Origin of the sequence: Pantoea rwandensis (genome assembly GCF_002095475.1) — a bacterium.
Taxonomy (GTDB): Bacteria; Pseudomonadota; Gammaproteobacteria; order Enterobacterales; family Enterobacteriaceae; genus Pantoea; species Pantoea rwandensis.
Map to the genome: position 1 here is coordinate 57,672 of NZ_MLFR01000002.1, position 57,671 is coordinate 115,342.

The window sequence follows — 57,671 nt, forward strand, 5'->3', positions numbered from 1 at the left end:
GTCATCATCACGCTGCTGTCGATTTCATATGCAAGTATTGCCTTTGCTGCTGCCGTTGTCTGGTCGCTCCCAGCTGACGTGGCGCCAAGCAGCGAATATGTTGGCACCATTGGCGGCATCCAGAACTTTGCGGGTAACCTTGCGGGCATCATCAGCTCCTCGTTCACCGGCATCATGCTGGCGATGAACCACGGTTCTTATGAAATTCCTCTGATTGCTACAGGCGTCATCTGCTTCATAGGCGCACTGTCATACATCTTTATTGTCGGGAAAATCGAGCCGCTGGGTTCAGTTTCAACAGATGACGGTGTGAATTCATCTTCTCACCCTACAAGCACTGAAACGAAACATGCCAACTAACTTTGGGAAGGTATAGCGATGTCTCATGAAAACACCATTCGTGAAGAGATATGCCAGACAGGACACAGCCTGCATCGCCGCGGATACACGGTAGGCAGTTCAGGGAACATCAGTGCGAAGCTTGAAGATGGCTGGCTCATCACGCCAACGGATGTGTGCCTGGGCTCTCTTCGCCCGGACATGATCGCCAAAGTCAATCTCGAAGGTGAATGGGTGAACGGCGGGAAGCCCTCCAAGACTCTGAAGCTGCACCGTACCATTTATGAAAATAACGATGCCGTGCGCGGCATCGTACATACGCACTCGACTCACCTGGTAGCGATGACGCTGGGTGAGGTCTGGAGCAAAGAATCAATACTGCCTCCGATTACGCCTTATCAGGTAATGAAGGTTGGCCGTATTCCGCTCATCAGTTACTGCCGTCCGGGTTCGCCGGATGTGGCGGTCCAGGCGGGAGAGCTGGCTCATGATGTGAAGGGGATCATGCTGGAGCGTCTGGGACCGGTTATCTGGGGTACCAGCGTAACAAAGGCAGCTGAAATCCTCGAAGAACTGGAAGAAACCGCAAAACTTTGGTTGATGACCCATCCCAAGCCTGAATCTTTAAGCCAGCCTGCACTGCAGGACCTGTTCGATACGTTTGACTGCCGCTGGTGATGTTATCCCGGCTGAGCAAGTAAATATCAGGAGTGAAGAAATGACACAAGCAGAGTCTAAGGTCGGATCGCTGACCGTTTTCAGTACGCTTGCCGTCCGTGCCCCCTTCGATAACGGCGTAATGGCCGGTTATGAAAAACAAGACGAGCTGAGCTTCGAATGGAGCCCGACGACCGTTATCGAGAGTAAGCTGGCTGAGGGGCTCCATGCGGATATCGTTATTGCTACCGATGAAGCCATTGATCGCCTCATCTGCAAAGGCTTAATCAAGAGCGGGGACTGCTTCCCGCTGGTGACGGCCTACTTCGGTGTTGCCGTACCGCGCGGTCAGAAACGGCCTGATATCACCTCTAAGAAGAAATTCCTTGATTGCCTGTCTTCAGCACGCTCGGTCTCGTATTCCCTGGGTGGTGCAAGTGGGATCTACCTGCAGAAAATAATGACAGAGCACGGGGTAATGTCGGACGTTGAGCCGCGAGCTACAAAAATCTTTCAGGGTTTCACAGGTGAAAAACTGCTCACCGGTGAGGCTGATGTTGCCGTGCAGCAAATGAGTGAACTTATGGTTGTCGACGGGATAGATATTGTCGGACCGTTCCCGGACGAACTGCAGCAGCTGACGCCGTTTACCATCGCAGTGATGAACGGCTGCACTGACTGGATCAACGCTCAGGCATTTATCCATTATCTGCTGAACGATCAATGTCGCGGTATTTATTCAAAAAATGGACTTCAGTGCCGCTGAATTCCTTTAACTGAATGGTAAAATTCATGTCAGAAAGAATCATTTTGCTGCACGCCACGCCTGTTGCCATGCAGCCAATTCATCAAAGCTTTAAAGACATCTGGCCAGAAGCTGAGTTGGTCAACTTGCTCGATGACGGGCTAACCATTGACAGGGCTCTCAGTGAAGAACTCACCCCGGAACTCATTGAGCGTTTCGTCCGCCTGGGACATTACGGTAATGATCAGGGCGCCAGTGGCATTCTGGTTACCTGTTCTGCATTCGGTCCAGCCATTGACCGTCTGAGCCGTGAGCTGGCGGTGCCGATTTTGAAACCCAATGAAGCGATGTTCCGTGCTGCTTTAGCCAGTGGTAAACGTATTGGCATGCTCGCGACCTTCGCGCCGGCTGTTATTACCATGACCGAAGAATTTAACGACTTCGTCGCCGAAATAGGCAGTGATGCCACCCTGAAAACAATTATTGTGGCCGATGCCATCGACCTGCTGCGTAAAGGGGATGTGGATTCACATAACCGTCTGGTCGCGGCGCGTGCACATGAGCTGAGTGACTGCGATGTCATTATGCTGGCACACTTCTCGACGTCTCGCGCTTATGAAGCGGTTAAAGAGAAAATCTCAATCCCCGTGTTGAGTGCACCAGATGCCGCCGTATCCCTGATGCGTTCACTGGTTGAGCAGAAAGAGGAACTTCATTATGTTAATTGGCGTTATTGCTGATGATTTCACCGGGGCAAGTGATATAGCGGTTACTCTTTCAAAAGGCATTCCCGGGGAAGGTGGTCTTAAGACGACGCTTTATCTTGGCACCCCTGATTGCAAAGCAGCTGATGGCGTTGAGGCCGGAGTCATTGCGCTGAAAAGCCGCTCTATCCCCGCGGCTGAAGCCGTATCTCAATCGCTTGCTGCGGCCCGCTGGCTGCTGGCACAGGGTTGTAAGCAGATTGTCTTCAAATACTGCTCTACCTTTGACTCTACTGCTCAGGGCAACATTGGTCCGGTAGCTGAAGCGCTGGCCGCTTTGGTTGACGAGAGAGCTGTTCCGGTATGTCCTGCGTTCCCGTCTATGGGGCGTACGGTATATCAGGGGCACTTGTTCGTTCACGATCGCCTGCTGAACGAATCAGGTATGGAACATCATCCTTTGACACCGATGAAGGATGCGGATATTCGCCGTGTGCTTCAGTCGCAGTCAATCTCAAAATCCGGGCATATTGCCTGGCAGACTGTCAGTAAAGGTGCAGCGGCAGTGCGTGAAGCACTGAATCATGCCTACGCTAATGGCGATACGCTCACCGTAATTGATGCCCTTGATGACGAAGACCTGATCGCCATTGGTGCAGCGTGTTCAGATGCAAAATTGCTGACGGGGGGCTCAGGTATTGCGATTGGCTTACCGCATAATTTTATTAAACGTGGTGAGGCCGCGGGTTCCATAGGTGGCGTGCCTCACATTGATGGTCCTGAAGCTATCCTGGTCGGCAGTTGCTCCAGCACGACACTTCGTCAGATTTCAGAACACGCAAAGTCTCATCCGGTCATGATGGTCAGCGTGGATGACGTGATGACGTCTAAGGTCAGTTCTGCTGAGCTTGTTTCTTTTATTCGTGCTAACGAAGGCAAGTCGCCTCTGGTCTTTACCTCTGGTGATAAGGCTGATGTCGCTCGTGCACAGTCGGAATACGGTCGCGAGAAGGTCTCGGCTACCCTGGACGAGCTCTTTGGTAAAACCGCACTGGAACTGGTCAACAGAGGCATTCGCCGACTGGTTGTGGGTGGCGGTGAAACCTCGGGTGCTGTCGTCAGTGCGTTGAATCTTGGTGAGCTTAAAATTGGTAACGAAATCGATACTGGCGTGCCGGCTCTCGTTTCCCCGGGGGATAAGCCGATCGCACTGGCGCTGAAATCCGGTAATTTCGGCGGATGTGATTTCTTCGCAAAAGCAGTGGACTCATTACGCGGAAAGTAAGAGGTGAATAGCATGGCGGGAAAACTACAGTTCAGCGCTAATCTGAAGTGGCTCTTCACTGAGCTCCCTTTGGAAGAACGCTATGACGCTGCAGCAGCGGCAGGTTTCAAAGCGGCTGAGTTTGCGTGGCCCTACGATTATCCCATTGAACTGTTCTGTAAGCTTCTGAAAGACAGCGGGCTTCGTCAGGTACTTATCAACACTCCAGTCGGTAAGTCGGGAACAGATAAAGCTTCTGGGCAGGCATGCCACCCTGACAGCATCAGTGCCTTCAGGGAAGATTTTTTTGCGGCACTGGAATACGCGAATGGCCTTGATTGCGAATTGATCCATCTTCAGGCAGGCATCCGCCAGAAGGATGTCAGCGAAGCTGCCGCACTTGAAACGCTGATTAATAACGTTAGCTGGGCCGGTGTGCAGGCAAAGAAAAGTGGAGTATCAATCGTACTGGAAGCAGTCAATCTCAATGATATCCCGGGATTTGTTGTGACAACCCAGGCTCAGGCGCAGCATGTTATCACGCAGGCTGGCTGCTCAAATGCGGGTCTGCTCTTTGATATCTATCACGTCCAGAGAAGTGAAGGGGATGTAACGTCTCGAATGAAGGAGTTCTTTCCTTCGATCCATCATGTGCAGGTCGCCGACTCACCGGGCAGAAATGAACCAGGTACCGGTGAACTGAACTGGTCGTTCCTCTTTGAACGGCTGATGCAGCTGGGATATAAGGGCTGGATTGGTTGTGAATACCGTCCTGCAACCAGCACAGTCGAGGGATTGCATTGGCTTAAACCACATAACACTACCAATTTATAAAAATAGCTACTCCGATATTATGTTTGGAACAACATCAGCTTATATCGGAGTGATACAACGTTTTTTTGGGTACGATTATTATGAAGGAGTCTGATAGAGAGAAAGATTTATAATCTTGTTGAAGAAACATGTTCAAAATATCCCAATCATCTATTAAGGAAGTTCGAGCTTGAAGTGGTAGGCCAAACTCTTACATTTCTTTATTAAGCATATATGACGTGTACGTTCAAGCCGTGGTGGCATTTGCCGTCTTGAGAGGGATGCTTAGAGGGGAGGGGGATATGGCAATCCATCCGGTGATAAATTTTCGTTGAGTTCATGCCAATGATTGCCGCGAGAGCTAATACCTGTCTACCTGTCTACCTGTCTACCTGCCGCGTGCGGCGCACGGAGGTGGAGGAAATAGTGCCAAGGTTACGTATCATGCGGCTATCGTTACAACTAAGCTGAATGTTCTTTTGATAAACTTGAGCTTTGGTGGTTGATACATGCAATGCACTGTATTCCTTCTTACGTCCGCATGTAGGGTCATGGGAATGTGCCTCTAAAAGAAATCAGGACCTCACCCTTATATTTTTTTGTTTTAAAATAACAGGTTAACTCATTCAAAGATCGCATAATGTGGTGTTCCAAACCCACCCATAAGTATTTGCGATTAATCACTCAAAGATAATTTCTGGACAGAACAGAAACGACAAGTATAGTGAATGAACGATCATTCATTTTACTGTTCAGTCCATCAGACTGGCTCGGAGTAAAGAACATGAAAAACCTACGCGTGATTTTCCCAATGTGGCAGGGTGGAAATCAGGTTGAATACAAGCAGGGAGCCGAATTTCTGGCACTTATTGCGCCTGAAACAGGTGAAAATACTGAAACGGTAACTGTACCTGTACATGAACCCAGCGCTGATTCGAAAGTTGAGGATGGAATTACAGGACGTGGAGCATTGGAAGCTGAACTGAGCGCTGCACAATCAATTATCACTGAACATGCGCCGGACACTCTATGTGTACTAGGTGGTGATTGCCTGGTTGATCTTGTCCCCTTTGCCTGGTTGAGTGAAAAATATCAAGACGGATTCGGCATCTTGTGGTTAGACACGCATCCCGATGTTATGACACCAGCACAATATCCGAATGCCCATGCCCATGTACTGGGGGCATTGACCGGCAATGGCGATCCTATGCTGACATGCCGCGTTAAGAAAATAGTACCTGAGTCAAAAGTTATGATCGCAGGCATTCATAGTCCAAATGCTTATGAACATGGCTATTTAGAAAAAAGTGAAATCAATTTAGTTTCACCTGAAGAAATGATGACTGGCACACAGCCGCTGACTGAGTGGATTAAGAATGAAAAAATCACTCATCTTGCTATTCATTTTGATTTAGACATCTTAGATCCTAATAACTTCTATTCACTTAACTTTAATAATCCTGAGAAAACGGATAAAGATTTTGAAGGTATCGCTCAAGGTAAGCTGAAGTTAGACGATGTAATTAAATGGATTGCTGTAGCAAGTGAGCAAAGCAATGTCGTAGGCGTTGGAATAACAGAATATCTTCCCTGGGATGCGATAAGATTAAAAGAAGCGCTCAGTAAAATCCCGCTACTGACAGCATAAACACTGAAACAGGATGATTACTCATCCTGTTTTTTTTTGCACCATCGTAAGAATATTCAATTTAATTTCTTTCCTTTCAATAAGATAGTACGCACCAAAATATCCCGCCTACGCACTATTATGCAGCATGCATCTTCCATTCTGAACCGGAAATCCTTTATTTAACGCCATTCTTAGCTTTTATAAAGTTGGCATAAGAGTTGCAAAATACATTCAGGCGATAAAAACGTCTTACCGGCTAAAATTACATGAGATTAATTTCTTAGGGTTATTTAATGCCAGGCAGGGAAAAATAACAATTTTTAAGAGGTTTCAAATGAATAACAAACTACTCGGTCTTATCGCGGTGGCAATGTGTTATGTCCTCATCGGTTCAAGCTATCCCATTGCACAGGAAGCGGTAAGCACAATACCAACATGGACGTTTACGGGGATTACTATATTTATCGGTTTTCTTGTACAGTATCCATTTACTATTTTTAGTGAAAAGACGAAATGGTCGGCGATAAGTTTAAAGGAGTGGACCACTGTCTCAGTGCTGACGCTGCTGGGAAATATCTTGTATACCGTTTTTCTTCTTTATGGAATGAGCGAAACGAATGCTACAACAGCATCTGTGGTATCAAGTTCTGTTCCAGCCTTGGTATTACTTCTTTCATTCATATTCCTGAAGGATAAGTTAAAGGCAAAGATGGTGATGTCGGTAATACTGGCAATAGCCAGCGTTATTATGATGTCTATGCCAGATAATAGCACCGATAGTCACTCATCGGCGTTTGGCCTGATAATGCTTTCTCTCTCGGCGTTATCAAATGCAATCTATGTCATTGTTGCTAAAAAGTTCACCTCGGTTCTTAAGCCATGGACCTTTTCAGCAGCAGTATGCCTTACAGGTGCTATATTTACAGTCCCGATGATGTTCCACGAACTCAAGACCTTTAATGTTTTTTCACTTCATATCAATCAGGTTATTACCATGATCTATTATGGGGTATTCGTATGGGCAGTTCCTATCTATCTTTTCCTTTGGGGGATTAATTATATATCAGCTACAACTGCTGGAATGATGTTTTCATTTATTCCTTTAGCTTCAATTATAACCACCATTTTATTCTTTAATGGCCACGTGAGGCATATTGATGTGATTTCGATATCACTGGTAGTGATTTCAGTCGTAGTTTCAGAGGCCTCATTTAGAAAGAAAAAGGTTCAAAGTGTTTCCAAGCCAGCTTAAAAATAAGGAAAGAATTGTGAATACTAATATTTTTATTTCCGGATTGATCTTGTCCATTTTTCTTATAGCTGGTTGTTCATCTGACAAGGTGAAGATTCCGGTGCCAGAAAAATATGTTGAACTAAACCATGCCCTTACGGATGGGATGATAACTTTCCCCGGTACCAGCATGGTGAAATACCTTCATCCTGAGAATCGATATCCAAATGGTTCACTGGTAGATGGTCTTGCAGTATTAGGCATTTCAGCAACTTACATTGACTCTCCTCATCATATTGATGAAAACATGGGCAATATAAGTACGTGGCCACTATCAAGTCTCGTAAATCTACCTGTTACAGTGATTAAGTTAAGGGAGGGAACGCGGGTATTTGATGTCAAAGATTTTGAGAATGTCGATGTAAAAGGAAAGGCTGTGCTTTTGTTAACTCATCAGGATCGACTTTTCGGTAAGCCTGAGTATATCAAGAATGCACCTTATCTGACGGGGGACGCTGCCGCCTATCTGGTAAAAAAGGGCGCAAAACTGGTAGGGATTGACTCTGTGTTAATTGATAATCCAGATGCGCCAGATGCCTCCATTCCAGCGCATGAAACGCTTCTGAGAAGCAACGTGGTCGTAGCAGAAGATATGACAAATATTGCAAGTGTGGTCGGCCGCGATGCCTATTTGACGGCTGTTCCACCTCGTACGCCTACCACGAGCTTCCCGGTAAGGATATTTGCAGCGATTTATCGCTGATATTGCGATACGACCAATTATCGTCCAGTCCGGGTTTAGGAACCCGGACATAAATTACGAGGGTGAACTAGCCGATGAACAGATGATTGCTTTTAGCGTTTCTTTGAATCCCGGCAGGTCCTTTTCAATGTCAAAAGCGGGGTTGATAGCTTTTCGGGCCATCAACCCATCAATCAGTGAGAAAACCACGATAGTTGCCCTGTCCAGATTGACATTAGAGGGAAATTCACCAGCTTTAACGCCATTCGTGATGAAGTTATGGATGCCTTGCCTTAGAACTATGTCACTCTTAATAAAAGAATCCCTCAGGATGTCATTTCTTGACGATTCAGCCATGATTTCGAGCCAGATATGATTATGATTAGCGGGATAAAATTTACTGTTTGTCAGGCAATAGCGGAACATAACTTCATAGATTCGCTCAAGGTTTGAGCCTGCAAATTTTTCTTCGTAAACACTTAGCGCTATCCGCTGCTCCTCATGCACGATTGCGATGAAGAGCTCTTCTTTACCCTGGAAATAAGTGTACATCGCCCCTTGGCTGATGCCTGCGCGCTTTGCAATTTCCTTGACGCTTGTTGCGGCATAACCTTTTTCAGCAAAACAGTTATAAGCTGCAAGAATCAATTTTTGGTAAGTATCCAATTTTGTCATGAGTTATGTTTATTTTTTACAAACTAATGATATTTCGGTCATCTTAACACTAACTTTTGTTCAAAAGCCATCTTTACTATTTGATTAAATAACGTGATATTATGAGGGGCGCGTCAGTGTGGGTTTTTTATTTATAAATATTAGTGCAGTGCTAGAGTAATAATTCATTTTTACTTTGAAGTAGGGTTATGGGTTTCGCATATTTAATTCGAGGGTGAGTTCTATGTGATTAAATGAATCTTTAAATATCTCTTTTTGTTATTTATTTAGAGGCTTGCGATGAACTCGCCATTCAGTTTCAATGCTTGATGAATAAAGAAAGCTGCTAAAAGTAAAAGAAGGAGCCACTAAAATAAAAATGGAAGATACCACAGATAATTAAAGGAAGGTTTTACGGTTGCCTTCCAAATGTATAATGTTTATGGTTTTTTTATGAAAAAATCCATTTCATAAAGGAAGGAATGCAAGATAAAGATTGATCTCATTAATTTTCTTAGGTTATGAGACCAATCTCCTTTTTTTCTTGCCAGTTATTCAAGGAGGGAAATAAATTCATCCTCAGTCTTACAACTGGAAAGCAGACTTGCCTGCATCTCATCGCTAAGAAGTTCTGCAATCCCGCTTAATACATCAAGATGTTCATTCAACTTCGCAGCAATCACGACAACCAGAAAGGCGACTCTTCCTCGTTCCCATTTAATACCATCTGGAAACTGAAGGAAGTGATAACCAGTTTCGATTACGGTATCAATATTTTTTCTTGCCGCGTGTGGCATAGCAACGCCACCTCCGACCCAGGTTGATGTTTCGTCTTCACGATTTAACAAAGCTTGAGCAAAATTGGGTTTAACTAGACCCCGATTAATTAATGCATTTGCAGCAATTAACAGAGCCTCTGCCCTCGAATCAGCTTTACATCCTAAGGTGATTTCATCTGTTGTAACTTTGATCATTTTTACTCCGACATTGGCCGAGAATCAGATATTAATAATTTGCGTAGCGGACGCGTTAGAATCTGAACTTCTTCTCAATTTCTTCTAAGGATAAACCTTTCGTCTCAGGCAGGTACTTGAATAGCAGTATAACTATAACGACATTACACAAGGAGAAAATGCCAAATGTTGTACCGCCTCCATAAGTACTCAGCATTAACGGGAATGCTGCTTGTATGAAGAAATCAATAATCCACATCATGAATATGGAAAAACCTATTCCCATACCACGAATACGCAGGGGGAAAATCTCTGACATCATGAGCCAGAATACTGGTCCAATAAATGTCTGCATGAAAACCAGGAACAACAGCATCAGTGCCAGAACAATGTAGCTTGCCCCTTCGAAGTTACCTGTAAGGCTCGATACGCCATTTACTTCCTGTATATGAAAGAATTGGTGGAATGCAAAGGCCAGTAATGCCAGTGATAAAGCAACACCCGCTTGACCAATAATAAACATCTTCCGGCGCGATGTTTTAGCAATGATCATGATTCCGACCAGTGTCGCAACTATGGATATAAAACCGTTTGCAACAGCTGCAGTCACTGCAGCGGCATCACCAAGGCCTGTAGACTTAAGAACAGTTGGAGCATAATACATGATTGTATTTACTCCAGTAACGCGAGTGGCCACTACCATCATAAAACCAACAAGCATTAATTGGAAAACCCATTTCCGGCGAATGGCAGTAAAAAATGGCTCTCTCTGAGCATCAGTTTCAGCAATGCGTTTTATTTCCCTTAATTCTTTTTCAACCTGGCCTGGCTCACGCAAACTTTCTAAAACCTCTCTAGCTTTGTCTCCATGTCCTTTATGGAAATAAAATCTCGGTGATTCAGGCATAAATAACATGCCGAGCCAGAGTAGTGCCCCTGGAATCGCGGGTATAGCCAACATAATGCGCCAGTTGTGTGACAGTTCTGGGTAAGCATTGACAATACCAGCGTTGATTGCATAAGCAAGAAACTGACCAGATACGATCATTAGTTCATTGACAGTTACAAGCCTTTCACGATGTTGCTGAGGGGCCAACTCTGAAATATACATTGGTACCGTTACTGATGCACTGCCCACAGCTATACCCAAGATAAACCGGGCAATCAACATACTCTCAACGTCCCACGCGAGTGCAGTAAAGAGTGCACCAAGGACGAATATGACTGCTACCCAAATCATATTTCTTTTTCGACCGTAGCGGTCGGAAAATACGCCACCCAGTAAGCTGCCTATTGCAGCACCGAACATGAGAGAAGAAGTGATAATTCCTTCAGACGTTGGCGTCAAGCCTAGGTCCTTACTCATAAAAAGTAGTGCTCCAGATATAACACCTGTATCGTATCCAAAGCACAAACCACCTAATGTTGAAATTATGGTGATTTTTTTTATTTTTTGTCTGTTGAAGTTTCAGGCGTAGCCTGAGCAGGCTGACTAATCTTACTTTCCATAATATATCCTGGTTACACCGTTATATTTTTGAGGCAGCAAGATTCATTCAATGCATTTGTTAAGCATTGAGTTTCTGAAAGGAATCTTGTTGCTGTAAGCACAGCTTTAATCTATTAGGAGTATAAAAAATATCTGAAACGCGTAAGTCTGGCTTGCGATAAATTGTTATCTGCAACGTTTTTTTATTTATTGTGATTAGGCTCACAAGAAAATTTTAATTTGGCTGCCTCACCATTGTTTAATGATTGTGTTAATGGTTTTCAAATAGTCCACTTCGGGAGATAATGCATTTTTTTAAATAATTTTGGTAACTACTGGGTGCCATGCCTGTTACTTTCTTGAAGATTCTATTGAAGTTGCTTATATTAGAATAACCAACACTATTTGCTATTTCAGTAATGCTTTTTTTAGTAGAAACCAGCAGTGATTGAGCTTCACCAATTCGTCTGAGAATTATGTATTTCTTAGGGGGGTAGCCTGTGAATTTTTTGAATTCGTGTATTATATAAAATAGGTTTGCATCAAATTCATCTGCAATATCTTCTAAAAATATCTCATTCTGGAAATTTTCTTCAATATAATTAAGTATTTTCTCCCCAAAAACATTGTTGACATCAGAGGCATTGCTGTACGATGCGTCGCGAGATGAAAGAGCTAACAATTCTATCAGCTCAGTGAAGGCCGCATGAGAGTTCATGTAATCAACAGATTCTGAATTCCACAATAGGTTGAAATATTCAACCAATAAGTTGAAGTTATCACTGCATTTTATATGGGGAGGAAAGTCTGTAATGACCTCATATTTTAATAATGTTTTTCCCCATGTCTGCGAATCGATTCCTATGCTGTAGATTAGAGAGTTGTCTGAGGTGTGTGTGATTTCATCATGAACTACATTGTTGTTGAAAATAAGAACATCGCCCGGGTTGGCATTGTAATGTTTATCTCCAATTAAATATTTTCCGCCACCCTTAACAATAAATACCACCTCTACACGGTCAGTATGCTTATGCAAGACTCTTGGTACCGAGCTGTCTTTACCTATTAGTCGGCAAATGTATATCAAACCGGGTACTGTTCTGTAAGTGTTAACGGATTTTGATGATTGTAAACTATTTTGAGGTGCGGACATAATCATATGAACCTACCATTTTAATCCTGACTGTTTTTAGAGGCGTACATGACAGCAGGGCGCCTCTCTGCTTAATTTTAATCAACTAAAACGTGGAATATTGAAACGTGTATAAATTCCAAAATCAATAATGGCATTATCAATTTGTATACTTGGTTCAGTTGGTTTGGCAATTTCTAAAGCTTTATCCAACATGGCACGTGGATCCTGCGCTATGACAAAATTCAGCGTTCCGTTTCTTAACAGGGGTATTGTTATGTGATCTGCTTCATGAGAAACGACACAGACCTTTTCGGCCATATCATGTTCCTCAAGAGCTTTTGCGAGCCCGGCATTACCGGCTCCTACGTTGTAAATTGCTGAGATTTCCGGGTAATGCTTAATCAATGATTTCACAGCAATGTAAGTTTGATCTGATAAATCTTCTTTTCCACCAACAGTTACATCAGCAAGCTGTATTTTTGGGAAATATGTCCGGAGATGTGATCTGAAACCAATTTCGCGATCTTCATGGCAGTTAAAGGCATAATCACCCAATAGTACGCCAGCTGTTGGTGTCGTTTCTGAAGAAATCAGTTGTCCTATAAGATGTGCCGCTGCCTGACCCGCCATTCTGTTATCAATTCCAACAAAGGCATCACGACTATCTCCACGTAAATCGGAAATTAAGGTTACAACCCGCTTACCTTTACTTCTGGCCAGTGACAGCACTTCATTAACTCGTTCGTTACTTCTCACTGTGACAATCAGAGGAGTTGCAACATCACGGCATGCTTGTGCCAGTACATCAATAATTTCGTCTTCCTCTTTCTGACTGACATCATTCAGCCCAACAGAAAGCTGTTGATGTTCAATCACTTCATTTAGCAATTGGGTGAGTCCCCGACCCAGTTGCAATACAGCTGGAATGGCACCTTCACCAAGGGCTTTTCCTTGCGCAGGCAGTTCCACCTTTCTATTTAAACGGTCGATTGCATCTTGGATCACCGATTCTGTTCGGGGATGTATACCAGAACGCTTGTTTAGGGCGCGATCAATCGTAGCTCTGGAAAGGCCTGTTTCACGTATCAACTCACTTATCTTAATTCGCCTCATACAACGGGTACCTTGATCAACTAATGTCTCAGATGTGCTCATTTTACACTTATTCCTTTCTCTCTGGTACTGAGTCGATAACGTCTTTGAGGTCGGCTCGAAAACATCATTTAACAGGTTATGGCACAAAAATTGACGATTTTGAATCGCTTTAAATCAGATCATTTCACAAAATAGATACATTTATCTAATAAATATGATCGGTGCCTCATATTTAACCAATGAATTTTGACTCGACTCATTTTAAGAAGGCAGTATCTCACTTGTTGTCACATTATGAGCCTATAAGAGGCGTTATTGAGCTGAGGAGTTGATTATATGAGTCAAATTGAGATAGGTAATGCACCCGACTCTTGGGGGATTTGGTTCCCTTCTAATGATCGGCAGGTATCTTGGAAAGTGTTTCTGGATGAAGTCGCTCAAGCAGGTTATTCATGTATTGAACTCGGGCCGTGGGGGTATTTGCCCACTGACGCTAGCGAACTTCGTCGTGAGTTGGAGAACCGTAATCTCAAGCTGGTCGCATCTACTGTTGGATGCAATCTGCTTAATGAGAGCAGTATTGAACAAATGCTGAGTCAATTACCTGACGTAGTAAAACTGCAAAAATCTCTGGGTGCTGAGTTTGTAGTCTTATTGCCTGCTATGTTCACTGATCTGTTTACCGGTGATGTCGTCATGGACAAAACTCTGACTGCTAAGGAGCGTGCGACCTTCAACAGCAACGTAGAACGTATTGGTAAAATCGTTCATGAAGAATACGGCCTGACGCTCACCGTCCATCCTCACGTCGATTGCCACCTTGAAACAGAAGAAGATATTGAAAGCCTGCTTGAATCTACGTCGCCTGAGCATGTTTCTCTTTGCCTGGATGTTGGCCATCATGCTTATGGGGGTGGTGATGCATGTGCATTCATTAAAAAGCACATTGAACGTATCCCTTATATTCACCTGAAAAACTGTGATGGAGAGGTTCTGGCGCAGATGCGACGCGAAAATTGGTCGTTTGCCTATGCCGTTACCAAAAATATTATGTGTGAACCATGGAAGGGTATGGTCGACTTTAATCAACTGAAAGCCGTACTGGATGAGGTGAATTATCAAGGATATGCAGTAGTTGAGCAGGATATGTATCCAGTTGCGCCTGAGCGTCCTCTTCCTATCGCACGCGATACACGTAAATTTTTATTTGATATCGGGATTGGCTGATTATGAGTAATAAAATTACCGTAGCTTTAATCGGTGCAGGCTTTATCGGTGCATTGCACGCAAGAAACCTTGCCCGGCATCCAACAATTGCTTTGAAATATGTTGTTGAACCATCGGATACGCTGGGTCATAAAGTTTCTGCTGAGACAGGCGCCATCTGGATCACCGATATTGAGGCAGCGTTAAACGACCCGGAAGTACAGGCTGTCTGGATTGCTTCACCAGCTTCCACTCATACGGACCTTATTGGACGTTCAGCACGTGCCCAAAAAGCCGTTTTCTGTGAAAAACCTGTAGGTATGAACGTTGCTGATGTTGACCGTCTAATCTCAGAGTTAGAAAACTATTCCGCACCAATTCTCATCGGTTTTAATCGCCGCTTTGATACCAGTCATGCTCGGCTTAAGGAGATTGTAGACAGCGGTGCGATTGGCGAAGTTGAGCTTGTCGCAATAACCAGTCGTGACCCGAATCCGCCACCGCCAGCCTATATGAAAGCAACGCCCGGTGGAATTTTCTACGATACAATGATACATGATTTTGATATTGCTCGCTGGTTGCTTGGTTCTGAAGTTACTGAGGTTTATGCGACAGCAAGCAGTCACCTTGACGCAGATCTCAACCCAGAAGCAGAATATGATGCAGCGACAGCGACATTAAAGACCGATTCAGGCGCTGTGTGTCAAATATCTGCAAGTCGACGCGCTGTGTATGGCTATGATCAGCGGATTGAAGTCTTTGGATCAAAAGGCATGGTTCAGTCTCTTAACCATGGTAAAACAAACATACAAATTTATGGTGCAGAAACCATTAGCTCTGAACCGTTGAAAAATTTCTTCACTGACAGATATGCAGACGCTTACGTAAATGAAATCGATCGGTTCGTAGCAGCATTCCTAAAAGAAACCACCGATTATCCGAATGTGTGGGATGGTCGTGAAGCACTCAATCTCAGTATGGAAGCCCTCAAGTCGGCGAAATCTGGGGTTCCTGTCAAAATTTAAATACTGATCCAGTTCCAAATATGGCCATTTATATTTATGGCCATTTATTTTCTTCAATTATTTTTAATATATTGTGGCTTATTTAAATTATCTTGATATATTTATAATGAGTTTCATTTGAACTCAGCACGCAATATTTAACTTCTGTTATTGGCAGTAACTTCAGGAGGTTAAAGTGCATGCCACTAGTTAAAGAACCAATGGCAAACTGTGACTTTAAAGTAAACATAGCGGCGCTAGTCTCAATCCGATCGCCAGACGCCTGCCAGTTTATGATATTAAAGCAAAGCGGCAGTGCCTTTATGCTTCCCGAGAGAGCAAGATACCTTTAACCAGGAATGAGATATCCGCAATGATGCTGCCATCATGACGCCAGGCGCAGTAATGGCAGCAAGCAATGCCGGATACGTTACCATCAAACAAGCTGGCCAGTCGTCACACCGGAGGAGTGCGCTTCGTCAGGCAGTGGCTGAAGGGCAGAGTTCTGTAGTTACTGAAGCGAAAGAATCCAACGCGAGCGATGTTTCACCCCTCCTGCTGTTGCGGGCGATTGTGGTTGAATCATCATTTTGGTTTCTCAGCCTAGCGATACGGTAACAGAACCCACTGCGGCCCTTGAAAGTAAACGCGTGTAGCCCTGCTCGAATTCATCTATTGGCCAAGAACTATCAATAATTGGATTCAGGGCACCGGAGAAGGCCAGTTTACTAAGTTTTCTCAGACCTTCAGCAGCCTGCTCGCGGGAATCTGCATGCAGCGAATAGCCTTCAATAACTCTTTCGCTGGCAATCATGTCAAGGAGATCAAGAGATACACTGCGGCCACCAGTAAAACCGATGGAAACTACTCGGCCACGGCGTCGTGTAGCTTGAAAAAGAAGCCCAAATAAATCCCCACCCACCGGGTCAAACGCAAGGTCTGCACCCTGTCCGCTGGTCAGCACTCTTACCTCGCTGACAACATCTTGAGCGGTCCAGTTTATAACCGCAAAAGCTCCGGCATTCATCGCAGCGTCTTTTTTATGTTCGGATGAAACCAGTGCAATTGGTTTTGCGCCCAGCGCAACGGCAATCTGTACAAGCGCGCTACCAACCGAACCGGTCGCACCTGAAATAAGGGCGAAATCCCCCTTCTTTATCTGACCAACGCGAACTAACGCGTTCAGAGCGGTGAGATAGTTAACGGTCAGTGCTGAACCCTGGTGCAGGTTCATGCTGTCAGGAATATTCATAAGGCGCCAGTCATCTACCACCACCCATTCCTGAAACAGGCCGTCTTCAGTTATCCCCAACTCCGCTGAACCATAAATGGCTACGCGGCAGCCTTTAGCATATGAATCACTTTCTTCCACAATGCCTGCGCCCTCATTGCCCATCACGAGCGGTATGGGAATTGCACCAAATCCGCCCATGCGGATGGTATTTGAAAGCTGGTTGATGGTGGCGGCTTGCATTCTAATTAGAGAAGTCCCTTCGCGGCGTTCTGGCTTGTTGCGTTCTTCAACCTGCATAACGGGTTGTTTACCCGTTTGGCGTGTCACTATCGCTTTCATTTTAGTTACCTCGTTATGCTCATTCTGATGTGAGGGGGCGTTTCGTGCTGGCTTTTTGAGCGGATTACCAGCGGTTAAGAACTCAAGGATAGAGGTTGAGGCTGGAAGAAAAAGTGGACAGAGTTGTCATCTATGTTCATTAATATGGATAATCAGTTTTCTGGGCAGAGATCATGAATCAGTTATTGGCTATGCGCGCGTTTGTTCGTGTCGTTGAGGCGGGCTCATTTAATCGGGCGGCTGACCAGATGGGAATGCCCCGGTCCAGCCTAAGTAAGCTGGTTAGCGATCTTGAAAAGCATCTCGGTACTCAGCTCATACACCGCACGACCCGAACCATTTCAGTGACCTCGGAGGGGATCCAGTATTTCCATCAAGCGGAACGTATTATTTCCATTGTGGATGCCGCTGACGGGGCTGTTAGGGGAAAAAAGCAAAGGCCTGGCGGTCATCTGCGCATTGATGCTCCCGTCTCTTTTGCCCACAGTCTGCTCATTCCCGCTCTGCCTGATTTCCACCTTGAATATCCGGATATTACTGTTTCACTTGGGATAAACGACAGGACGGTTAACATTGTTGGTGAAGCCGTTGACTGCGCCATCCGTGCCGGTAAGCTTCAGGATATGACAATGATTGGTCGAAAATTATTCGATCTAGAGTATGTCACCTGCGCATCGCCCGCTTATCTTGAAAAGTGGGGTGAGCCAAAAGATCCTGAAGATCTGAAACGTAACCACATGCTGGTTAGTTACTTTTTCGCTGCCTCAGGCAAACCAGAACCCCTAATTTTCAATGCAGGCCGGGAGACCCAGGAAATCTACGGCAGCCAGTTTGCTGCGAATGAGGGAGATGGGGTGATTCACATGATTCTGGCAGGGCTGGGAGTAGGGCAACAATTGCGTCGCTTCGTGCAGCCCCAGATTGATGCGGGAAAAATGGTCCCAGTTCTAAATCGTTGGAAGCGGCCCTTACTGCCTTTTCACCTGGTTTATCCGCCTAACCGCCATCAGAATGCGAGGCTTCAAGTTTTCGTGAACTGGATGATTGAGCAGTTTGGCAGTTATTCATCGACACTTTAATTTCCACACGATAATGGTTCATCCCAGTGGACTGAGATGACAACTCCGCCCACTTTTCCAATCTTCCGTCACGCATGTTTGTCCCTGAAACTTGATATTTATCAGTAACAGTACATAAGAAGCTTTTTGGACATACCTTCAAACGTTGCCGAATTGAACCGGTTCTGAAACAAACCATATGTGATTTCTTGTCTTGTGCTCGTCTTATCCTGCTAGAAAAAACGCATGTCATTTCTCTAAAATTTAGAACTTTAAAAATCTTTTTTTGTTCTAACTGAACGCCATGTCCTCATTATAGGTGTTCGGATCGAATCGATTTAAAATGAACAATTTCTCAGGTGATTATTAATGGCATAACGCTAACCTTTATAATTATAATGAAAAATACATGTAAAACAACTAGTTGGATGGTTTTTCTGTTTTTTTAATGTAGTTGAGGTTGATAACGCATATATCTTAATCATCAAAATTAAAAACAATTTGAGAAAGGTTAACTTAGATTGAAAGGAGTAAATTTTCACAATCTCACTTTTTTGCTTATAGGCTGATATAACACCAATGAAACTATGGCTATTGCACCGAGTGGTATTTAAAATTCAACTGCTATTTCTTGCTTTTAAGTGATCGTGATCACCAAATGCTATACCTTAGCGAAAATTAATGTGAATGTTGTGAACAGTGACGCAATTCCTTTCTTGACAATTGACTCGTATTTCAATTGCTGATTATTTAGAAGGCATGAGTTAACAGGCATGAAACAAGAAAGCACCATTGCTTAACTTGAAACAAACATAGATAAGCTGTGATTCATAAGGAGGCCATATGTCATCTGTGAATGCTGTTTTAATTTTGCCTGTGTTTATATTCACAATGATTAATAGCATTTTCAAAAGTGATCCCGATGCTGAATTTGCTGGTTAATGTTTTATTTTCCATTTCAGGTTAACAAGCCATCAATTAAGTGAGATTAAAAAATGAGCAAATTTTTATCCGGTAAAACCTGTATCGTAACTGGCGCAGCGCGCGGTATAGGTAAAGCTGTTGCGGTAAAATATGCACAGCAAGGCGCCAATGTAGTAATTATCGATTTAAACAAAGAAGCCATTGAAGCTGCTGCGCAGGATATTGAGTCTTATGGCGTAAGCGTATTGCCCTTGGCCGTTAACGTCGCTTCTGCTCAGGAACTTAATGCTGCATTCGATAAAATCGAGAGCGCTTATGGCACGGTCGATGTGTTAGCCAACTGTGCTGGAATTTCGGTTTCTAAATTATTGGCCGATCTTAGTGAAGAAGAGTGGGAACGCGTATTCAACGTTAACCTGAAATCAATCTTCCTGCTGAATAATCTGGCCGCGAAGAACATGATTAAAAACGGTGTAAAAAACGGGAAAATTGTCTCTATCTCTTCCCAAGCCTCAAAAATTGGTGAAGTGGGCAATGGCCCTTACTGCGCATCAAAAGCTGCACTAAATTCATTGACTCAGGTATTTGCGCTTGAATTAGCGGAGCACGGAATTTCTGTAAATAGCGTGTGTCCTGGTTACGTTGATACAGAAATGCTGCGTGAAGTGTTGCAAAAACGCAGTGTTGTTGAAGGCAAAGCGCCGGATGAGTATGAAAAACAGCTGATGGCACAGGTACCAATGAAGCGCCTGGCTTCAGCCGAAGAGATCGCTGAATTTATGTTGTTCCTCAGCAGCGAAGGTGCGAATTACATTACTGGCACATCAATGACCATCGCTGGTGGCAAAACCATCATCTAAGCGCCTGGAGGCATCATGAAATTAGGCTTAGTCACTGACTGTCTCGGCAATTTATCATTTAATGAGATGGTAAAAACCGCCGCTGAACTCGGATATCAGCAGCTCGAACTAGCGACAGGCAACTGGTCGCAGGCACCGCATGTTGATCTTGATAACTGGCTGACCAGCGCCGCTACGCGCCAAAGCGTGCAGGAAACGCTGGCAGAACATCACGTTGAGATCTGCGCGTTTAACTGCTCAGGCAATCCTTTAGCGCCAAACGAAGAAGGCCGTCAGCACAACATCGTCACTGAGAAGACGTTCCAGTTGGCTGAATTGATGGGCGTGAAAGAGATCGTGATGATGTCTGGATTGCCAGGCGCAGCGCCGGGTGAAACCGTGCCAAACTGGATCACCACCTGCTGGCCCGCGCGTAACGCCGAGATTCTTGAGTGGCAGTGGAACGAGATCGCGATTCCTTACTGGAAAAATTTAGCCAAGCTCGCTGAACAACACGGCATTGAGCGCATTGCGGTGGAAAACCATCCGGCACAGTTGGTGTATAACCCCGAAACGTTCCTGAAGTTGCGCGAGCATGTGGGCGATCGCATTGGCATGAATTTCGACCCAAGCCATCATTTCTGGATGGGCGGCGACCCAATTCGTACCGCGCGTGCTTTGGGCAAGGCGATTTATCATGTCCATGCCAAAGACACTCGTATCGAACGTGGCGTCGCGGAAATTAACGGCTATTACGAAACCAAATTTTTTGACCGTACGCCAGAGCGCTCATGGAATTATGTCGCACTTGGGCATGGACATGATGTTAGTTGGTGGAAAGAGTTTTTCTCAGTGCTGAAAATGTCGGGCTTTACCGGTAATGTCACACTGGAAAATGAAGATTTGACGATGGATTCCTATACCGCCTTAGTCAAAGCTACTAACGTATTAAAAGAAGCCTTACCTGCACGATTCTAATAACAGCATGACTGGTTCTGAGCGACTAAACTCGCTCAGAATTCCTACCCTACTGACCAGGAATACATTTATGTTTGATCAGGCTGAGCATAAACGCTATATGCGAAAAATCATCGTCATCGCTACTTTTGGTGGTTTGTTATTTGGTTATGACGTTGGTGTAATTAATGGTGCTTTGCCCTATATGGCAAAAAGCCTCGGACTAAATTCACTTTCAACGGGTCTAATTACCAGTGCCTTATTAATGGGGGCCGTATTTGGCGCAATCTTAGGTGGTAAGTTATCTGACCTTGTTGGACGCCGAAAAAATATTCTATTTCTTGCACTGCTGTTTTTCGTTTCTACACTTGGGTGCAGCATAGCGCCAGATATTCAAACCATGATGGTTTGCCGTTTTGTACTTGGATTTGCTGTTGGGGGCGCGTCCGTAACCGTGCCGACCTATTTGGCCGAAATGGCCCCTGCACAAAGTCGTGGACGAATGGTGACTTGGAATGAATTGATGATTGTCGGCGGTGTGTTAATTGCCTTCATTTCCAATGCTGTGCTGGGGATAACATTAGGTGAAAATGAGCATGTATGGCGCTACATGTTGGCATTGGCAATGATCCCTGCGGTTTGCTTGTTCTTTGGCATGCTAACAGTGCCGGAAAGCCCACGCTGGTTGGTTAAGCAAGGTCGTGAAGCTGAAGCGAAAAGTGTGTTAGAACGCATTCGTGATGAACATACTGCTGGTATCGAACTTTACAACATCAAACATGCAATTTCCCATGAGCAGCAACTGGGCAAAGTGAAATTCCGAGAACTGAATATTCCGTGGATTCGCCGTATCATGCTGATTGGTATCGCGGTTGCCGTGTTCTCACAGACCACAGGCGTTAACTCCATCATGTACTTTGGCACCGAGATTCTTCGTGATGCCGGGCTTGAAACATCAGCAGCTCTGATTGGCAACACAGCATTTGGCTTGATTTCCGTACTCTCAACCTTCGCCGGAATCTGGTTGTTGGACCGCGCCGGACGTCGCCCGATGATGTTAGTCGGCCTGGCAGGTACAACTGTTATCTTACTGGTGATTGCCATTGCCACCTCCATGCTGGCAGGCAATCCAGCGATGCCATACGTGGTGCTGACATTAACCGTTATCTTCCTGGCGTTCATGCAGGGCGCAATTGGCCCGGTTCTGTGGGTCACGTTGTCGGAAATTTTCCCGCTGCGTATTCGTGGCGCAGGCATGGGAATCAGCGTCGCATTTCTGTGGATCACCAACTTCTTCATTGGTCTGACATTCCCAATGATGTTGGAAGGATTTGGGCTTTCCGGTACCTTCTTCGCCTTTGCCGCAATTGGCGTGGTGGGCTTCATCATCATGAAAATGTTCTTCCCGGAAACCAAAGGGAAGTCGCTGGAGGAGATCGAAGAGTCCTTCAAACAGCAGTATGGTGTGAGCAATCATAGCTCTCAGCATGAGATACTTCAGGAAGCTCAGAAGTAATTAAATTTGTGGCCTGATACCGCGTCAGGCCACACGTGTTTTAGTTTATAGTGTGAATGCTGTGAGTTAATTGCGGAGACCTACACCAATGATGATGTACTGCTTTGAAAACGATTCTTTCTTCTCCCCTGACGGTGACTCATCTCTTCCACAGTTACTGTTCGTTTGCAAAACCGAAGGTGAAGAGTCTGCCATTCCACGTGTCATGCATAAACACAATGAACGACTGGAGTTGATGTTTATCGTACGAGGCAGCGGCGATTACATCATTGGCGATCGCACTTACATGGCACAGCAAGGTGACATCTTAGTGTTTGATGCTGGTGTAGTGCATGACGAGCGCCCACATCTCAGTGAGGATTCTTTAATCTACAGCTGTGGCATCAAAAATCTGCGATTGAGTGATTTACCTGAAAACTCCCTAACTAGCAGTCAGCAGGCTGCAGTCGTGTCCTCAGGATTACAATGTGACAATTTGAAAAGCATGTTCGATATTCTTGCGCACCAATGTTCGCAGAAAGAGGCTAACTATGGTGCGGTCTCTCAGCACTTGCTATCAGCCATTGTGGTGCTGTGTAAGAATCTGTTCGATGCCCAGCATCAACTGATGAATACGCCAGAAATGAGCTTGGGGTTGCGCATCAAAGCCTTTATTGATGAGCACTACATGGAAAACATTAGCCTCGATTCAATCACTGATGAAGTCGGCATGAACCGCTTTTATCTCAGCCACTCATTTAAGAAGTTTGCCGGTTATTCGCCGAAACAATATTTAATTCGCCGTAGAGTCGGTGAGGCGCAGTCATTATTATTGGCCACCAGTCACAGTGTCAGTGATATTGCCTGCATGGTTGGCTACGACAATGTGAATAACTTTCACAAGATCTTTAAACAGGTAGTGGGTATGCCGCCAAGCCAATACAAACATATTTGGGGTGGTGATGCCAATCCAGAAGCGGCAGAGATTAGCCGCATTCCTTAATAATAGGCTTGGCGCTATTTTTTCTGCGCCAGCCAGAATTTTTTATAACGCACGGGTGACATGCCAACTACATTGTTGAAAATCCTGTGAAAATTATTGATGTTATCATACCCCACCTCGCTAGCGATTTCTGGCAGGCTCAGTTTTGTGGTCAGAAGTAACGATTGTGCTTCGCCAATACGCATGCGAGTTAAGAATTGCTTTGGTGGATAGCCAACGTAATACTTAAATAACCTATTCAGCAAAAACTTATCCAGGTTAAGCTTTTCAGTAATGTCATTGAATAACAGACCTTGCTTATAGTTATCTACAATCAAGTCTCTGACTTGATGGACAACTTCAGACTCCAGACGTTCTTCTTCGTCATGTTTATCCATCCAGATGCTTTTGCAAATATTTAGCAGCGCATTGAGTAGATGCGTGGCGACTTCATTCGAATAGCTTGTTGTACTCAACGTATATTCCGATATCTGGTGAAATATCGAATGAATTGCTTCATATTGACTGCCGCTTGGCATAACAGCCAATTGCGTTCTTTTGGTCAGGTTATTTAAAGGCAATCCGGTAATGCTCAGCCTGTCAACGCCGCAACTCAAAATTTCCAAGTCTGCAGAAGGGGTTGGATTTTCATCATGCAATACACCGCTATTAAATATGAGAATATCACCTTTCGTGACGTCATACCTTCGACCATCAATATTAAAAGTCCCCCCGCCTCGAACGATGAACATTAATTCAAAACGTTCTTCATGTTTGTGCATGGTGCGCGGCATAGCAGCGTCTTTTCCAGAAGCCTTGCAGACAAATAAAAGCCTGGCGAGTGAACCAAGGCTTTCTTCATTCGTAAGATTTTCATTATTTAAACAGAAGGTGATCATGCTCTAAATATCCGAAAGTACTTTGTATTAAGATAATTGTCCTGGCTGCATTTTTCAAGCGGGATGAAGCGAAAGATGAGCCGTTCTGTTCGTCATTAAGGCGAGTTAAAGGATCGATTCAACTCGCTGCTTTCATGAGAGTTAGGCGCTTTTGAAGTTTATAGCTTTTTTTATCTTATTGTTTTTAATGTTATTTAACAGATATACAAAACAATTTTGTTGACTTACTTTTATTGTGGTTTAAACGGATTGCAATAATAGCCGTGCATTAACATAATGTTCACATCAGCACGCAGCAACATAATAACGACATTAAATTATTTTGTGACCATGTCAGGGATAAGTATTTTCAAATGCCACACGATGCAAAACCACTTCCTGGATTGTCATTTCCACCCTGTGACGAATTTTGTTCGTTAAGTGAAGATAGCGTTAAGCCTCTCACCCTACATAATTAAATGTTGCGTTATCAAATACCATAATAGGTAAAGGTATGCCGTGAATTAATTCTCACTTAGCGCAGCATCGTTTGCTGTGAGGATACTCTTTGCCTGAGAAATGAGTGGAATATTAGCAATGGCACTTAAGGAAATGAAAATGAACAAAAGGCAGGCCCTTTTTTCATTAAGTTCTTTGGTCGCTACATTAACCGTGGCACCTAAAATCAGTGCAAAAGAACTGCACAACGTCCCTCTTGAAACATCATTGAACCCCGAAATTGTACCATTAGTCGCCAGATCGGGCGGTTTTACCGTACTAACAAACGAATTAGACCGGAAGAACTTGGCTGCAATACTCGACCGGCTCATCCCGGCTGATGAGCACGGTCCTTCAGCCACAGAGGAAGGAGGATTGATTTTTATCGATTCTCAACTGGCTGGAGACTATGGTTCAGGTGCCGCGCTATACCTTGAAGGTCCTTTGATTGGGGCGTGACATATGCCGAAATGGAACCTTTCTACGATCGCTTTGAGCGTATTGCTGGTACTTCGGGTATTGCTGGCAACCTGAATGGCGAGAAAAAAACGGGTGGGAACGTATTTGAAGGACCGCGTTCGCGTGATTATCCCACACCTCCGCTAAAAGATACGCACTGGATGCGTAAGTATCGCCAGACAACAGAAAAGATGGGTATCACCCGTTCACCATCCCCGCTGGCAACATCTCTCAAGCCTACGTTAATCCACTTGGCGTCACGATGGGGCCTTGCACTTATTGCGGTTTCTGTGACTTCCACGGCTGTGGCAACTTCAGTAAGTCTTCACCGCAAGCCTGCATACTGCCTGCATTGATGCGCCGTCCAAACTTCACGGTATTGACCGATACCGAAGTGCTGCATGTCGTCAAACACGACGACGGCAAAACAGCTAAAGGCGTGAAATTTGTCACCAAAGATGGCGTCGAAGGTTTCCAACCGGCTGATGTGGTGTGCATCACCGCCTATCAAATGGACAATGTTCGCCTGATGTTGCTCTCCAAAATCGGCGAACCCTATGACCCGCGTACCGGCAAAGGCACGGTTGGCCGCAACTATAACTATCAAACCAATGCCAATATCACCGGCTTCTTTGATAACGAATTTATGAACCCCTTCATTGGTGGCGGCGCATTAGCAGTACAAATTGATGACTTCAATGGCGACAACTTCGACCATAGCAAACCATGTCGCTGCGGGTCCGATGGCGGAAGCCGTTGAACACTCAATGCAATACTTTAACGATCAGGATCTGCAATCTGTTGCTGCCTATCTAAAAAGCTTGCCACCTTCTGGTAAACCCTTAGCACCGGTATTCACACTGGATGACTTTGCTCGGAAAAAAGGCGCACTGGATTACGAAGTGAATTGTTCGGCGTGCCACGGTGTTAACGGAGAAGGAATTTCAGGCATGGTGCCAGCATTTGCGGGTAACGATTCCATGCTACATGACCCTACCAACATGATCACTGCCATGCTGAATGGTGCGCGTGCGCCGCACTCTGCAGAACGACAAACGGCTGCGGGCATGCCTTCTTTCGCCTGGAAAATGGATGATGCGCAGGTAGCCGGCATTCTCAACTATGTGCGCAGTTCATGGGGCAACCAAGCCAGTGAGGTCAAAACGAGTGACGTTGCGACGCAGCGCAAGCAAAGTGGTGCAGTAAACAAAATCACTTCATCCAGTGCCCAATAAGGCCGCAAGCCCGCTCTGATCTTCCGAGGCGGGCTTTTTTTATTTGTCCGAACGTCCTACAAACTAAAAGAGGTAAGTATGATCAAGGCATTACATGGTATTTCAACTCATTACTGCAACGTGATGACGGAAGCCCGGATCGCATCTGAAACGGGCTTTGATGGCATTGAATTTCTTAGCCACAAAGTTTTGCGCTACCTGGATAACGGCGGCACAACGGCAGCATTACGTAAACAGGTTGAGCGCTATGGGCTGAAGGCGGCTTGCCTGAATGCCTTGATGCATATTGAACGCCATGAAGGTAAAGAGAAGGAAGAGATGCTCGCTGAGGCTTTGCGTCTTACTCAGATCGCTGCAGAGCTGGATTGCCCGACCATTCAAATTCTCGCATTAACTGGCATCGATCATATGCAGCAACCGCGCATTATGGACATCATGACCGAGAACAGTTCTGCCATTGCGGATATCGGCCTGAAATATGGTGTGCGTTATCAGATAGAAGTTATCGCCTATACCCAGTTCAACTCGCTGAATCAGGCATTAGAGGTCATTGAACGCGTGGGTAAGCCAAACGTGGGATTGGTTATTGATTTCTGGCATTTATATGCCACCGGCTTGTCGCAACCTGAAGATGTGGCAGCGCTCGATCCTTCACTTATTTTCGGCGTGCATTTCTGCGATGGTCGCCGCCCCGCTAAAGGTGAAGCGTGGGAAGAAACCGTATTACGTGCTTATATGCCGGGACAAGGTGAGATTGATATTCAGGCATGGACCGATGCAGTTAAAGCCACTGGATACGATGGGAGCTGGTCTGCAGAATTGTTTAGCCCTGAGTGCTGGGAGAAAGATCACTACGTTCTAGCCAAAGAAGTGATTGAGAACATGACAAGTTATACAGGCTAAGATTCTTATCATAGAAGGCTGCCAGTATCTGAACCAGTAATTCTGATTCTGGTAGTTTAACTGACCAAAATTTCAATGTCCGCTCCTGGCACTCAGCGGACATTATATGCATCCCTCAGAAACCACCTTAAGCTCTCCCGGCACTCTAGGTCGTCAGCCCCGACTGCGCTCTGGTAAGCTTATTTCTGAGATGTTGTACTCGATTTAGATGAGAACAGAAAATCGAACAAACCTGTTGGGATATCAGATTTTGTGACGTCTGAATCATTTTGGTTCATAAAGTAATCCATCAACGTATTGGCTTTTACTGTCCCTGACAGGAACTCTGATAGATCGGGATTTTTATCCTGTACGACGTTATTACCTTCCAGTCTGAAACCGTGTTTTTTGCCGGTTTCGGTGACGGTGAATACGCCATCTTTACTGATGAAATCAGGTTCTTCAGTTTTGAAGGTGACTTTGCTGGCCGTATTCATAACGTAGTTATTCTGCCCCTGACCGACATACGTCGCGAACTGAGATTGCTGGGTTTGGTCATTCGAAGCCCCATCAGATCCGGTGCTATTCACAACCGACTCCAGATAGTCAAAACTCGCGGTGTGGCTGAAGGAATACCCAGGATCCAGCTCGAATTTAAGGAAAACAGGGTCCAGGCCAGATCCTGAAAGGTTACCATTGCTCAGAATACGGGAAGCCGTGGCGGCATCCTTCTCAGTAAACGAAACTGTCTGAATTCGTCCGTTAGTATCAAAGATTTGGCCGTTATTAAAATTCCCCTCAACGCTGCCAAACTTTCTGTAATTCCCTAAATCACGGGCGATGTCATCCACATATCTCAGATCATTGCCCTGGTCTTGTGCCTGAGCATATAAATCTGAAAGTACGTTCAGATCGCTTTTAGTCAGAAAATTAGCGGCATCCATATTCTGGGTAGTGTTTGTCAGCTGCGTTTGGGTTGCAGGTAACGTGCTCACATCACCGAACAGGCGGGACATCATTAACCCATACCCACTAATTACGGACTGGCTGGAAGCGGGGGACGTTACCGACGTTGCGCTGCTGTCAGTGGCAGGCTGGGAACTGGACGATTTAGTGTCCTTTCCTGATGCGCTTTGTACGTAGCTATAAACCTGAGCCGATAATGTGACGTTCATAGTTATATTCTCTCCGGCCTCATGACACTCAGGTTTATTGAATTCAGAGGAAAGCGATCCCAGAAGGTGGCATCTGCGTCTGGCAGTCGATCTTTCCTTCACTTCAGTGTCCATTCACTGTACTGACAACAATTGCTCCTGGCGGGTAGGGAAGCATGGTATGTCACTCCATCTCACAGGTTCTCTGCTGAGTGAGGCGTTACTCTTTTCATAGAATGCCCGTATCGAGTGCAGAGGGCACTGATATGCATTTTTTGAACGTCTGCGTTCATAACCAGCCAGAACTAAGTTGGTATCGGCAAAACAGGCGAAATATTTAATGGAATTGATGAGTCTGAACGGAGTGAAAGGGAATGAACCGAACATTATGAGTCGTGATCATGAAACGTCGGCAGTGATGGCATTCTACAGACCCTCTTGTAGATGTTTCGTTTAATTCTGCCCGCCTGATGCTGCCTATCCACGTCTATTTCCTCTGGCCCCCTTCGGCTCCCCGGCGTGCCGGGTCGTCAGCCCGACTGCGCTAACCGGCACGCCGGTAAGCTCCGCCGAACCGCCAGATGCGGCGTTTCGGGCCTGGCGGCTGGTCTGATGGCAAAGCGATGGTGGGACACCACATGTGGTATCACAGTCAGCTGGTGGAACCGCTACATGGTGATTTTCCACAGTAACTGGGGATACGGATGTGGGTCATGGACAGGGTAACGATAACGTCCCTGCTGGCGCCGGGATTGCGAAACTGGATGGGACTTACTGGCAGTTCTGCGACCTCACCGTCATATCGATGCCGGATTGTGTCAGCAATTAAAACGCCGCTGGCGCGGCCTTTTATCATTCGATCACATTTTGGTTCAGATTCTTCCTGATCACCGTCTGAATTTCTTCACACTCATTTTCCAGTGCCGGGTTTTTATCTTGGTACATCACTTACTCCTACACAGCTTCAAAGATGCGATGCACAATCAGGTTATCTGTCTGGTCAAGTGAGCTAAACGTGAAATTAGTGATGTCTCCGGTGTGCATTTGCATCCGGGCATGAGCGCTTCATCTTCACCAGAAACAGCGGAGCAGTCATAGAGGCAATTTATTGCCCAGTACCAGGTTCATTAAGAGCAGGTGGAGAGGGCATGGGACTATGTATGTTAATCCCATGCTTCATTTCTACTTAGTGAAGCTCACAATTAAGTCAATGGACAACAATCCATTATCTTTAACTGAAGCCGGAAAACCCAGTTCCGCTGAACTCCCGACTAACTTTTCAATGTTCTTTGTTAATTCTATACATCCTGTACGGCTGTTCTCTGGAAAGTCATTTAACGAAAGCACACTTGGGGGAGACTTATCATCGGGTGAGGTATTTGCCGTAGTGATTGAGACTTTGCACAGCGTGTTATCGAAAGCTTTATAGTCTTGAGCACTAAACGTAGGAGCAATCTTGGTTTTCAATGCATTTATATATGTATTGATGCCTTTTAAAACCTCAGGGGAATAGGCGCTGTCACTACTGAATTTCCCTGCATCTACGTCAGAAATATAACTTCTGACCTCTTCTGCTGAGCCAGTGCTTCGTAACCAATCCTGTGGTGCCTGGTAAATTTTCAGACCTGCAGAAGCGCTGCTGGTTGCCAGTAAAAGCAATGCACCTACTACCACCTTCTTCATCGAAGTATCCTTTTGCAAAAGCATGTCTTCAGTCAGCCTATTTGTAATAACGTTCTTGCGGGGCCAGAAAACTCTATCGGGAAGACCTGAGTTGAGCCGCCGTATCCCTGTTTCTCTGGTCACCACGCTGGTTCAAATCACGATGACTCTCACTGGCAGCGGTTTCCCAGTCTCCACGATTGACTGCGGCATTAAAGTTTGGGAACCCATTCCTCAGTTTATCGATTCCTAAGTTAAACGCCATATCAACTAAAGCCGTTTTACGGGAGTCGGAGAAACTATCATAACCTGAGTAAAGGCTGCGTAGTCCGGTCTCTGTATTTTGAACATCACTGATACATTGCCCAATGACGGCGTCATTAGATAAATGCAATCCTGCAGGTGAGGTAGTTGTAGTACTGTTTTTGTAGTTGTTGTACGCGTTAGTTATGTCGCCTTTTGAGGCGGCTACCTCTGTGCTCTGGTCGTCTCCGTGACCATGCGTGACGTGAGTTGTCGTAAAAGGAAGAGATGCAGCCATCGCGGCATTTGCAAGAAGATGGCCAATGCCAACGGTAACGTTACCATTCTGATCTTTATACATAGCGTTTTTGAAACCTTCATGCGCTTTTAGGTTGTTCACGCACATTGACATAAAACTGCCACTATAGGATTTCGTTGTTGCAATGCTGATTGACGTATTACTGCCTATGCCTGTACTTCTTCCTCCAGCATTGCCGCCTGGAGTGGAACTGTTGCCGTTATATCCCTGTGCGTTTAAATTCGCACCTGACCCACCCTGATATGTACCAGCGGTAGGGCCGTAGCCACCTAAAGTTACTGACATCACGATATCCTTATTTTTTATGTCCGATTACCACTACGTAGTGCGAGAAATCATATCGGCTTGCACTGACAAAACTTTACGTTAGTTAGGGAAAGTGAAGGTTGATAACCTGATAAAAAGGATAGTTCTGATGCGGTAGCTTGATTTAGTCATTTATCACGGGAGCTGGGGGAAGCAACCGGCAAAACGCTTAAGAAACTGGCCCTTTCTTTAATGCAGGGTTTGTGAGGCGCAGGGTTTGATTACGGCCAATGACAATATACCAAAAGGTAATTTTCTCACTGACCGTCATTATTTGTTTTTTTCTGAATTTTCGGATGAAAAATGCTGAGGCTGGAAGGGGCGATATTGATGTCATGATGTAGGCCACCTTACAGATGTTTCCTTTAACGCAACCTGCCTGATATTACCGATAACCACGTTTATTTCTTCTGGCCCCCTTCGGCTCCCCGGCGTACCGGGTCGTCAGCCCGACTACGCTAACCGGCAGGCCGGTAAGCTCCGCCGAACCGCCAGAAGCGGCGTTTCGGGCCTGGCGGCTGGGGTCTGATGGCGGACATACAGGTCAACTCCAGCAGAGGGCGTTCGCCCGCGCGTTCACTGGCCACAAAGTGACGTGGCCGCTGAGGCCCGGTCCGGCAAAGCCGTCCGGGGTGTGTTCATGCCGTCTTTCCGTTAAGTGAGGCTGTTCCGGTCACTCCAGACGCGGAGGGCTTTTCGTAGCACCGTTTTTCAGTCAGTACAAGGGTGAAGTGCACGCCGGAGGCGCCCTTGTACTGCCTGCATGTCGTTGCTCCTTTGCCCTTCGCCGCAACTGGATCGACCGAAACAGGAACCCTCACAGAGACAGGAGAACCGCCATGAACACACACAACTTCAACGTCAACACCGCCACGCCAGAATCTCCCAAAACATGGGTGAAAACCCCGTCAGCGCTCTGGCTTGAGCGTAAAAATGATCTGCTGGTTCATCTCGCGGGGATTGAGGGTGAGCTGATGATGTTCGATGCACTGGAACGCATGGGTGTTGAGTGGGAGGAAGAGAACGATCTGCGTTACTGCGCGCGCGAGGCTGCCATTACCGTTGAAAGCCTGTCAGAGATGGGTGCGGTGAACTCTGAAGCGGTGTATGAAATGGTCAAGTCCGTTGAGGCACTGGCGATTAACTCCGGGCGGATCTTCTGGTGGGATATTCATCCGCGTACGCTGCCGGGTCTGCAAACATTTTTAGAATGCGCAGCTGGTGGACATGAGAAATTTGTTGCTACCGAAACGGAGAAACAGAAGCCATTCAGTGTTGATGTGGAAGGCCGTACAGAGTACCCGGAAGACGACCCGGTTTATGGCACCTTCTGGCGTGACAGCGTGATGCATCTGGGGCGCGCCTTGACCTTAGCCGAAGCCATGGAGATTGCCGCGGCTGCCTGGCTAGAAGATGAGTGGGACCCGCGCCAGGAAGACAGGGACTATTACGACAGCGATTTCGGGCGAGACATGGGGCCGGTCAGCTTTTCTCCGCGCATGTTCATCATCCATGACAGCGAGCGCCGCAGGGTGCTGACCGGCGATGCCAGAGCAATGAGCTGGTATGCGCACGTCACCGATCCCGCCGAGGTTGACCGCATCGCAGCAGAGCAGCAGGCGCTTCGCGAGGAGGCTGCAATGGAATCTGGATGGGACAACTTTGAGACGGCCCGCCAGCTTCGGGAAAGGGCAGAGAAAACGGGTGCGCCGGTTGTTGATGCTGTCTGGCTGGGACACCGCGACGTGAATGCGGCGCTGGCTGCGTTTGTCCGCCCTGAGCGCAGGACATGGGGTTCAAAGCTCAATACACGTGGTCTGTCATCCTCTCTGGCGGCTGATATGAAATCTCTGATTGCACTCAGCGACCGGACCTATCCTGTATCCCGCTGGGATCGTTATGAAGCGCTGCACAGCGTGGCGCTGAGCATTGCCGGGCACGTGAGCCGCTCAGTGACAGACTGGTCCCTGCGCTGCCCGAGAATACCGGCGGCGGTCATCAGTGCCTGGCTGCTGACGCAGGACATCATTACCGAGCTCTTTGGCGAGACTGGCGAAATGGTCTGGCAAGACATAAAGGGTTCTCTTATTTCTCACCTGTATGAAAACAGACTGTCTCACTGATGTGATGCCAGCCGGGAGCGGAGCAGGGGAGATCCTGCCCGCTTCAGGCGCGCTGAAAAGCGGGGCGGTCCTGCGGACCGGAGAACACCGGTGCTGACGCACCGGTCATCCCCCTTCGCCTGCATATTCTCTGTCCGGAATCCTGTCTATCTGTCTTATCTCAGTTCTGTCACTTCTCTCTGTTGTCTCTCTGCTTCCTGAAGCGGTTAAACCCTTTGGTGTTCAGCAGCCGCGTCCCCGGTTTCTTTGTAATCAAACCTGAAAGCGTCAGCAACCTGATGGCCCCCTTCGGCTCCCCGGCGAGCCGGGTCGTCAGCCCGACTGCGCTAACCGGCAGGCCGGTAAGCTCCGCTGAACCGCCAGAAGCGGCGTTTCGGGCCTGCGACTGGGGTCTGATGGCGGACAGCCAGGTCAACCTCTGCAGCGGGCGTGCGCCCGCGCGTTCACTGGCCACAAACGGACGTGGCCGCTGAGGACGCCCGCGTTGCGGTCGGGTGTGTGCCTGCTCATCTTCGGATGCGGTGGGCATGTTGCGGTAACTTCCACGCGCGGGCGAATCCAAGCACCACCATTCATCAGAGACAAGGGTGAAGTGCACGCCTGCGGCGCCCTTGTCTCTGCTGCCTGCCGTTGCTTCTCAGCCCTTTGCCGCGAGGAACTCACCGAAACATAAATTAACCACCTGACAGGAGAAGCAGCATGCACACACAACACGTCAACACCGCCGCTCCAGAATCTTCCAAAACATGGGGTAACGGCCAAAAAATCTGCGTCAGCGCGAACGATCTGCTTAACCGCTGGCACACCTTCGGGGGAGAAAACGTTACGCCTGCTGAAGGGATGCACTTTCCGGCACGTAACGGCAGCTATGGCTCCGATGTGCTGCTTCTCGATGAAACGGAGGTAAACGCGCTGATTGCGGCAGGGCACAGGGAGTTGCCGCGCATGGCAAGTTCTGGCGGTGGCATGACGGCGCTGTATGACATGGGAGAAAACCCCGCCGGGCGTTATCTCATTGCCAGTCGTGGCCAGGTCTTTTATCGCACGGATTCATTTCAGAAAGTCCGCAGGGAGTATATCCGTCGGGCGGCTGAGGTGCGTAGGGAGGAAGTGCAGAAGTTTCTGGATGCCCTCGATGTGGCAACAGAGGCAGGGCTGGATCTTTACCTGGCCAGTGACGTTGCCCGCGGTTTTATCACGCTTGAAAAAGCCCTGAACCCGCAGCGGGATGAAAATCAGGAAACTGCCAGCGGCGATGATGCCGGATTTAACGAGATCCCGTTCTGACAACTGACGGCGGCCTGTGAAAAAACGGGCCGCTCTTTCATCTCTACAGGCTTAAGGAAAACTGAAATGAACATGCAAAATGCGCAGGCAGTGGTTATCGGTCAGGTTGTCAGTACGGTGCTTTACAATCGTGGTCGCGGGGTGGTGTTTGCCATCCACGGGGAGCAGAAACCGGCCTCGGTGGGATCGCTTTCGGGCGTGGTTTCATATGGCGGAAATGCCACCTTTGATATTGCTTTCGAGTGCGGAAAAATATCCCGGGCGCTGCCTGAAAGTATTCTGCACGGTAGGCAGTGGAGCATATTTCCGGAAATAAAAACGGCGGAAGAGGTTCAGCACGTTGTTGATCATGCGATGGCAGAAGAGCACCGGGAAGCGGAGAAGCATGAGGCAGAAGAACAGCAATACCGCGCAGAATGTCAGCGTTTTAAAACAGCCCCGGAATACTCAGCCCTGTCTCAGGATAAAAAGGGTGCGGTGCAGGTTACCGGGAATATCCGCAAAGAGCTGAAAGCAAAATTTCCCGGGGTGAAATTCTCAGTGCGAAAGCGCAGTTATGACAGCATCAGCGTTAACTGGACTGATGGCCCGACGGAAGAGCAGGTCAGAGAGATTACGGTTAAATACCGTGACAGTTATTTTGACGGCATGCAGGATATGTCTGTTTCCTGTTCGTCGCCTTTCAATGAAATTTATGGCGGCGTGGGCTACGTTTTTATCGACCGTGATTATTCGGATGCGATGAAACAACAGGCCATTGGGATCCTCATGATTAAGTATGATCACCTTCTCGATGGTGAAGACATTTCCGTTGCACGGTACAACACCGGCGAACTCTGGCGTATCCGACAGGACTACTTTGGCCACGGACATGGCATCCATGGCGAAATAAATAAAATACTGGCGGTAATCACTGCGTAAGTATGAAGGGGCCGGAAGGCTCCTTTCTTTTACCCGGAAATCTCTGGCGTAAATTTCTCTCTGACTGAGGGAAGATAATCTCAACGATCCGTCCGGATAATGCATATTCTGAAAATATATGTCGCTTCCCGGGTTGCCCTGTTCCGGTGTTGAACCGTCACGGGCAATTCTGCGCGTTAACGTTAGTTTATATGTTAATTATCAGGCGCGCAGAAATGATTAACTTTTTCGTCGTCTTCATGACAAAGAAATCGCGGGGATCAGCCGACAGGAACGCGGGGGATCTTTCCGGTCTTAATGCCTTTATAATGCCCGTCGATGAGCATTGCGTAGTTATAGCGATTCTTGATCGTCAGCGGAATGTTCTTCATTCCTGCGTTGTACATGCCCACCGCCAGCCACGTAGTGCCGTACTGATTGAAGTTACGGCGCAGCAGCATTGCCCCGATATAAATATTCAGGCATGGATCGGAGAGCAACTTTTCTTTTCTGAGTCCGGGATATTCCTTCTGTAATCCGCGCATCGTGACGGTGTTAATCTGCATGATGCCGTAATCACTGCTGCCGGGTTTTCCATCTTTTGAAATGTTGGTATTTACGGCCGAAGGATTTTAGCGGGATTCCTGCCAGGCGATTGCGCGAAGATAATCCGGATCGATGGAATACCATTCACCAGCTTTAATAAAACAGTCCGCTTTCACGCCGGTTGAGATAATGCCTGTAACCAGCAGGGCAGCAGCGTGCAGAAATAAACGCATTGCGGCTCCGGTTTTGAAAAGGTCGGGTAGGTTGTTGCTCTCAATAATATCATAAGAAAGTGATTTTTACACACCACTCGCAAATTTATTTGCGCATATTTATCCGATTAATTTCAGTGAGTTGCATTTATTTTGTCGAAAAAACAGGCTGATGATTAATTTCGAAAAAGAAACGGGGAAGTAATCTTAAAGTCACTTAGGTGTAACTGTGAAGTGTGTTTATTAAAATCATAAAGTTAAGTTTATTTTTGTCCCGGAAATACTTTTAAAGCACCGCAGCGTTACTTCGCCGTAACTTGTCATCCGGGTTCAAAATGACTATTTTTCCAGAATTCCGAGAGATGCTGGCGACCGATCATCCTGGTTCGCGATTTCATAATTTCAGCTAGTTGGAGGAAATAATATGTCTGAGCAGGTTTTGACTAAAAGTAACCGCGTAAACTTAACTGTTCCCTTTTCGCTGATTGAAAAGGTGGATGCGCACGTCGAGAAAAAGCTGGATGATGGTGAGTCGAGGGAGACTGCTAACCGCTCGGCTTTTATCATGTAAATGTTTAAGCTCGGACTTCGCGTTTACGAAAATAAAATCAACAAAGATGCCTCAGAGAAAACTCTGGACCAGAAGCTGAAATTTATCGCTAAAAACGTTCTTGTTAGTGGATTTATAACTGACGCCATTTTCGGCATACAGAAGGAAACGGTTGGTCCCGGGAAGGTCATTAAAAATGAGATGATGCTCGACCCGGAATGGGTTAAGGCGGTCAACGAACGGGTAGCGGGTAAACTGCAGGAGTATTTCAAATAGTATAAATCAGCCTGATATTCTCACTTTTGCATCAGGCTGGATTACTCAGTTGTCATCCTTTTTATCGCTGTCCGCGTCCTTTTCCTTCAGCGCTTCAACTTCTTTCTTTTGTGCTTCACGGATATAGCGGCGCAGGGTCAGCGCATTAATACCGTACTGCGTATAAATCTGCTTTCGGGTATGTCCGTCTATCAGAACCGCATTGACGGCCTGATCACGGTCGCGCTTAGACAGCACGTTGCGGTTATCATACTTAACCCGTTTTTCACTAATGACGGGAGAATCCTTTTTCTCACTCCATGCGTCTTTAACGGTGGATACGGTCACCCCGAGAATAACCGCCGTCTGCTGCAGCGTTTTACCCTGAACGCGAAGGCGTATGACGTTTTCTTTTAGTTCATCGGATATGGGTCTGTAATCCTCACGCGTGCCGATGTGCTTAATCAGCGTTTCTGCGGTAATGCCGTACTCGGCCAGAATATCTTTTCTGAGCGCACCGCTGTTTAACCTGTTCTTTATTGTCTCTCTGTCCGCGGGCGTCAACTTTCTTTCCCTTTTCCGGGGCGTAATTACCTTTCCGTCCCGTTCCGCTATTTTTCTCACTGCATGGTAGACCGCCGCGCGGGTCACGCCAAAGGTCTTCTCGATTTCCTCTAGCGTTATTTTCGGCTCAGCGTGATACATGGCCGAGATTAACGCCCACTGCTTACAGCGCAAATCCATCGCTGACGTTCCCTTGCGAGTTTTAATCAGCTTGTAAACGTAACCTTCTGAACATTTCTGATCTTCGCAGATATCCCGGACGCGCCAGCCCAGCATGACGCGCTCCATGACTTTATCCGGGTCCGGGCCATTTCTTTTTTTCTTCGGTTTAGCTGGCGGAGGATTTACTGATACAGGCTCAGGCAGCGCTGTTATTTGAGCGACAGCCTCGATTTCCCTTTCTGTATCAGCCCCCGGTTCAATAAATAACGATTTATTCAGACTGCTGGTTAATTTACGCGCGAGCCAGAGGTTCACCGTGGGGCGGCGTAACGGGGTGACCAGTTCCCTGTTCACCATGATCCAGGCGTCAGGCACGGCCGAGTCAGAATAATAGGGATAAATCAGTTTGCCGGCGCGTTCTGCGAGGAGCTGCAGGTAAGATGAACGGGCATATTTCTGAAGCATCGCAATGAAGGGGTAGGTGATGAGCTGGCAGGCGTTGAAGTGGCATCCAAGACCAGCGGTGAGTAATATTTTTTTAGTTACAACACACTCATATACTTCTGCCAAATACAGAGACTGAGCCGAATCTAAAACGCCGAGTTCCTCTCAGCCCAGATTCACGCCGTACCTGACGCTGCGAGATCTCGCTTGCGTCTACAACCGTCTGGCTTCGTGCGCCTTAAAGACTGCTGCTTTAACTGCAGTCGGACAGGAAAATGTCTTGATGGGCAAAGAATAACTGCTGGGGGAGTCTGTATGCCGCCTTGGTCAACAGAGTAATTGTGGCGCCTTATGCCACCAAGCCTGCGCTTGGTAGCATAGGATAGTTATGCAACATCATTCCCACGTTCCGAGAGAGCATATCTTGCCGCATTCGAAGCCCACTCATCGGATTGGTCCTGATGTGCAATTTCTTCCTCTGCGATCGGCGTTACGCGGATTAACGGAACTGAACCGAAGGGCAAATTCTCAATCCGGCGACTGTCACGGCTAAGAATGACCCGGGTCATTGGACTGAACTCATCCGTCAAACTGTAAAACAGGATTGCCCGATGCTTTTCGACGTCGGCAGCGACCTGGAAGCCATCAGCAACGAGATCCCCTAAGCCAATTAAAAGGTTAGCCCAGTCATCAATCTGATTACTGGTCATAGCTGAAGGGTCTAATTCAATGAACAGTTCGCATTCTACGCCGTTTTCTGGCTCTGCGATGCCTGCCCAGGGAGTTGAAAGTCCGTCAGTGGCCAGTGTCAGTCTGGAGCTGGTTCTGATGCTGAGAACCCGTCGATGTGGCCCGAACCAGTTTGTCTGGTTATGGACATTTGCGTCACCTCGTTCAGCGATAAAGCCGTCTGGCACATCCCCATATATCTCCCAGAACGCGCGTCTGGCTACAGCGGCAGCCTCATAAATTGTGCTGTCAGGACCGCGCGGCACAATGGCCTCATCGAATATTGTGTCAACCGTCACGCGCCCCCGCATTAACGGAATTTTAGACTTTACCCAGTGAACAATGACTTTATTAAAGCGCTGTGTACGTGATGATTCGAGTTTTTCTACAATCTGCCGGACCGTCTGAAAGACGTTGTCACCCTCTGCAACGTGGCTTCCATCGGCATACATATAGCCGCCGGATTGCGATGAGACTCCAGCCTGTTCCGTGGTAGAAATCCATTCTCCGCTCACAGCACCACCAGGTGCTTTGTCTAAGATAAGACGCAACTCCCTTTCTGCATCAGAATTTGAATATGCCTTCATGTCTGTCCTTAACTTAAGTTTTATCCCCTGGATTTCTTTCTCGCCAGAAGTTCATCAACATCAGAGCTTAGCTTACATTTTGGAACGACAACTGAGGGAAAGCCTAGCTTCGCATCTCTACGATAGGCTCATTGTGGAGGTGCATAACCCACATACCTATTTAGTGCTCTGCAGGGTTCCCATTTGAAGGGAAACTGCAACCATTCGTACCGTCAGGCAGGTAATTCAAAACTTACCAGGTAGCACAGCCAGTACGCCAAGCAGAGTCAGGTGAGCAGCATACGCGTGATAAAAAAAGCGGCGAGGCCATATTCTTCTTGCTGAGATTGCCGGTAAAACCGAAACGACGCAGATGACGAGCAGAGGGATAGCAAGGGTAGGGATGAAATCAAAGGTCAGGCATCTGCCCACCATCCGCTAATCACCGGTGGCATGTTTAACCACCCCATTGCAATAAATACCGCGAATAAATAAACGCCATTTTCAGCCAAGCCTGCATGATATCTGCCGGCTAAGCACATCAGACAAAACAGAATGCCGGTGACACCGTAACTTGCTGGTGTAAGTGGCCATGCCACAATCAGCAGCAAAATCATCCCGGCCATAGCACCGTTAATGCCCCAGCGTTTAGCCCAGTAGAGGAGTTGCGTGCAGCCTGCGTAGGCAAACAGAATGTTGAGAGCCATCCATGACTGCCCGTTCATCATGAAGGCCAGCCAGAATAATGGCTGAGTGGCAAAAGCCCAGACCCACAGACGGCGGGTGCGCTCGCGTAAACCTGCCAGATCAGACGGTAAGTTAATGGCCCACAGCAGAGTGAAAAGTGGAAATGCTGCGTGACCAAAGGCATATAAGAATTCACTGCGGCCGCCCAGCAAGATGATATTAACGTGGTCGGCTAGCATTGCCGCGAGCGCAATAGTTTTAATCACGTCTGCCTGTAGTGGGCTCAGTGACTTTACCACCGCAAACGGGGAGATAGCCTTCATCGCAGCAAGAGAACTATTCATCAGTGTTCGCCGACCAGTTTATTTTTATCCCTTCAGAAATTATTTCGCACATTACAATGGCGATGCGTGCGAGTAAACCGGAAGTTATCTTATTGTGTAGTCGACGTCTGCGGGAAGGCCGCTAAAAGCAGAAAATGAAAAAAAGTGGGCATCAGGCCCACTTTTCTGAATGTTGAAACTATGCATCTCAATTTAAGCGAGAAATTTAGCTTAAATCAAAAAATCTTCCAGAGATTTGCCGCTGTCAATTGCGGTTTTAATAACGGCTGGTGTACGCCCCTGACCCGTCCAGTGCTTTTCCTGACCATCTTCAATGTACTTATATTTGGCCGGACGTGGTGCACGTTTTGCGCGTGGCTTACCACCTGAACTCAGCGCCCCTAACAGTTCATTAGGGTCAATGCCGTCCTGAAGCAACAGATCGCGGTATTTGGCGAGCTTCTCTTCTTTCTCGCGCACAGCAGCTTCGTTAGCTGTGCTCTCTTCACGGCGCTCAGATACCACGACAGAGAACTTCTCCAGCATTTCTTCCAGTTCGGAAAGCTGGATTTCACGCGCTTGGGCGCGGAGCGTGCGGATATTGTTTAACGCCTTAAGTGAATCACTCATGAACATCTCCTGAGAATTTTGTCGCTGAACGAAATAAGTTAAAAAATAGCAATGGAATTCAGATTGCAGCTCGATTTGGTACGCGTGCATATCTATGTTGAACAGTACAGCACATCGCGATCTAATAATAAAGTCAGTAACGCATCATTTTTATGTTGTTTCACAGTTATTGGGATAATACTGATAATCTTAAACGTGATATATCCCTCTATTGGATGGTTTATATTCACTGACCCGCTGCGAGCAGTAGATCATGAGGATCTGTTTTAAAGTATGTCGGGACACGGACAAATAATGACAGCGAGCGTCCTCTACCTGGAAGCATTCATTACTCCTCCAGCGGAATTAAAAGCCGAAAGATAAAGGTTATATGTAGATTTGCCTGCTGTGCGATGGTCCATTAATCAACATTCAGCCAGCCATGACCGTTCAATCAGCCATCACTTGTAACTCTTTAAGTAAATTATCTTGCACGCTGCCATTAAGGAAGGGTTTTGCCGTGAACAGATAATAATTCGATCCATCCTCAATGAAGCCATAAGGTGTGGCCAGCACTCCTGCGGCAATATCATCACCAACCAGACGCGATGCACCAATGCCGTACCGAGTATGGCATTGGTGCCCGACAGCAGAGCCAATCATGGCACACTTACTTCTCGCCAAAATCCTCTTCGAAGGCTGAGCGCACCGCATTGATGACCCGTTCAGCCCTGCCATCTTCACTCAACACGGGATATTGTTTTTGTAACTTGCCCGTCACCTGCCATCCGTTCTCTTTCAGGGAGCGAATAATACGGTTGGCGTCCTGGTCCGGCATTTCCAGTACATCCTTGAGGCGTTCCTGAGCAATTTGAAAAACCACCAGCACTCGTGCTTCAGCGGCCATTTCCGTTCGCACCGTATATTCCACCACGCGCGCAACATACAGTACATGTTCGGTTAGATCGGGATAACGCCAGGCAAAGCACGCATCTTCATAATCATCGAAATAGAAGTTGCTGGGAGTGCCATCTTCATACGTCACCAGCTCACCGAACCGATAGGCACTGGCATAGCGCTGCATAAACCGACGAGAGAAAACATCCAGCGTGCGATCGTACCCGGCACGGAAATCGAGCGAACTGGTAATGGTTGCTGAAACCGGGAGAATGACCTTCGGGGATCGCCTTATCACGGATTAACGTATCGTTGATCAGGAATCGATGGATGCGACCATTACCGTCACGCATTGGATGGATATAGACAAAACCAAAAGCCAAGACCGCTGCGCGCGCCAGCGATTCAGCACCCCGAGTGGCTTCGTTAAACGCTTTCAGCCCCGCCATAAAGTTCGGTAAGTCGTCAAACTGTGGGGCAACATAATGCACGATATCCTCACGCATTGTTGCCTGGCCGACAAAAACGGGGGAGCGGCGAAGGCCCAGCCCAATGGCGTCATGACCCAGAATCCCTTCCTGCAAAATGTGCAAACTCGCGTCACTCAGCGGATCATCAATACGGCCGCAGTAGCGGGCGATGACGTGAGCGAAACGTTGAATGCGATCCGCTTTGTCAGCTTCCTTTTCAATCAGAAAGCTTGCGCGTGATTCTTTGAAAGTCAGCCAACTGGCCGTGCGCATCAGAATATCTGCGCCAAATGCCTGGTCCAGCTCTTGCAGCGCTTCATCGAGGTTAAACTGCAGGGCTTCCTGAACAGAGGGGGTCCTGCGAACCAGCGGGCAAAAGTCAGGCGTCCCTGGGAGATTATTGTTGATTCTCCAGCGCTTGATGCGTTCCGCACCGGTGCGCGTCAGATAATGCTTGGCTGAGATGGCCTCGATGTATCCGCCATTGCTGGTATCAGGCACATCGAGTACCTTGCCTGTCAGCCATTCATACAGGAATCCTGTGCGGCGTGCGTATTGCCCGAAGGGGGATTGCTTGCACCACTCTTCAATCGGCACCGGGCCGGTGGCCGCGAACAAACGAGAAAAGAATTCCAGATGGATCTCTTCATATTTCAGGCCAAATTCGAAGTGGCCGGAGAAGGAGTCATCGGGGCGGTAACTTGGCGGGTAGCGGTTCTCAACCTGTCCATCTACCTCATGACTGGTTCTGACGGTACCGATTTGCGATTCGATCCGCAGCGGCTGCACTAATCCAATACCGTATTTTTCTGCCAGAGCTTTAAAACCCACGCGCATCCGATAAATCCTCTAACCTGCCTTTAAAAACAGTAATAATAAAGCATATCAGCGTGAAAACGTTAATGCGCAGTCAAAATTTTCGATAATAAAAGAGTGAAAAAAGTAATAAATCCACACTTCTCAGTGAAAACAGTAACGCTGACGCGAATGGCTGAACAAAGGCATGAAGGGACAGCTCAGACTTTAATGTGATGATCCATGAAATCAACCATGGCTCCAGCATGCGCATCGACATGCCGTATATAACGCATCACCGTTTCTGCCTTTTTCCAGGTTCCTTCCTGCATGATCTGCGCGGTACTGTACTTTTTCGTGGCCATATCAATGGCAGCACCCACTCGCGTGCTGTGACCTGACCATCCACGATAGCGATTTTTGTTGCTCCTTGCGTCTTGGCCGGGGCCGGCTTCCTGCCAGGCCCGGGCGAAAATGTCCTCTAACGCACGGGTGGATAGCGCTTTACTGGTTTCTAATCTGGCACAGTTGGTCCGGTGAACGGGACCAAAAATAAAAGCATCCGGTTCCGTGTTAAGCCCCGAGAGAGTCAACCATTCGGTCAGCCGCTGGGATGACAGGTCGCCCAGCCCCTTAATCAGTCCGCCGGTCATCACAATGGTTTTGGTCCAGGCAACATCCAGCACGATCCTGCCATCAGCCGCTCGCGATATGTCACGCACACGCAGGCGCCCCAACTCGCTGACACGCAGCAGGGTAGCATAAGCCACATGCAAGAAGGCCAGATCACGGATTTTCTGCAGGCGTTCGCTATCTGACCATCGCTGGTCAAGGGTCAGCAAGTCACCAATCCGGAACGGGACAGCCTGGCCTGCACGTTCGCCACTGATCACTGCGGTGCGGTTAATCTTCTTTACCGCGCGAAAAACCTGCGGAGAACTGTTAGGCGGAACCAGTCCGGCGTTACGGTGTAACATTGAGATCAGCGCAGCATGCGTGCTGACAGTGGAAGAAGCGCGCCCGGACGCTTGTAACCACAGTAGATAGTCACGCAGATCGGCAGGTGACATTGGCAGGAAGCTCCGACCGTGCTCATCAGCCCAGCGACTGCCAATACGCATCACACTTAGCAACTGGTTCCACGTGTTGTCAGAGAATGCCTCGCGATCCTGCACGAATTCACGCAAGCGTTCAGCTATGTCGTGGCCGTCAGTTGCTGTCAGTCCGGCAATCGGTGTTATATCAGCCATATTATCCGCTTTTTAGACAAAAATCGGTCAGGCGTCGCTACGTTAAATCTGAGGGAGAATCAGGGGCATTACCCTGCAGAATTTACGTAGCGCTGCCTAAGTCTTTTGTGTGGGTAGGGCCATCGTATGGGCCTCAAGATCCTTATGATACCAGGATCGTTATCCGGATCCTAACTTCATATAAGGTCAATTATATGAAGTTAGGATCAACAGCGTCGATCGATGACTCCTCTTAAGACAGAGTTGAGTAGGTTCAAAAAACCGGTGCAGTGAAACTAGGATTCAGGCCCTTCAGAAATTCAGTACCTGGGTGAGCTTACACCTAAGCGGACCGATGTAGCCTTTTCGCTTAATACAACGACCTGTTGTGACGTCAGGCGAAGTACGTAATGTGGCTGATTCAGGCTGGAAGGTGATATTCACCGATTGAGTCTTTATGCCTCATTCTTAATTCAATCCCAAATGAATGACATGCCATGATGTGGCTGACAGCACTCACGCTGAGCTTTTATAGATGACATGATTCATTATCAGGTTTAATTGAAACAAAAATTCGATTTATGTCTCAGTTTTGATCTTCTTCCATTGTCTTGGTTGTCTCAATTGATCTATTTTGTCTCTATAATGATTCGTCTAGTTTCAATGTTAGACAAATGACACATCAGGCAACACCTCATATATAACAATGGCAAGTAAGTGGAAGAAGACGAAATGAGAAAATCTGTTTGGCTACTAGGCGTTATTGGCGCACTGGTGACTCTCGCGGGGGCAGCACTGGCCGCAGGCGGTGCGTATCTCGCAGTATTAGGGGGAGCTTGGTTCTATTTATTCGCAGGGATCTTGTTGTGTATCACTGGCTACGGCCTACTGCGCAGGCGTTTCTTCGCCTGGCCGGTAGCGCTGGTACTGGCGCTGTACAGTGTAATTTGGGCCTGCTGGGAAATTGGCGATGACTTCTGGCAGTTCCTGCCGCGCGTCACGGTGTTCCTCGGTATCGCCATGCTGGCATCTGTATGTGTGCCGTGGTTGACCCGTAAAAATGGTCTGCCGGCACCTAAGAAGTCGGCATTTGCCACGGCAGGGGCCTTCTTTGTTGCACTGGTCGCACTGATTAGCGGCATTTTTGTTCCACATGCGGAAGTCACCGCATCGGGCGAAGCTGCGCAGGTGATTAATCCTCAGGCTGGTCACGAGGGGGGCAACGACTGGTCAGCCTGGGGCCGTAATACCCTCGGCGAAAAATATGTCCAGTTTGACCAGATCAACAAAAGCAATGTGAAGGACCTGAAAGTCGCCTGGACCTATCGTACCGGCGACATGGCGATTGATGGTGCTGAATATCAGGTTACGCCGTTAAAAGTAGCTGACACGGTGTATCTGTGTACTCCGCTGAATAAAGTGATTGCGGTTGACGCCACCACGGGCAAGGAGAAGTGGCGTTTCGATCCACACCCAACCGTCTTTGAAAGCGACAAAGGCTGGAAGCGCTGCCGTGGGGTGGGTTATGCCGATCTCGACCAGTTGCCGACTGATAACCAAACCACGGGCGGGGTTGCCACGGCGGCAGTTTCCTCTGCGGCCACCTGTCGTAAACGCATCATTGAAACCACCATTGATGCCCGCATCCTGGCGCTGGATGCCGAAACCGGCAAACTGTGTGAAGACTTTGGTAACGGCGGTTACGTCGATCTGACAGTGAATATGCCGGCCGACGCCAAAGGCGGCCAGCAGGGTAGCTATAACGTGACCTCTGCGCCACTGGTGGCCGATGGCGTGATTATGGTGGGTGGACGTCTGAACGATAACCTCACCGTGGGCGAACCAGGCGGTGTGGTCCGTGGATATGATGTGGTCACTGGTAAGATCCTGTGGGCCTGGGATGCGAAACGCGGTGCCAGCGACAGCAGCCCGCTGCCAGCCGGTGAGACCTACCCGCTGGAAACGCCTAACTTCTGGGGCACAGCCGCTTACGATCCTAAACTGGGTCTGGCCTATTTCCCGACGGGCAACCAGACACCTGACTTTTGGACCGGCGATCGCCATCCGTACTCGAACGAGTATACCGATGCCATCGTGGCCGTTGATCTGAAAACCGGTAAAGAGCGTTGGCACTTCCGTACCGCCAACATCGACCAGTTTGACTACGATGTTTCAACACAGCCGATTCTGTACGACATGCCACAAAAGGATGGCACAACCATTCCGGTAATCATCCAGGGCACGAAACGTAGCCAGATCTTCGTGCTGGATCGCCGTACCGGCAAGCCGGTCTACCCGGTAGAGCAGCGTAAAGTGCCAACCGATGTGATGCCAGGCATGCAGGTTTCTGAAACCCAGCCTTATTCCGCGCTCTCCGTGGGCGTTGATAAGCTGAAGGAGTCTGACATGTGGGGAGCAACAATCTTCGATCAGCTCTACTGCCGCGTCCAGTTTAAGAAATTGCGCTACGAAGGTGAGTGGACGCCGCTTTCGGATAAGCAGGACACGCTGATCTGGCCAGGTTATTACGGCGGCCAAAACTGGGGCAGCATGGCGATCAACCCGGCCACCGGTACACTCTTCGTCAACGACATTCGCATGGCGATGGTGGGACGTTTCCTGTCTCGTGAGGAAGCAGCAAAAGGCGGCCTGAAGCCATCAACCGAAGGCGAATATTCAGAGCAGAAGGGTACGCCATGGGGCGTGGAGCGCGGTATGTTCCTGTCACCACTGGGTACGCCGTGCTTTAAACCACCGTTCGGTTCACTGACCGCCATCGACCTGGCGAGTAACAAGGTGAAATGGCAGGTGCCGCTGGGTGGAATCCAGGATGCGCCAATCCACAATAACTTCTTACCGAAAGAGGGCATTGTACCGAACCTGTATATTCCGCTGGGCATGCCGAACCTCGGTGGTCCACTGGTTACGGCGGGGGGACTGAGCTTCTTCCACGGTACGTTGGACTATTACCTGCGCGCATTCGATAACGATACCGGCAAAGAAGTGTGGCGCACCCGTCTGCCGGTCGGCGGCCAGGGCACACCCATGAGCTATATCGGTAAGGATGGTAAGCAGTACATCGTGGTGGTAGATGGAGGTGCGACCCGTACCGGCACCAACAAAAATCGCGGCGATTATGTTATTGCCTACGCCTTACCCTGATTCACTTTTACCTTAATTAGTCTGTTAAACGGCGCTCTGCATAGGCAGAGCGCATGCCGGGCAGCACGATAAATAAAATCTGTTGCCGGAATGACGATCTTATTATCCGCATACTATGGTGAATATAATGCTGACCTCTTTACACGGTATTTCGACCAGTCACGGTAATTTAATAACGGATGTACGCCTCGCTAAAGAGGCGGGTTACGATGCATTAGAAATTTTTTATCCTAAACTGGTGCGTTATTTAGAAAATGGCGGAACGACGCAGGAAATAAAAAAGATTATTGCTGATGCCGGACTCTCCATTTCTTTTCTTAGCGCGCTGGACAGAATTGAACGGTATCAGGGAAGTGAGAAACAGCAGCTGCTGGCTGAAGCGGAAAAGATCACCCGTGAAGCCGTTGAGCTGGGCACGGATACTGTCATGGTATTGCCGCGTAACGGCATTGACCACTTTTCTGATGAAAAGATCATGGACATCATGAGCGAAAACATTGCCGCGATTGCCGCCATCGGTGAGCCGCACGGTATTCGCTATATGATTGAACTGCCTGCTTTTACCAAATTCCGCACGCTAAGCCAGGCGCGGGAAGTGATCCGCCGCATTGGTAAGAAGAATGTCGGTGTGGTGGTAGATTTCTGGCACTTCTATGCCTCTGGCGCCACGCCAGAGGATGTCGCGACGATGGATAAAGCAATGATTTTTGGTGTGCACTTCGGCGACGGCCGCTTGCCTCACAGCCCTGAGGAATCCTGGGATGAAACGGTATTACGCGACTGCGTACCGGGGGAAGGTGAAGTCGATCTGCGCGCCTGGTCAGAAGCCGTTAAATCTACCGGATATAACGGAGCCTGGTCGATTGAATTAATCAGCCCACGCTTATGGGAACGTGATCCAGCGCTATTAACCAAGGAACTGTTAGCCTCTATTAAGCAATACGCTTTTTAATTTAAAAAAACATCAGGCGTTGGGTGATAACAATCATTATTAATTAATCACTTCGGATTGTTATCGCCTTTATTACCTCCCTATATCAATGAGTGACTGAGAGAATAATATGAATAAAACGATCAAAGCTCCGCGCTTATCAGTGAGAGTGGCCATCAGTCCGCTCTCATGGGCCAATGAAGTGATTGAAGAGTTCGGCAAAGATGCCACGGCAGATATATGCCTGACGGGTGCATTGGCAGCGGGCTATGAGGGCGTCGAGATGAGCCGCTTATTTCCCCGCAATCCTGATGAACTGAATACGCTGTTATCCGGTTATCAACTCTCCCTCGCATCCGGTTGGCACAGCGGTTTTCTGGCTGAGCGCAGCGTGGATGAGGAGCTGACCGCGGTGCATGAGTTTGCCACGCTGCTGCAAAAAACCGGTGCGCAGGTGATGGTGTATGGCGAGTGTGCCGCAATGGCGGAAAACGCGTTGGATGTGCCCATGTCTCGCCGCCGCCGCTTGAACCCGGAGCAGATGGCGGCTTATGGCGCACGGCTGACCGAATTCGCCAAAGAGTTGGCGCAACGCTACGGTCTGGCAATGGCGTACCACCATCACCTGATGATGGTGGTGGAAACGCTGGATGAAGTTCGCCAGCTAATGGCAGCAACCGGTGATGAAGTTGGCCTGCTGCTGGATACCGGGCATGCACTGACAGGCGGGTTTAGTTATGTCGACCTAATCAATGAGTTTGGCCCACGGATTAAGCACATCCATCTGAAAGATGTGCGTACGCCGATCTTGGACACCGTACGCAGTGAAGACCTCTCTTTCAACGAGGCGGTTCGGACCGGCATGTTTACCATCCCTGGTGACGGCGCGATCGATTTTCAGCCGCTGTTCGAGTTTATCAACAGCTCTGGTTACCAAGGCTGGGTCGTGGTGGAAGCCGAGCAAGATCCTTCGCTTGAGCGCCCCGACATCACTGTTGCCAGAGCGCGTGACTGGCTCAGCACTATCCTGCCTGCCCGGGCATAACGGAGAGCAATACTATGTCTTATCAACACAGGTTTAATGCCCGCTACGTGTATATGCTCTGCCTGGCTGCCGCCGCGGGCGGATTTATGTTTGGCTACTCCGAAGGGGTGATTGCCGCTACGCTGGAATCGATTAAGAAAAGCTTCGGGCTGAACTCAATGGAAACCGGCTGGGCAGTGTCCAGCATCATCTTTGGCGGCGTCATCGGTGCGCTGGCCGCCGGGAAAATGGCGGATAAAACCGGCCGTAAACTGGTGATGCTGCTCAGTGCCATCCTTTTCGTCATCACGTCTTATCTCTCCGCCGTAGCCGATTCGTTTACGCTGTTTACCGGCGCACGCCTGATATGCGGCATCGCCGTGGGACTGGCGGCGACGGTTACACCGATGTATATCTCTGAAATTTCGCCGGCAAAAATGCGTGGTAAAGCTACAGGCACCTACGATCTCTCAATCGTGGCCGGTGTGTTGGCGGTATTTACCGTCAACTACTTGATTGCACGTGGCATGCCGCAGGCATGGATGGTTGAAACCGGCTGGCGGACCATGATGGCGGTACAGCTGGTGCCATCGGTGGCGATGCTGGTCTTGATCATTCTGGTTCCTGAGTCACCGCACTGGTGCATCCGGCATAACCGAGGCGAGCAGGCGATCAAAGTGCTCTCGCGTATCTATCCGGAATTTAATCAGGAAGAGGCGCGTCAATTGTTCCAACTGCCATCTTCTGCTGCCAAAAAATCAACCACGGCACGTAAGGGCGTGATGCCGGAAAATCCGGTACTGCGCTATATCCTGGTGGTTGGGGTGGCCATTGCGGTTCTGCAGCAATTTACCGGCATCAACGTCATCAACTACTACACGCCGATGATGCTGGAAGGCACCACCAGTAATAAAGACATTATCTTCTTCGAAACCATCTTTGTAGCCTTGCTCAATGGTGTTGGCGCGTTTATCGGCATGCACCTGTTTGACCATTATGGCCGCCTGCCGATCATGAAGATTGGCACCGTGGGTGCCATTATTGGGCTGCTGATCGCCTCCTGGGGTCTGTATACCAATGATGTCGGCTATATCGCCATTAGCGGCATCCTGATCTTTACGTTGTTCTTCGGTATGGGATGGGGCGCAGGTGCCTGGGTGATGATCTCTGAAATTTTCCCGGACAGAATCCGTGAATCCAGCATGGGGTTGGCCGTGGGCCTGATGTGGGTCACCAACTTCCTGATCACGCTGGTATTCCCGCTCGTCAATGACAATGCCTGGTTGCAGGAACAGTTCCATGGTGCGTTCTCCATGTGGATCTTCGTGGTGTTTAACGCGTTCTGTTACTGGTTCCTGTCGCGCTATGTGCCGGAAACCCGCGGCGTCGCGCTGGAAGATATCGAAAAGGTAGCAGAAGCGAAGATGCTGAAAAATACGCTCTCTGTGCAGACGGAGAAAGTCTGATCCCAAGGAAATTCGCCAGCGGATTTCCCTGACAGAAAGAAGGCCAGTCTCATTATTCGGTATTACTCATATCATCTGCCAAGAGAGGAGATTTATTCTTCTGGCAGATGGTTTGTCAATTCGGTCCAAATCGGGATGCTGACTCCGCTGTATTTTCACATTTATTAAAGTTCACACCAAAAATCCATCAGGAACCTCTATGAACAATAAAGCGTTAACGATCAATGTCGCCCTTATTGGCTATGGATATGTCGGCCAATATTTTCATGGTCCTTTACTCAGTGCCACTGAAGGCTTACACCTTAAAACCGTTGTTTCAAGCCAGGTCAATAAAGTGAAAGCTGATTTCCCGGACGTGACCGTGGTGAGTTCAGCTGAAGAAGCGATAAAGGATAGCGATATTGATTTAGTGGTGTTGGCAACACCCAATGAAACCCATGCCCCTCTGGCAGAAATTGCCTTAAAAGCCGGTAAAAATGTTGTCGTCGATAAGCCTTTCACGCTAACCCTTGACCAGGCTCGTCACCTGCAACAGGTTGCGGAAGAAAATCAGGTTGTACTTTCCGTTTTTCATAATCGTCGCTGGGACAGTGATTACCTCGGCATTAAAGCCGCTATTGAAAGTGGCAAACTTGGGCGCATTGTTCATTTTGAGTCTCATATTGATAAATTCCAGCCTCTGGTGATAGATCGCTGGCGCGATAAGAATTTACCAGGCAGTGGTCTGTGGTTTGATATCGGCCCCCATATCGCGGACCAGGCATTGCAGCTATTTGGTTTACCGGAATCCATTCAGGCAAACATTGCTAACCTGCGTGATAACGCTGAAATTGATGACTGGGCGCATGTGGTTTTAAATTATGCAAAGCATAAAGTCATATTAAATTGCACGATGCTCTCAGCCGGTGGCGTCTCACGTTTCACCGTGCACGGCACGGAAGGCTCCGCCTCCAAAAAAGAGGCCGACAAGCAGGAAGATCAGTTGATATCCGGTATCAAACCAGGAACGCCGGAGTGGGGCATTGATTCAGATGATGTTGTCCTGTTTGACGCCAATCTAATCCCATCACCCCAGCCGACGCCCAAAGGTGACCAGCGTCAGTATTATTTTGCCATCCGTGACACGCTGCGGGGACTACGGCAGAACCCGGTTACACCTTTGCAAGCTATTGCAGTCATGGCCGTTATTGACGCGGCATATGCTTCTGCGAAAGAAGGGTCGACCGTTGCATTGCCTTTAACCTCTGCCGAAAAAGAAGAGTGGGTCTTACATTCAAAAACAGGTCTGTAACCTGAATGGGTATTCTGGCTGTTTTACACAGGCAGAATACCTTTAGCTTTACATCACCGTTGGCAGCGTAAATCGGGTAATGATTTCAATAGGAAGAAAAGTGTGCGTGCCATAATGGCTTCCTTCCTTAATTTTCAGGAGTTTCTCAACTGTTTCCGTTAGTAATTGAGACATATCTTGAGAGATTATGTAGTCAATCTTCTCATCAAGTATCAGCTTCTCGGTTACGTCATTCACCTCATGCGTCACTAAAATAGGTCTGACTTCAGTTTTAAACTCATCCAGTGCTGCGGCGAGACCCGCATTCCCCCCAGCAACGTTGTAAATTGCACGAATATTTTTATCAGTATTGAGTAGCTGAATGGCAGCATCATAGGTTTGCTGCGTATTATCATTACCCGAAATAACCTCAGAAACACTCACGGCTGGAAATGTTTTACGAATTTGAGCCCTGAAACCCATTTCCCTGTCGTCGTGGCAACTGTAAGACAAGGTTCCCACGATGACAGCAACACTGGCATCGGTGCAGTATTGCAAATGCCTGCCAAGAATAAACCCAGCAGCCTGCCCTGCAGCGCGGTTATTTATACCGACATAAGCATCTCTGACATCGGGATCCAGATCGCTCACTAACGCAATGATATGTTTGCCACGCAATTTCAATTTATGCACAGCAGCGTTAATGGCTGGGGTATTTTTAGCCACAATTGCAACGCCATCAGCATGCTCAGCCTGGATATTTAGCAGCCTGATGACTTCATCATCATTTACATCTGAGCAGCAGCAAATATCAAGCGCTATACCTTTCAGTCCAATATGCGCTTCAATTCTTTTAGCCGCCGCTTTCAGCGATGCGTTGTACTCATCTCCAGCCTGTACAACGACAGAAAATTTACTGCCTGATTGAACCGAGGGGGTCTGAACTAAGCCAGCAGCCTCGACCAGCAGTGATGAGTATGCGCGTTGAACCGTCTCAATAGTTTTGGGATTTACGCCAGGACGATTATTCAAAACGCGATCGATGGTCGCTCTGCTGAGCTGAGTTGCATCAACAAGCTCTTTCATTGTGGGTTTGCGGTTCATTAACAATAGCCTGCAGTCACTTGTCTATTTATTTGATGGTAACGTTTAAGCCTCAAGCAATCAATCTGACACACCAAGACCTCTATTGATGTCTCATTTTGTTAATTTAATGAGACATGTCCACATCATAATAGGGCGGATTGGCTACTATCGAGTCGCCTCAAAACGGCCTCTAACAGACTTTTGCTATAGTCATCATTTACTGACGCAAAGTTTAATTTTTACGCTGCTTCAGCGTTGATAACAGGGAAGAAAGTGATGTTTCATCTGATTTTCAGCATACCAAGTTGGTATGTTATCGCACGATTTGTTTTCCCATTGGCCATGCCACTTGTATTCAAAATCATCTTGTCTCTGGTGGTGTTACTGGCTTCACAGTACCTGTTGATTAGCCGCTTTACGCCGGGCGGAATCTTTTCTCCTGAGATGCCGCGTGCCATTACCATCCTGTTCAACTGGGCATTCGGCACGGTTTTGCTCCTTGCGTTTACGCAATTACTCATCGATGCCGTGGCTGTATTTTCACTTCTTATACGGCATCCGTTGACGATTACCCCCGGTGTTCGTTATGCGGCGGCACTCTTTGCCATGGTAATGGCGGCGATAGGTGTCCATCAGGCTATACGCGTACCGCCTGTGAAAGAAGTGACCATCAGAATCGAGAATCTTCCTCGCGAGTTTGAGGGCTACCAGCTTCTGCAGCTGACGGATCTGCACATCACCAAACTCTTCAACGCCGCATGGACCGCCGACATGGTGAAAAAGGCGATGACGCTGGACGTTGATATTATATTGGTGACGGGCGATGTCATTGATGGAACGGTGGAAAATCGTATAAACGACGTGGAACCACTGAGAGGTTTGCATGCGCCAGATGGCGTATTTGCTATCACCGGCAATCACGAATATTTCTTTGAACAGCAGCGATGGACCGAGCATCTCGCGACATTGGGGCTGCAACCTCTGCTCAACAGCCACAGGACCATCAAACGTGGTGAGGCAGAATTAGTCATTGCAGGCTTGCCCGATACCTCCGCGTCCCGCCGAGAGGCTACCGGTCCCGATCTTGAGAAAGCGCTGCAAGGAAGCCCCGCGAATGCCCCAGTGGTGCTGCTCGATCATCAACCCAAAAATGCCCGTAATAACGCGACGCATAACGTCGATTTGCAATTATCCGGTCATACGCACGGCGGGTTGATTATTGGTTTTGATATGCTGTTTGCCAAACCGAATGCGGGTTTTGTTTCGGGGCTTTATGAGGTGGATGGCATGCAGCTTTATGTGAATAACGGGACCGCTCTCTGGCCAGGCATGGCGATAAGATTGGGACGTCCCTCAGAACTCACACGGATTACGCTGCAGCGCAAAGAGTAAAGCACAAGCCTCTGTTGGAGGCCCCATCGAACCTCCGCAGGCGGCACGCAAATCGTGATGCCTTGCCATGCAAAAACATTCAGAGGTCAAAAATGAGAAGAGAAGGCGTGAGCTATGAACTTCATCATATCGGTATTCCCACCGAACAAGTCAGGCCTGGTGAGCGCTATGCCGAGAGTGTGGACATGTATACGTCTGACGATTTCAGCGGACCGATCCCCATTCAATGGCATCGTTTTGGACCCGCTTGCCGTTTAGCCGAACCAATGCGAAGTCAGCCGCATATCGCTTATAAAGTCGACAATCTCGCAGCAGCCATTGAGGGCCATATCGTTATTCTTGGACCCTATGAGCCTATAGATGATTTTCATGTCGCGGTCATCAACAACGGAGGTATGCCGATTGAGCTTATCGAGACCGGGCTGTCTGATGCAGAGATCTGGAATCGGGCAGGCGATGCCTCAAAAGCCAGCCTGTACCGCTAAGAGTAAAGTTTGTCTTAAAGGAGTGGTCCTGTTAAACAGGACCAGAACGAACCCGGCATCATCACCGCGCTCGCGAACCTGTCTGCCGGGTCTTATCGACCCGGCTTCCATCAGAATTCGATTCGTGCCCCTAAGTTATAACGTCGTCCTTCCAGCATCGCCGACTGGTTGTATGAGGTTTTATAAATAGGATTGGCATCAAACAGGTTATAAACCCCCGCCATTAAGGTTATGTTCTTATTCAGACGGTAGCGAGCGCCCAAATCAACCAAGGCATAGGCATCGGTAGAGCTTGATTTGCCAATGTCAGGAGAATTGCTGCGCCAGCTTGCCTGCGTCCACAGTTCCAGATCGCTCATCGCCATCCAGCTCAGAGAGACATTCGCCATGCTGGTCGGGAAGTCACTCAACGCATATCCCTTGTACTCACCGCTTTTCTGCTCGCTGTGCGTATAGGTGTAGTTGGCGTTAATCTTCAGGTTAGCAGTGGCCTGCCAGTCACCATTCAGCTCTAAGCCATAAATTTCCGCATCACTGACGTTGAAATATTGCGAGACGCTTTCCGCAACATAGCCGTTGTAAACGCATTGCTGCGTGGCTGTCTGAGTGCAGATCGTGTAGTCACTGATCTTGTCTTTAAATTTTGTGTGGAAGACCGTGGCATCCAGGGCCAGCGCATCCTGCTGCCAGTAAAGTCCCAGCTCGGTATTGATACTCTTCTCGGGTTTGAGTTCATCATTACCGATCCCGATGGAAGAGTAGGGGTAAGCGCCGTATACGCTGGTAAAGCCCGCATTATTTTCGCGCAAATCCGGCTTCTTATACCCGGCAGAAACACCGCCTTTGAGCGACCAGTTTTCATTAAGCGTCCAGTTACCATAGAGTTTGGGCGTGACGTGGTAACCAAAATAGCTGTCATGATCAAGACGGGCAGACGTTGTCAGCGTAAAGTCCGGCACTATCATCCATGCATCTTCGGCAAATAATGCCCAACCATTGCGCGATATTTTACTGACAGGCGTGACGCCCGGCGCCACCTTGTCTTCCACGTCAAAAGTGTCATTCAGCTCGTTACGGGTGAAGTTGGCCCCCAGCGTTAACTTATGATCGCCCAACGAGAACGTGTTAGCGCTATTTGCTTCAAAGTTACGTTGCTCGATGAACTGAGGTGACATTTCAGGAACGCGATATTCCGTGCGTGCCTTTTCATAGCTGATGAAGTTTTTTGCCTCAATCATGTCATTGGCATACCAGGCGTGTTGCGAGAGCGAGGCAGCATCGCGATCAAAGCCCCAGTACCAAGGACTTGCCGCTCTGTGCGTCTTCTCCTGATGCCCACGCGAAGCACTCAAATCCCACAGTTGGGTGTCGGTTGGAGACATTGAAACCGTGGCATCGAGATTACCAGATTGATGCTTCACAAAGCGCTCATCAGATGGACTGTCATCATCGCGACGATCCAGATAATCGGCACCCACGCTGACGCCCAGCTTGCCAGGAACAATCGGCCCCATCAGGAACGCGTTAGTCTGATTGGTGTTGCCGTACTCACTCTTTTCCTGCAGGAAATAGTTATCCTCCAGCACACCGGTCCACTTATCGAGGTTGTAAGCTTTCTTCGTAATGACGTTGACGACACCACCAATGGAATCAGAACCATAGAGTGACGACATCGGCCCGCGAATCACCTCAATACGCTCAATAGCCGCCAGCGGAGGCATAAAGGCGGCTTCGGTTCCAATGTGGTGACCATAAGGGCGCGACTCTCGGGTTGCCTGCTTAATGCCGTTCACCATGTATGAGGTATAGGTTGAATCCATCCCGCGCATCTGAATATCGCCGGTGGCCAGGCTGCCATGCCCATTACCGACCAGTACACCTGGAATCTCGCGCAGCGCTTCCGTGATGTTCTGATTAGACCGGGTGTTTAAATCCTTCTCCCCGACCACCGAAATGCTCGCAGGCGCATCTCGCCGTTCCTGACTGAAACCAGAGGCAGTCACGACAAGATCTTTCTCATTACTCTGTGTGCTGTCATCTGCATAGAGAACAGCGGGCAGGTGACTCAGGGCGAGCGTGACCGCCACGGCCAGGCGTGTTTGATTTTTCACTGCAAAATCCCTTTTAGAGTTCGGTTAAATCAATTTTGAGGACGTAGTCATCCTGATTGCTCTTTTCGTCCTGCTTCACGCTGACGTAAAGGGTGCGAGCATCGGGTGAAAGTACCAGGCTATTAGGCATGGCAGAGGTGTCGATGGTGTGTTTTACGCGATAGGTGCCGGCATCAATGATGCTGATTTGACGCGCATTGCGGTGGGTCACATAGATTTCATCACGGGCGGCGTTGTACAGCACCGCAATAGAGTTTGGTGTTGAGATCCG

54 protein-coding genes and 3 pseudogenes (2 of these 57 cut by a window edge) are annotated in these 57,671 nt (G+C 47.9%); 33 read left to right on the forward strand and 24 right to left on the reverse strand.

Translation table 11 applies throughout. The features are described 5' to 3' along the window. The 9 genes and pseudogenes from HA51_RS04035 to HA51_RS04075 form a co-directional block, all read left to right on the forward strand. Positions 1 to 360: pseudogene (locus HA51_RS04035) on the forward strand (MFS transporter); it begins 971 nt to the left of the window's first position. A gap of 18 nt (positions 361 to 378) precedes the next feature. Continuing rightward, positions 379 to 1,017, forward strand: coding sequence for a 3-oxo-tetronate 4-phosphate decarboxylase (otnC, locus tag HA51_RS04040; RefSeq protein ID WP_084932211.1), 639 nt, complete (start codon positions 379 to 381; stop codon positions 1,015 to 1,017). 40 nt (positions 1,018 to 1,057) lie between these two features. Continuing rightward, entirely contained in the window at positions 1,058 to 1,762 is a 705-nt protein-coding gene (locus HA51_RS04045) for a molybdate ABC transporter substrate-binding protein (protein WP_084932213.1), read from the forward strand. A gap of 26 nt (positions 1,763 to 1,788) precedes the next feature. Next, positions 1,789 to 2,481, forward strand: a complete 693-nt coding sequence (locus tag HA51_RS04050; protein ID WP_084932215.1) for an aspartate/glutamate racemase family protein — start codon at positions 1,789 to 1,791, stop codon at positions 2,479 to 2,481. Next, positions 2,459 to 3,730: a 3-oxo-tetronate kinase gene (gene otnK / locus HA51_RS04055; RefSeq protein WP_084932218.1), complete on the forward strand. Its 1,272-nt coding sequence runs from the start codon at positions 2,459 to 2,461 to the stop codon at positions 3,728 to 3,730. The genes HA51_RS04050 and otnK overlap by 23 nt, the downstream gene beginning before the upstream one ends. Before the next feature lie 12 nt (positions 3,731 to 3,742). Beyond that, positions 3,743 to 4,543 carry a hydroxypyruvate isomerase family protein gene (locus HA51_RS04060; protein WP_084932220.1) on the forward strand — a complete coding sequence of 267 codons (801 nt, stop codon included), beginning with the start codon at positions 3,743 to 3,745 and terminating at the stop codon, positions 4,541 to 4,543. A gap of 763 nt (positions 4,544 to 5,306) precedes the next feature. Further along, positions 5,307 to 6,170, forward strand: a complete 864-nt coding sequence (locus HA51_RS04065; protein WP_084932222.1) for an arginase family protein — start codon at positions 5,307 to 5,309, stop codon at positions 6,168 to 6,170. A 316-nt stretch (positions 6,171 to 6,486) separates the two neighbouring features. Continuing rightward, positions 6,487 to 7,404 carry a DMT family transporter gene (locus HA51_RS04070; protein ID WP_084932224.1) on the forward strand — a complete coding sequence of 306 codons (918 nt, stop codon included), beginning with the start codon at positions 6,487 to 6,489 and terminating at the stop codon, positions 7,402 to 7,404. Positions 7,405 to 7,420: 16 nt separating this feature from the next. After that, positions 7,421 to 8,146 (forward strand): cyclase family protein, encoded by a 726-nt coding sequence (locus HA51_RS04075; RefSeq protein WP_245840149.1) that lies wholly within the window; start codon positions 7,421 to 7,423, stop codon positions 8,144 to 8,146. Positions 8,147 to 8,200: 54 nt separating this feature from the next. On the opposite strand, the gene HA51_RS04080 is transcribed toward HA51_RS04075, so the two are convergent. The 5 genes from HA51_RS04080 to HA51_RS04100 all read right to left on the reverse strand — a co-directional run bounded on the left by HA51_RS04080 (position 8,201) and on the right by HA51_RS04100 (position 13,511). Continuing rightward, positions 8,201 to 8,800 (reverse strand): TetR/AcrR family transcriptional regulator, encoded by a 600-nt coding sequence (locus HA51_RS04080; RefSeq protein ID WP_084932227.1) that lies wholly within the window; start codon positions 8,798 to 8,800, stop codon positions 8,201 to 8,203. Between the two features lie 530 nt (positions 8,801 to 9,330). Further along, positions 9,331 to 9,753 (reverse strand): PTS mannitol transporter subunit IIA, encoded by a 423-nt coding sequence (locus HA51_RS04085; RefSeq protein ID WP_084932229.1) that lies wholly within the window; start codon positions 9,751 to 9,753, stop codon positions 9,331 to 9,333. A 55-nt stretch (positions 9,754 to 9,808) separates the two neighbouring features. Then, positions 9,809 to 11,182, reverse strand: a complete 1,374-nt coding sequence (locus HA51_RS04090; RefSeq protein WP_084932231.1) for a sugar porter family MFS transporter — start codon at positions 11,180 to 11,182, stop codon at positions 9,809 to 9,811. 310 nt (positions 11,183 to 11,492) lie between these two features. Beyond that, on the reverse strand, positions 11,493 to 12,374 hold the full coding sequence (locus tag HA51_RS04095; RefSeq protein WP_158087354.1) for an AraC family transcriptional regulator: 882 nt from the start codon (positions 12,372 to 12,374) through the stop codon (positions 11,493 to 11,495). An 81-nt stretch (positions 12,375 to 12,455) separates the two neighbouring features. Then, positions 12,456 to 13,511 (reverse strand): substrate-binding domain-containing protein, encoded by a 1,056-nt coding sequence (locus tag HA51_RS04100; RefSeq protein WP_084932236.1) that lies wholly within the window; start codon positions 13,509 to 13,511, stop codon positions 12,456 to 12,458. Between the two features lie 276 nt (positions 13,512 to 13,787). Between HA51_RS04100 and HA51_RS04105 the strand changes: the two genes are divergently transcribed. Then, positions 13,788 to 14,678 carry a sugar phosphate isomerase/epimerase family protein gene (locus tag HA51_RS04105; RefSeq protein ID WP_084932239.1) on the forward strand — a complete coding sequence of 297 codons (891 nt, stop codon included), beginning with the start codon at positions 13,788 to 13,790 and terminating at the stop codon, positions 14,676 to 14,678. Between the two features lie 2 nt (positions 14,679 to 14,680). Further along, positions 14,681 to 15,682, forward strand: coding sequence for an inositol 2-dehydrogenase (gene iolG, locus HA51_RS04110; RefSeq protein WP_084932242.1), 1,002 nt, complete (start codon positions 14,681 to 14,683; stop codon positions 15,680 to 15,682). Between the two features lie 577 nt (positions 15,683 to 16,259). On the opposite strand, the gene HA51_RS04115 is transcribed toward iolG, so the two are convergent. Then, positions 16,260 to 17,234 carry a quinone oxidoreductase family protein gene (locus HA51_RS04115; RefSeq protein WP_084932245.1) on the reverse strand — a complete coding sequence of 325 codons (975 nt, stop codon included), beginning with the start codon at positions 17,232 to 17,234 and terminating at the stop codon, positions 16,260 to 16,262. A 173-nt stretch (positions 17,235 to 17,407) separates the two neighbouring features. Here HA51_RS04115 and HA51_RS04120 point away from each other — a divergent pair, with 173 nt between their 5' ends. From HA51_RS04120 to HA51_RS04140, 5 genes are all read left to right on the forward strand, one after another. After that, entirely contained in the window at positions 17,408 to 18,313 is a 906-nt protein-coding gene (locus HA51_RS04120; protein ID WP_084932247.1) for a LysR family transcriptional regulator, read from the forward strand. Positions 18,314 to 19,287: 974 nt separating this feature from the next. After that, complete coding sequence (locus tag HA51_RS04125; protein ID WP_084932249.1) at positions 19,288 to 20,076, forward strand: SDR family NAD(P)-dependent oxidoreductase; 789 nt, start codon at positions 19,288 to 19,290, stop codon at positions 20,074 to 20,076. Between the two features lie 15 nt (positions 20,077 to 20,091). After that, complete coding sequence (locus HA51_RS04130) at positions 20,092 to 21,033, forward strand: sugar phosphate isomerase/epimerase family protein (RefSeq protein WP_084932252.1); 942 nt, start codon at positions 20,092 to 20,094, stop codon at positions 21,031 to 21,033. A 7-nt stretch (positions 21,034 to 21,040) separates the two neighbouring features. Then, positions 21,041 to 22,528, forward strand: coding sequence for a sugar porter family MFS transporter (locus HA51_RS04135; RefSeq protein WP_281253412.1), 1,488 nt, complete (start codon positions 21,041 to 21,043; stop codon positions 22,526 to 22,528). Between the two features lie 88 nt (positions 22,529 to 22,616). Then, positions 22,617 to 23,510: a helix-turn-helix domain-containing protein gene (locus HA51_RS04140; RefSeq protein ID WP_084932257.1), complete on the forward strand. Its 894-nt coding sequence runs from the start codon at positions 22,617 to 22,619 to the stop codon at positions 23,508 to 23,510. Between the two features lie 14 nt (positions 23,511 to 23,524). On the opposite strand, the gene HA51_RS04145 is transcribed toward HA51_RS04140, so the two are convergent. Then, a complete protein-coding gene (locus HA51_RS04145) occupies positions 23,525 to 24,388 on the reverse strand; it encodes an AraC family transcriptional regulator (protein ID WP_084932259.1) in 864 nt (287 codons plus the stop codon). A 576-nt stretch (positions 24,389 to 24,964) separates the two neighbouring features. Here HA51_RS04145 and HA51_RS04150 point away from each other — a divergent pair. From HA51_RS04150 to HA51_RS04165, 4 genes and pseudogenes are all read left to right on the forward strand, one after another. Next, positions 24,965 to 25,324 carry a gluconate 2-dehydrogenase subunit 3 family protein gene (locus HA51_RS04150; RefSeq protein WP_211282902.1) on the forward strand — a complete coding sequence of 120 codons (360 nt, stop codon included), beginning with the start codon at positions 24,965 to 24,967 and terminating at the stop codon, positions 25,322 to 25,324. Next, positions 25,312 to 26,045: pseudogene (locus HA51_RS04155) on the forward strand (GMC family oxidoreductase N-terminal domain-containing protein); the annotation flags it as partial. The gene HA51_RS04150 and the pseudogene HA51_RS04155, both read left to right, overlap by 13 nt. Before the next feature lie 46 nt (positions 26,046 to 26,091). After that, entirely contained in the window at positions 26,092 to 26,559 is a 468-nt protein-coding gene (locus HA51_RS04160) for a c-type cytochrome (protein WP_245840169.1), read from the forward strand. Between the two features lie 78 nt (positions 26,560 to 26,637). Beyond that, positions 26,638 to 27,462 carry a sugar phosphate isomerase/epimerase family protein gene (locus tag HA51_RS04165; RefSeq protein WP_084932264.1) on the forward strand — a complete coding sequence of 275 codons (825 nt, stop codon included), beginning with the start codon at positions 26,638 to 26,640 and terminating at the stop codon, positions 27,460 to 27,462. Between the two features lie 179 nt (positions 27,463 to 27,641). On the opposite strand, the gene HA51_RS04170 is transcribed toward HA51_RS04165, so the two are convergent. Then, on the reverse strand, positions 27,642 to 28,616 hold the full coding sequence (locus HA51_RS04170; protein ID WP_084932694.1) for a hypothetical protein: 975 nt from the start codon (positions 28,614 to 28,616) through the stop codon (positions 27,642 to 27,644). A 685-nt stretch (positions 28,617 to 29,301) separates the two neighbouring features. On the opposite strand from HA51_RS04170, the gene HA51_RS27650 reads away from it, so the two are divergent. After that, positions 29,302 to 29,424 carry a hypothetical protein gene (locus tag HA51_RS27650; RefSeq protein WP_281253413.1) on the forward strand — a complete coding sequence of 41 codons (123 nt, stop codon included), beginning with the start codon at positions 29,302 to 29,304 and terminating at the stop codon, positions 29,422 to 29,424. A 353-nt stretch (positions 29,425 to 29,777) separates the two neighbouring features. On the opposite strand, the gene HA51_RS04175 is transcribed toward HA51_RS27650, so the two are convergent. Both HA51_RS04175 and HA51_RS04180 read right to left on the reverse strand, forming a co-directional pair. Then, positions 29,778 to 30,278 carry a hypothetical protein gene (locus HA51_RS04175; protein WP_084932266.1) on the reverse strand — a complete coding sequence of 167 codons (501 nt, stop codon included), beginning with the start codon at positions 30,276 to 30,278 and terminating at the stop codon, positions 29,778 to 29,780. Positions 30,279 to 30,351: 73 nt separating this feature from the next. Then, positions 30,352 to 31,104 (reverse strand): glycoside hydrolase family protein, encoded by a 753-nt coding sequence (locus tag HA51_RS04180; RefSeq protein ID WP_245840150.1) that lies wholly within the window; start codon positions 31,102 to 31,104, stop codon positions 30,352 to 30,354. Between the two features lie 860 nt (positions 31,105 to 31,964). Between HA51_RS04180 and HA51_RS04185 the strand changes: the two genes are divergently transcribed. The 3 genes from HA51_RS04185 to HA51_RS04200 all read left to right on the forward strand — a co-directional run bounded on the left by HA51_RS04185 (position 31,965) and on the right by HA51_RS04200 (position 35,456). After that, positions 31,965 to 33,248 (forward strand): hypothetical protein, encoded by a 1,284-nt coding sequence (locus tag HA51_RS04185; protein ID WP_084932268.1) that lies wholly within the window; start codon positions 31,965 to 31,967, stop codon positions 33,246 to 33,248. 699 nt (positions 33,249 to 33,947) lie between these two features. Further along, on the forward strand, positions 33,948 to 34,535 hold the full coding sequence (locus tag HA51_RS04195; protein WP_084932274.1) for a hypothetical protein: 588 nt from the start codon (positions 33,948 to 33,950) through the stop codon (positions 34,533 to 34,535). A 66-nt stretch (positions 34,536 to 34,601) separates the two neighbouring features. Beyond that, positions 34,602 to 35,456 carry an LPD29 domain-containing protein gene (locus HA51_RS04200; RefSeq protein ID WP_084932276.1) on the forward strand — a complete coding sequence of 285 codons (855 nt, stop codon included), beginning with the start codon at positions 34,602 to 34,604 and terminating at the stop codon, positions 35,454 to 35,456. Positions 35,457 to 35,716: 260 nt separating this feature from the next. On the opposite strand, the pseudogene HA51_RS04205 reads toward HA51_RS04200, so the two are convergent. Together HA51_RS04205 and HA51_RS27090 are read right to left on the reverse strand one after the other, a co-directional pair. Further along, a pseudogene (locus tag HA51_RS04205) lies at positions 35,717 to 36,055 on the reverse strand (lytic transglycosylase domain-containing protein); the annotation flags it as partial. A gap of 12 nt (positions 36,056 to 36,067) precedes the next feature. After that, entirely contained in the window at positions 36,068 to 36,214 is a 147-nt protein-coding gene (locus tag HA51_RS27090; protein ID WP_158087355.1) for a hypothetical protein, read from the reverse strand. 403 nt (positions 36,215 to 36,617) lie between these two features. On the opposite strand from HA51_RS27090, the gene HA51_RS27095 reads away from it, so the two are divergent. Both HA51_RS27095 and HA51_RS04210 read left to right on the forward strand, forming a co-directional pair. Then, on the forward strand, positions 36,618 to 36,764 hold the full coding sequence (locus HA51_RS27095; RefSeq protein WP_158087356.1) for a hypothetical protein: 147 nt from the start codon (positions 36,618 to 36,620) through the stop codon (positions 36,762 to 36,764). After that, on the forward strand, positions 36,765 to 37,019 hold the full coding sequence (locus tag HA51_RS04210; protein WP_084932282.1) for a hypothetical protein: 255 nt from the start codon (positions 36,765 to 36,767) through the stop codon (positions 37,017 to 37,019). It abuts the gene before it with no gap. 45 nt (positions 37,020 to 37,064) lie between these two features. Here HA51_RS04210 and HA51_RS04215 read toward each other — a convergent pair whose 3' ends face one another. The 9 genes from HA51_RS04215 to HA51_RS04245 all read right to left on the reverse strand — a co-directional run bounded on the left by HA51_RS04215 (position 37,065) and on the right by HA51_RS04245 (position 44,494). Continuing rightward, complete coding sequence (locus tag HA51_RS04215; RefSeq protein WP_084932285.1) at positions 37,065 to 38,294, reverse strand: helix-turn-helix domain-containing protein; 1,230 nt, start codon at positions 38,292 to 38,294, stop codon at positions 37,065 to 37,067. Between the two features lie 260 nt (positions 38,295 to 38,554). Beyond that, the gene (locus tag HA51_RS04220) at positions 38,555 to 39,484 is read right to left on the reverse strand and encodes a hypothetical protein (protein WP_084932287.1); all 930 of its coding nucleotides are present in this window, start codon (positions 39,482 to 39,484) and stop codon (positions 38,555 to 38,557) included. A gap of 225 nt (positions 39,485 to 39,709) precedes the next feature. Continuing rightward, positions 39,710 to 39,898: a TraX family protein gene (locus HA51_RS27765; protein WP_139810634.1), complete on the reverse strand. Its 189-nt coding sequence runs from the start codon at positions 39,896 to 39,898 to the stop codon at positions 39,710 to 39,712. Continuing rightward, positions 39,880 to 40,494 (reverse strand): TraX family protein, encoded by a 615-nt coding sequence (locus HA51_RS04225; RefSeq protein WP_084932290.1) that lies wholly within the window; start codon positions 40,492 to 40,494, stop codon positions 39,880 to 39,882. Before HA51_RS04225 ends, HA51_RS27765 begins: the two co-directional genes overlap by 19 nt. 210 nt (positions 40,495 to 40,704) lie before the next feature. After that, positions 40,705 to 41,103, reverse strand: a complete 399-nt coding sequence (locus HA51_RS04230; RefSeq protein WP_084932292.1) for an H-NS family histone-like protein — start codon at positions 41,101 to 41,103, stop codon at positions 40,705 to 40,707. Between the two features lie 429 nt (positions 41,104 to 41,532). Then, positions 41,533 to 41,745, reverse strand: coding sequence for a hypothetical protein (locus HA51_RS04235; protein ID WP_084932294.1), 213 nt, complete (start codon positions 41,743 to 41,745; stop codon positions 41,533 to 41,535). Positions 41,746 to 41,752: 7 nt separating this feature from the next. Continuing rightward, entirely contained in the window at positions 41,753 to 42,166 is a 414-nt protein-coding gene (locus tag HA51_RS27435; RefSeq protein ID WP_245840152.1) for a hypothetical protein, read from the reverse strand. Next, on the reverse strand, positions 42,132 to 43,286 hold the full coding sequence (locus HA51_RS04240; protein ID WP_245840153.1) for a Fic family protein: 1,155 nt from the start codon (positions 43,284 to 43,286) through the stop codon (positions 42,132 to 42,134). The genes HA51_RS27435 and HA51_RS04240 overlap by 35 nt, the downstream gene beginning before the upstream one ends. A gap of 179 nt (positions 43,287 to 43,465) precedes the next feature. Beyond that, positions 43,466 to 44,494, reverse strand: coding sequence for a tyrosine-type recombinase/integrase (locus HA51_RS04245; protein ID WP_084932297.1), 1,029 nt, complete (start codon positions 44,492 to 44,494; stop codon positions 43,466 to 43,468). 711 nt (positions 44,495 to 45,205) lie between these two features. Here HA51_RS04245 and HA51_RS04250 point away from each other — a divergent pair. From HA51_RS04250 to HA51_RS04270, 5 genes are all read left to right on the forward strand, one after another. Further along, positions 45,206 to 47,635 (forward strand): membrane-bound PQQ-dependent dehydrogenase, glucose/quinate/shikimate family, encoded by a 2,430-nt coding sequence (locus HA51_RS04250; protein ID WP_084932299.1) that lies wholly within the window; start codon positions 45,206 to 45,208, stop codon positions 47,633 to 47,635. Between the two features lie 127 nt (positions 47,636 to 47,762). Further along, positions 47,763 to 48,587: a sugar phosphate isomerase/epimerase family protein gene (locus tag HA51_RS04255; RefSeq protein ID WP_084932301.1), complete on the forward strand. Its 825-nt coding sequence runs from the start codon at positions 47,763 to 47,765 to the stop codon at positions 48,585 to 48,587. Positions 48,588 to 48,696: 109 nt separating this feature from the next. Continuing rightward, positions 48,697 to 49,611, forward strand: coding sequence for a myo-inosose-2 dehydratase (gene iolE, locus HA51_RS04260; RefSeq protein ID WP_084932304.1), 915 nt, complete (start codon positions 48,697 to 48,699; stop codon positions 49,609 to 49,611). A gap of 14 nt (positions 49,612 to 49,625) precedes the next feature. Then, entirely contained in the window at positions 49,626 to 51,056 is a 1,431-nt protein-coding gene (locus tag HA51_RS04265) for a sugar porter family MFS transporter (RefSeq protein ID WP_084932306.1), read from the forward strand. Between the two features lie 199 nt (positions 51,057 to 51,255). Further along, complete coding sequence (locus HA51_RS04270; protein WP_084932309.1) at positions 51,256 to 52,347, forward strand: oxidoreductase; 1,092 nt, start codon at positions 51,256 to 51,258, stop codon at positions 52,345 to 52,347. 48 nt (positions 52,348 to 52,395) lie between these two features. Here the strand turns inward: HA51_RS04270 and HA51_RS04275 are convergent, their stop codons facing one another. Further along, on the reverse strand, positions 52,396 to 53,430 hold the full coding sequence (locus HA51_RS04275; protein ID WP_084932311.1) for a LacI family DNA-binding transcriptional regulator: 1,035 nt from the start codon (positions 53,428 to 53,430) through the stop codon (positions 52,396 to 52,398). Between the two features lie 258 nt (positions 53,431 to 53,688). Here HA51_RS04275 and HA51_RS04280 point away from each other — a divergent pair, with 258 nt between their 5' ends. Both HA51_RS04280 and HA51_RS04285 read left to right on the forward strand, forming a co-directional pair. Further along, positions 53,689 to 54,804, forward strand: a complete 1,116-nt coding sequence (locus HA51_RS04280; RefSeq protein ID WP_084932314.1) for a metallophosphoesterase — start codon at positions 53,689 to 53,691, stop codon at positions 54,802 to 54,804. 107 nt (positions 54,805 to 54,911) lie between these two features. Continuing rightward, positions 54,912 to 55,289 (forward strand): hypothetical protein, encoded by a 378-nt coding sequence (locus HA51_RS04285; RefSeq protein ID WP_245840154.1) that lies wholly within the window; start codon positions 54,912 to 54,914, stop codon positions 55,287 to 55,289. A 110-nt stretch (positions 55,290 to 55,399) separates the two neighbouring features. Here the strand turns inward: HA51_RS04285 and HA51_RS04290 are convergent, their stop codons facing one another. After that, on the reverse strand, positions 55,400 to 57,400 hold the full coding sequence (locus HA51_RS04290) for a TonB-dependent receptor domain-containing protein (RefSeq protein ID WP_084932319.1): 2,001 nt from the start codon (positions 57,398 to 57,400) through the stop codon (positions 55,400 to 55,402). Between the two features lie 13 nt (positions 57,401 to 57,413). After that, on the reverse strand, positions 57,414 to 57,671 hold the final stretch of the coding sequence (yncE, locus tag HA51_RS04295; protein WP_084932322.1) for a 7-bladed beta-propeller protein YncE. The gene runs 801 nt beyond the window's last position; only the last 258 of its 1,059 coding nucleotides appear in the window; its start codon lies off the right edge, out of view; it ends in the stop codon at positions 57,414 to 57,416.

Bases quoted from the DNA above. Each gene is read 5' to 3' on its own strand.
- otnC (WP_084932211.1), top strand. From the start codon at position 379: ATGTCTCATGAAAACACCATTCGTGAAGAGATATGCCAGACAGGACAC.
- HA51_RS04045 (WP_084932213.1), top strand. From the start codon at position 1,058: ATGACACAAGCAGAGTCTAAGGTCGGATCGCTGACCGTTTTCAGTACG.
- HA51_RS04050 (WP_084932215.1), top strand. From the start codon at position 1,789: ATGTCAGAAAGAATCATTTTGCTGCACGCCACGCCTGTTGCCATGCAG.
- otnK (WP_084932218.1), top strand. From the start codon at position 2,459: ATGTTAATTGGCGTTATTGCTGATGATTTCACCGGGGCAAGTGATATA.
- HA51_RS04060 (WP_084932220.1), top strand. From the start codon at position 3,743: ATGGCGGGAAAACTACAGTTCAGCGCTAATCTGAAGTGGCTCTTCACT.
- HA51_RS04065 (WP_084932222.1), top strand. From the start codon at position 5,307: ATGAAAAACCTACGCGTGATTTTCCCAATGTGGCAGGGTGGAAATCAG.
- HA51_RS04070 (WP_084932224.1), top strand. From the start codon at position 6,487: ATGAATAACAAACTACTCGGTCTTATCGCGGTGGCAATGTGTTATGTC.
- HA51_RS04080 (WP_084932227.1), bottom strand. From the start codon at position 8,800: ATGACAAAATTGGATACTTACCAAAAATTGATTCTTGCAGCTTATAAC.
- HA51_RS04085 (WP_084932229.1), bottom strand. From the start codon at position 9,753: ATGATCAAAGTTACAACAGATGAAATCACCTTAGGATGTAAAGCTGAT.
- HA51_RS04095 (WP_158087354.1), bottom strand. From the start codon at position 12,374: ATGTCCGCACCTCAAAATAGTTTACAATCATCAAAATCCGTTAACACT.
- HA51_RS04100 (WP_084932236.1), bottom strand. From the start codon at position 13,511: ATGAGCACATCTGAGACATTAGTTGATCAAGGTACCCGTTGTATGAGG.
- HA51_RS04105 (WP_084932239.1), top strand. From the start codon at position 13,788: ATGAGTCAAATTGAGATAGGTAATGCACCCGACTCTTGGGGGATTTGG.
- iolG (WP_084932242.1), top strand. From the start codon at position 14,681: ATGAGTAATAAAATTACCGTAGCTTTAATCGGTGCAGGCTTTATCGGT.
- HA51_RS04115 (WP_084932245.1), bottom strand. From the start codon at position 17,234: ATGAAAGCGATAGTGACACGCCAAACGGGTAAACAACCCGTTATGCAG.
- HA51_RS04120 (WP_084932247.1), top strand. From the start codon at position 17,408: ATGAATCAGTTATTGGCTATGCGCGCGTTTGTTCGTGTCGTTGAGGCG.
- HA51_RS04125 (WP_084932249.1), top strand. From the start codon at position 19,288: ATGAGCAAATTTTTATCCGGTAAAACCTGTATCGTAACTGGCGCAGCG.
- HA51_RS04130 (WP_084932252.1), top strand. From the start codon at position 20,092: ATGAAATTAGGCTTAGTCACTGACTGTCTCGGCAATTTATCATTTAAT.
- HA51_RS04135 (WP_281253412.1), top strand. From the start codon at position 21,041: ATGACTGGTTCTGAGCGACTAAACTCGCTCAGAATTCCTACCCTACTG.
- HA51_RS04140 (WP_084932257.1), top strand. From the start codon at position 22,617: ATGATGATGTACTGCTTTGAAAACGATTCTTTCTTCTCCCCTGACGGT.
- HA51_RS04145 (WP_084932259.1), bottom strand. From the start codon at position 24,388: ATGATCACCTTCTGTTTAAATAATGAAAATCTTACGAATGAAGAAAGC.
- HA51_RS04150 (WP_211282902.1), top strand. From the start codon at position 24,965: ATGGCACTTAAGGAAATGAAAATGAACAAAAGGCAGGCCCTTTTTTCA.
- HA51_RS04160 (WP_245840169.1), top strand. From the start codon at position 26,092: ATGCAATACTTTAACGATCAGGATCTGCAATCTGTTGCTGCCTATCTA.
- HA51_RS04165 (WP_084932264.1), top strand. From the start codon at position 26,638: ATGATCAAGGCATTACATGGTATTTCAACTCATTACTGCAACGTGATG.
- HA51_RS04170 (WP_084932694.1), bottom strand. From the start codon at position 28,616: ATGAACGTCACATTATCGGCTCAGGTTTATAGCTACGTACAAAGCGCA.
- HA51_RS04175 (WP_084932266.1), bottom strand. From the start codon at position 30,278: ATGAAGAAGGTGGTAGTAGGTGCATTGCTTTTACTGGCAACCAGCAGC.
- HA51_RS04180 (WP_245840150.1), bottom strand. From the start codon at position 31,104: ATGTCAGTAACTTTAGGTGGCTACGGCCCTACCGCTGGTACATATCAG.
- HA51_RS04185 (WP_084932268.1), top strand. From the start codon at position 31,965: ATGAACACACACAACTTCAACGTCAACACCGCCACGCCAGAATCTCCC.
- HA51_RS04195 (WP_084932274.1), top strand. From the start codon at position 33,948: ATGCACACACAACACGTCAACACCGCCGCTCCAGAATCTTCCAAAACA.
- HA51_RS04200 (WP_084932276.1), top strand. From the start codon at position 34,602: ATGAACATGCAAAATGCGCAGGCAGTGGTTATCGGTCAGGTTGTCAGT.
- HA51_RS27090 (WP_158087355.1), bottom strand. From the start codon at position 36,214: ATGCGTTTATTTCTGCACGCTGCTGCCCTGCTGGTTACAGGCATTATC.
- HA51_RS27095 (WP_158087356.1), top strand. From the start codon at position 36,618: ATGTCTGAGCAGGTTTTGACTAAAAGTAACCGCGTAAACTTAACTGTT.
- HA51_RS04210 (WP_084932282.1), top strand. From the start codon at position 36,765: ATGTTTAAGCTCGGACTTCGCGTTTACGAAAATAAAATCAACAAAGAT.
- HA51_RS04220 (WP_084932287.1), bottom strand. From the start codon at position 39,484: ATGAAGGCATATTCAAATTCTGATGCAGAAAGGGAGTTGCGTCTTATC.
- HA51_RS27765 (WP_139810634.1), bottom strand. From the start codon at position 39,898: ATGGTGGGCAGATGCCTGACCTTTGATTTCATCCCTACCCTTGCTATC.
- HA51_RS04225 (WP_084932290.1), bottom strand. From the start codon at position 40,494: ATGAATAGTTCTCTTGCTGCGATGAAGGCTATCTCCCCGTTTGCGGTG.
- HA51_RS04230 (WP_084932292.1), bottom strand. From the start codon at position 41,103: ATGAGTGATTCACTTAAGGCGTTAAACAATATCCGCACGCTCCGCGCC.
- HA51_RS04235 (WP_084932294.1), bottom strand. From the start codon at position 41,745: ATGATTGGCTCTGCTGTCGGGCACCAATGCCATACTCGGTACGGCATT.
- HA51_RS27435 (WP_245840152.1), bottom strand. From the start codon at position 42,166: ATGCAGCGCTATGCCAGTGCCTATCGGTTCGGTGAGCTGGTGACGTAT.
- HA51_RS04240 (WP_245840153.1), bottom strand. From the start codon at position 43,286: ATGCGCGTGGGTTTTAAAGCTCTGGCAGAAAAATACGGTATTGGATTA.
- HA51_RS04245 (WP_084932297.1), bottom strand. From the start codon at position 44,494: ATGGCTGATATAACACCGATTGCCGGACTGACAGCAACTGACGGCCAC.
- HA51_RS04250 (WP_084932299.1), top strand. From the start codon at position 45,206: ATGAGAAAATCTGTTTGGCTACTAGGCGTTATTGGCGCACTGGTGACT.
- HA51_RS04255 (WP_084932301.1), top strand. From the start codon at position 47,763: ATGCTGACCTCTTTACACGGTATTTCGACCAGTCACGGTAATTTAATA.
- iolE (WP_084932304.1), top strand. From the start codon at position 48,697: ATGAATAAAACGATCAAAGCTCCGCGCTTATCAGTGAGAGTGGCCATC.
- HA51_RS04265 (WP_084932306.1), top strand. From the start codon at position 49,626: ATGTCTTATCAACACAGGTTTAATGCCCGCTACGTGTATATGCTCTGC.
- HA51_RS04270 (WP_084932309.1), top strand. From the start codon at position 51,256: ATGAACAATAAAGCGTTAACGATCAATGTCGCCCTTATTGGCTATGGA.
- HA51_RS04275 (WP_084932311.1), bottom strand. From the start codon at position 53,430: ATGAACCGCAAACCCACAATGAAAGAGCTTGTTGATGCAACTCAGCTC.
- HA51_RS04280 (WP_084932314.1), top strand. From the start codon at position 53,689: ATGTTTCATCTGATTTTCAGCATACCAAGTTGGTATGTTATCGCACGA.